Source organism: Streptomyces sp. 5K101 (assembly GCF_046506645.1).
Taxonomy (GTDB): Bacteria; Actinomycetota; Actinomycetes; order Streptomycetales; family Streptomycetaceae; genus Streptomyces.
This window is the reverse complement of the sequence record NZ_JBKFFO010000002.1, coordinates 228,392-285,477: the sequence shown is the minus strand read 5'-3', so window position 1 is coordinate 285,477 and position 57,086 is coordinate 228,392. Positions and strand designations below refer to the sequence as shown.

Here is a 57,086-nt window from a genome sequence, read left to right as displayed (position 1 = left end):
TGCGCAACATCGCCCAGGTCACCACGGCCGTCGCCCGCGGCGACCTCACCCGCAAGATCGACGTCGACGCCCGCGGCGAGATCCTGGAGCTGAAGACCACCATCAACACGATGGTCGACCAGCTCTCCTCGTTCGCGGCGGAGGTCACCCGGGTGGCCCGCGAGGTCGGCAGCGAGGGCCGGCTGGGCGGGCAGGCGGAGGTCGAGGGCGTCTCCGGCACCTGGAAACGGCTCACCCACAACGTCAACGAACTCGCCGGCAACCTGACCCGTCAGGTGCGGGCCATCGCGGAGGTCACCAGTGCCGTCGCCGAGGGGGACCTCACCCGCTCCATCACGGTCGAGGCCCCGGGCGAGGTCGGGGACCTCAAGGACAACATCAACGCGATGGTGGAGTCCCTGCGCGCCACCATCCGCGCCAACGAGGAGCAGGACTGGCTCAAGAGCAACCTCGCCCGGATGTCCGGCCTGATGCAGGGCACCCGCAACCTCGACGTGGTCGCCGAACGCATCATGGAGGAGCTCCCGCCGCTCGTCCGCGCCCAGTACGGCGGATTCTTCCTGGCCGAGGAGGGACCCGACGGGCTTGAACTCGTCATGATCGCCTCGTACGGCTCTCCCGAGGGCCCCGGCGCCCCACCGCGCCGCTTCCGCTTCGGCCAGTCCCTCGTCGGCCAGGCCGCGCACAGCCGCCGCCCCGTCGAGGTGCACGACCTGCCATCCGGCTACGCCACCGTCACGACCGGCACCGGAAGCACCGACCCGAGCCATCTGCTCGTGCTGCCCGTCGTCCTGGAGGAACAGGTGCTCGCGGTCATCGAACTCGCCGCCGTGCGCCCGCTCACCGTCGTCCACCGCGACTTCCTCGACCAGTTCATCGAGACCGTCGGCGTCAACGTCAGCACCCTGCTCGCCAACAGCCGCACCGACGAACTGCTGGAGCAGTCGCAGCGGCTCACCGCCGAACTCAGCACACGCTCCAAGGAACTGACGGCACGTCAGGAGGAGCTCCAGCGCTCCAACGCCGAACTCAAGGAGAAGGCGGTTCTGCTGGCCGACCGCAACCGCGACATCGAGCGCAAGAACCTGGAGATCGAGCAGGCCCGCCAGGAACTGGAGGCGCGGGCCCAGCAGCTGTCCCGCACGTCGATGTACAAGTCCGAGTTCCTGGCCAACATGAGCCACGAACTGCGCACCCCGCTCAACAGCCTGCTCATCCTGGCCCAGCTCCTCGCACAGAACCTCGAGGGCAACCTGACCGAGAAGCAGGTCGACTACGCGCAGGTCATCCACTCGGCCGGCTCCGACCTGCTCCAGCTCATCAACGACATCCTGGACCTGTCGAAGGTCGAGGCCGGCAAGATGCCCGTCCACCCGGCCCCGTTCGCCCTGTCCGACCTCATGGAGTACGTCGAGGCCACCTTCCGGCCCGTCGCGGGCGAGCACGACCTCGCCTTCGAGGTGATCGCGGAACCCGGCACGCCCGACCGCCTGACCACCGACGAGTCGCGGCTGCGCCAGATACTGCGCAACCTGCTGTCCAACGCCCTGAAGTTCACCGAACAGGGGCGGGTCGAGCTGCGCGTCGCGAACGTCCCCGACGACAAGGTGCCCGCCCCCCTGCGCGGCACCGGCACCGTCGTCGCCTTCCACGTCCGCGACACCGGCATCGGCATCCCCGCCGACCGCCTGGAGAGCATGTTCGGCGCCTTCCAGCAGGGCGACGGCACCAGCTCACGCCACTACGGCGGCACCGGACTCGGCCTGTCCATCAGCCGGGAGGTCGCCAGCCTGCTGGGCGGTGTGATCGAGGTGGACAGCGCCCCCGGACGCGGCAGCTGCTTCACCCTCTTCCTGCCGGTCCACGGGCGCGGCGGCGCATTGCAGGCGTCGGTCGCCGACGGCACCGCCGCGGACGAGACGGACATGGCCGCCCGGGGCATTCCCGCCGCCGGTCACACCGTCCTCGTCGTGGACGACGACAGGCGCAACGTGTTCGCCCTCACCGAGATCCTCGAGCGCGAGGGCATCAGCGTCCTGGCGGCCGACAACGGCAGGGAAGGCATCGAACTGCTGCGGACCCACGACGAGATCGGACTCGTCGTGATGGACGTGATGATGGCGGGCATGGACGGCTACGCGACCATGGCCGCCATGCGGGACCTCCCGCGCGCCCGGCACGTCCCGGTCATCGTCGTCACCGCCAAGGCCATGCCGGGCGACAGGGCCGACGCCCTCGCCGCGGGCGCCGACGACTACGTGGCCAAGCCCGTGGACGCCATCAGGCTGCTGGCGAAGATCCGGGCCCTGCTGGGAGAGCCGCGCCGCCCGTGACCGCGGGCGACGCGACGGCCCGGGCTGTGCGCGCAGTCCGCGTACGGAGGGCGGCCGGAGCGGAGCCGCAGGCGGTGGCCGAGGGCGCGACGGCCCGGCCCGGCGTCAGGAGGTACGGATGGCGATGAGGCTGGTGTCGTCGTCCGTGTCGCCGGTGGCCGCCCCGAGCAGCCGGTCCACCTGCTCACCGACGGAGCACGGGCCGAGTTCCTCCGCGGTCAGGCGCAGCGCGTCCAGCCCCTTGTCCAGGCCGTCGTGACGCCGCTCGATGAGACCGTCCGTGAACAGCAGCAGCGTGTCACCGGGAAGCAGCGCGGTCGTCCGTTCGTCGTAGGAGGACGTCGGCAGGGCGCCGAGCAGGATGTCGTGCGGCGGCTCCAGCAGCCGGGCCCTGCCCTCACGGACCAGCAGCAGCGGCAGATGGCCCGCGCTCGCCCAGCGCAGGACGCGCTCCGCCGGGTCGTACAGCGCGCACACGGCCGTGGCCGTGGGGTGCCCCGGCGCGTGCAGCGTCACCTCGTTGAGCCAGCCCATGAGCCGGCCGGGCCGATGCCCCGTGAACGCCAGCCCCCGCAGGGCGTTGCGCAGGGCGACCATGCCCGTGGCCGAGTCGATCCCGTGTCCCGCGACGTCGCCGACCGCCACCATCACCTGCCCGTCCGGCAGCGGCAGGATGTCGTACCAGTCGCCGCCGACCCGGTACTCCGCCGCCGCCGGGCGGTAGCGGGCCGCCGCGCTCAGTCCCGGCAGCCGGGCCGGTGACGGGATCTCGGGCACGATGGCCTGCTGCAACTGGAGCACCAGCCGGTGCCGCAGGACGGCCTGCGCGCGCACCGCGTTGAGCTGGTCGAACGTCGCGGTGAGCGCCACCTCCGTGTGGTACTCGGCGGAGATGTCCTGGTAGACGCCCGTGATCCCGGTGAGCGTGGACTCGCGCAGCAGCGGCTCGGCGGCGATCCGTACATGACGGGGGCCGCCGTCCTGCCGTACCACCCGGACCACGGCCGATGCGCCCTTGCGGCGCTCCACCACATCGGTGAGCAGCTCCGTGAGGTCGTCCACGTCCTCGGGATGCACGCGCGAGCGCAGTGCGGACAGGGGCAGCGGGACCGCGTCCGGGGCCATGCCGAAGATCGCGTACGTCTGCGCCGTCCACGTCGTCCGGCCCGTCGTCAGGTCGTCCTCGAACAGCGCGAGGCCCTGCAGCCGTCCCACGGCCCGCCCCACCGCCGTGCGGCGGTCGCTCACCGTGTGCCACAGGACGACGGCGCGGTCCCGGCCCGCCGGAAGGACCCGCACGTCCAGGAGCGGGGCGGGGGTCTCGGCGCCGTTGTGCTCGGCGGGTAGCCGCGCCGCCCGTTGGAGGAAGCCCGCGTACTGTGCGCGGCGGGCCATCGCCGACAGGTCCCGGTGCACCAGGGGGAACGCCACCTCGATCGGACGGCCCGCCACCCGGTGCGCGCCGCCGAGGGCCTCGGCCGCCTGCGCGTTGACGTGCTCGACCGTCAGGGACGCCTCGCCCGGATCCCGGTGCAGCGTCATCGCGGGACTCACCAGGGAGTCCAGGAGGTCGTCCAGCGCGGGCAGTTCGGCGGCCGGCTCCGCCGCCGCGCCCAGCAGCCGGCCCGCGACCTCCACGAGCGCGGGCAGCGAGACACGCAGCCGCTCGTCCAGCTCGGTGCTGTCCGGCCAGACGGCCAGGGCGAGACCCACCGCGGAGCCACGCGTCCGCAGCGGGAGGACGGCCCGCGCGGCCCGCGCGGTGGGCCCGGGCAGCACGTCCCCGTCGGCGGGACCGTCCGGCAGCCAGACCGGCTCGCCGTCCGTGAGCGCCCTGCGCACGGGCAACGGCGCGGCCGGCGGGATCCACCGCCACTGGGCCGCCTCCAGGGCGCCGACTCCCGCATGCCCCATGAGCTCCAGGCAGCCGGCATCCGTCAGCCGCCACAGCCACAGCGCCTCCACCCCGAGCGGACGCAGCCCGCCGTCGAGGAGCGTCGCGGCACCCCTGGAGACGGACTCCTCGGCCTCCGCCGCGGCCGTGACCCGGCGCAGCCGGCGCGCGTCGGTCCGCACGGCGTCCTCCGGCTCGCGGTCGGGAGCAGGGGGCGCGGAGACCGTGATGGACCCGGCCACACCGTTGACGATGTCGGCGGCGATGTCCTCCGGGCTCGCCGCGGCGGCCCGCGCCAGCCGCATCAGGTGCTCGGCCGCCTCGGACGGCGAGGTCTGCAACTGTGCGGCGAGGATGCCGGTGGCCACGTCGGTCAGATGGCGTCGGGTGATGCCGTCCCGCAGCGCGGCGTTCTCCTCGGTGAGCCGCTGGAGGATCGCCGGTGTGTGGCTCTGCCCGCCGCCTCCCTCGAAGGGCGCGTGCGCAGGCATGTGTCTCGACCACTCCCTCTCGGGCAGCGCGGGCGACCGGGAACGATCGCCGCCCCGCTGTGGAGTTTACGCGCGGCGGGGAGCCCCGGCACTTGTGCGCACCGGCGGGCGTCCGGCACCCCTGTCACTTCGCCGGACACCCAGCCTCTGCCCGATTGCCCGCGTCCGGTGCGGGTACCCGCAGTACCCGATCGCCGCAGCGCCCGGCGGCGGCGATTGCGGCACCGTTCGGTGCGGCGCACGGTGGACGGGTCGGTTCCGTCCCGGTCGAAGGAGTAGTCATGCCCCGCGGTTCCAGCCCCAAGAGGGAACGGCAGTACGAGCACATCAAGGAGAGCGCCGAGCAACGCGGCGAGAGCAGCAAGCGCGCCAAGGAGATCGCGGCGCGGACGGTCAACAAGGAACGGGCCCGTTCCGGCGAGTCCCGTACGGCGAGCAAGACGTCCAAGCAGGACATGTCCTCCTCCAGCCGCGGCGGGAAGCGTTCGGGCAAGGGCTCCGAGGGCCCCACGTACGACCAGCTGTACGCGGAGGCGCAGCGCCGCAACGTGCACGGCCGCTCCTCCATGAACAAGGCCGAACTGAAGCGCTCCCTCGGCAAGTGACGGCCTTTCGGGCCGATCCCCTCCAACCCTCCAGCGGTCCGGCCGGCCGGGCGCACCCCTGTCACCCGGCCGGCCGAACCATGTGCCGAAACCTTCGGCGGCCCGTCGCCGGTGAACTCGTCGCCCCCCGTCGCGTCCCGCCGGCGTCGATCAGCTCTTCGCAGCCGCCCCGCCGGCCTCCGCCGTCACCGCGTCGGCGACCCCCGTGTCGACCGCCGCCCGGACGAGCGCCGCCGCGAGGTGCGCCGGGTCGTTGTTCCGCACGGACTTCAGGCCGCGGGCCGATTTCAGCAGGGTCTGCGCGTCGGCGGGCAGCCCCAGCCGGCGGGCACCGTCCAGGGCCTTGTCGTCCAGCAGCGGACCCGCCTCGGGCCACAAGCCCTGCACCTCACGCAGGAAGATCTCCACCCCGGCAGGTCCGAGACCCGGCACCTGACGCAGCAGCTTCCGCAGCTCGCCGGCATCCTTGCCCGCCTCCTCGCGCATGCGGCGCAGATCTCCGCCGTACTTGTCGAGGACCAGCTCGGCCGCCTTGCCCAGCTGTGTCGCCGTGCTCTCGTCGTAGCGCCGGTAGCCGCCCCTGCCGAGGGCGTCGACCCTGTCCTGCCAGGAGGCGCCGGCCATGGCGCGGGCGCTGCGCATCCCAGCGCCGCTGAGTTCCCGCGCGGAGGCGACCGCGGCCGAGCTGCGGATACGGGCGCTCAGCAGACAGGTGAGCACCAGCAGCCGGTACAGCGGCTGCGGCGTGTCCTTCAGCCGGATGCCCGCCTCCTCGGCGTAGGTGCTGCCGTGCTCGTCCAGCAGCACCCGCAGGACCTCGCGCTGTTGCGTGGGGGACGCGGTCCGCGTGGTCATGTCCGCTCGCCCTTCCCGTGCGGCCGGTGTGGCAGCGTGTGGCGCCCGGCGGGGGTGGACTCCTCCGTCCAGGCCGTGCCGACCTGCACGCTCGCCCACGGTCCGGGACGCTCGTGGAGAGGAGTGAGAATCGCCGGCTCCATGGTCTTCCTCCCTCGGAGGCCGGATATCGCGTCACGAGCGGGTACCCGCGGGGTGGGCGGCGACACGCCGCTCCGCGCCCGTCGAGGGGGCGCGGGGCACAGCGACGATCGGAAGGGACGGTTGGCCGTGAACGAGACCGAGCGCCAGGGCGTCGACCCGGCACGCCTGGAGGAGCAGGACCTGCTGCGCGAGCTGGAGAGCATCCACCGCAGCCGCCACGACACGCTGCTGTACGGGTCGGCGGCCGCGTTCGCGGCGCACGACGTGCGCATGAAGGAGCTGGAGGGCGAATACCTGCGACGCCACCCCGAGCGCCCGGTCGCCTCGGGACGCACGCGCGAGGGCGCCCGCTCCCGCGGGCACAGCTGATCGGATGCCGGCTGCGCAGCCGACCGGTTGCCGGGCCGCAGCGGCACCGGGGCCACGCCCCGGTGCCGCCTTCGATCAGCGGCCCGCCGTGACCCCGGAGACGCGCGCGAACTCGGTGGTGAACGCCTCGCAGAACGCCTTGAGGTCACCCGGCTTGCGGCTCGTGATCAGGGTGCTCGGCGCCGCCTGGCAGACCTGCACCTGCTCGTCCACCCAGTCGCCGCCCGCGTTGCGGATGTCGGTGCGCAGGCTCGGCCAGGACGTCAGGGTGCGCCCCCGGACGACATCGGCCTCCACCAGCGTCCACGGGCCGTGGCAGATCGCGGCGACCGGCTTGCCCGCCTGGAAGAAGGCCCGTACGAAGGCGACGGCCTTGCCGTCCATGCGCAGCGCGTCCGGATTGGCCACGCCGCCGGGCAGCACCAGCGCGTCGTAGTCGTCGGCGGACGCTTCGGACACCACCTGGTCCACCGGGAAGGTGTCCGCCTTGTCGAGATGGCGGAAGGCCTGCACCGTGCCGGGGCGCGTTGCGATCAGCCTCGGCTCGTGGCCCGCCTTCTTCGCGGCCTCCCACGGGTCGGTGAGCTCGATCTGCTCCACGCCCTCGTGGGCCGTCAGAAATGCGATCAGCATGACGCACGCTCCTCGCTCTGTCCCGTCGGCTGGTCGGCCGAGGCGAGTACCCGCGCCACCGGCCGCGACACCACGACGGGGACCGGGGTTTGGAGCGGGCCGGCCGGGGGACCCGGACGGCCGGTCGAGCGGCCGATGGGATGAGGCCGGGTGCGGACGGCGGTCCGCGCCCGGCTCGTACGGTCGCGGGTCGTCTACCGCGGCCGCGTGAACGCCTCGAGCAGGCGCTCCGCCGCGAGCGTCGCGGTCAGCGTGCCCTCCCTGACCCGGCGCTCGACGTCCGGCGCGAGATCCCGCACGGCCGGGTGCCGGTGCAGCCGTTCCACCAGCGCGTCGCGGACCATGGCCCAGGTCCAGTCGATCTGCTGGTCACGCCGCTTCGCCGCCAGCCGCCCCGTCGACTCCAGCACCGTCCGGTGCTGTTCCACCCGCTCCCACACCGCGTCGAGTCCGGTGCCCTCGCGAGCGCTGCACGACAGCACCGGGGGAGTCCAGGCGGCGTCGGCCGGCTGCATCAGCCGCAGGGCGCCGGCCAGTTCCCGGGCGGCGGACCGGGCGTCGCGCTCGTGCGGGCCATCCGCCTTGTTCACGGCGATCACGTCCGCGAGCTCCAGCACGCCCTTCTTGATGCCCTGGAGCTGGTCCCCGGTGCGGGCGAGACTCAGCAGCAGGAATGAGTCGACCATGTCGGCGACCGCGGTCTCGGACTGGCCGACGCCGACGGTCTCGACCAGCACGACGTCGTACCCGGCGGCCTCCATCACGATGACCGTCTCGCGGGTCGCCTTCGCCACACCGCCGAGCGTGCCCGCGCTGGGGGAGGGCCGCACGAAGGCGGCCGGGTCCGTCGCGAGCCGCTCCATCCGGGTCTTGTCGCCCAGGATGGAGCCGCCGGTCCGGGTGGACGACGGGTCGACCGCGAGGACCGCGACCCGATGACCGCGGCCCGTGAGCATCGACCCGAGCGCGTCGATGAACGTGGACTTGCCGACGCCGGGCACACCGCTGATGCCCACCCGCCGGGCCGCGCCCGCGAACGGCAGCAGCTCGGTGAGCAACTGCTGCGCCAGCACCTTGTGGTCGGCGCGGGTGGACTCGACGAGCGTGACGGCGCGGGCGACGTACGCCCGCGACCCGTCCCGCACGCCCTTGACGTAGGCGTCGATGTCGATCTTCGGCGGCATGGGCCTACAACTCGTGGCCGAGGGAGCCCGCCAGCGTGTGCACCAGGTCCCTCGCCGCGTCCGGGATCACCGTGCCCGGCGGGAAGACCGCGGCCGCGCCCGCGTCGTGCAGCGCCTGGACGTCCTGGGGCGGGATCACGCCGCCGACCACGATCATGATGTCCTCGCGCCCCTCGGCCGCGAGTTCCTCCCGCAGGGCCGGCACCAGCGTCAGATGGCCGGCCGCGAGCGAGGAGACGCCGACGATGTGCACGTCCGCCTCGACCGCCTGCCGCGCCACCTCGGCCGGCGTCTGGAACAGCGGGCCGACGTCCACGTCGAAACCGAGGTCGGCGAAGGCGGTCGCGATCACCTTCTGGCCGCGGTCGTGCCCGTCCTGCCCCATCTTGGCGACCAGGATGCGCGGCCTGCGGCCCTCGGCCTCCTCGAACGCGTCCACCAGGGCACGGGTGCGGTTCACCGCGGGTGACATGCCTGCCTCGTTCCGGTACACGCCCGAAATCGTACGGATCTGGCCCGAGTGCCGGCCGTACACCTTCTCCAGGGCGTCGGAGATCTCCCCGACGCTCGCCCTGGCACGGGCCGCGTCCACGGCCAGCGCCAGCAGGTTGCCCTCCAGGCCGCCGCCCTGCGCGGGTCCGGCCTCGGCCGCCGCGGTCAGCGCGCGCAGCGCGTCCTGGCAGGCCGCCTCGTCGCGCTCGGCCCGCAGCCTGCGCAGCTTCTCCACCTGCTGGGCCCGCACCTGGGAGTTCTCGACCTTGAGCACCTCGATCTGCTCGTCGGACGCCACCCGGTACTTGTTCACGCCGATCACCGGCTGGCGGCCGGAGTCGATCCGGGCCTGCGTACGGGCCGCGGCCTCCTCCACCCGCAGCTTCGGGATGCCGGCGTCGATGGCCTTCGCCATGCCGCCCGCCGCCTCGACCTCCTCGATGTGCTGCCAGGCACGCCGGGCCAGGTCGTGCGTGAGCTTCTCCACGTACGCGCTGCCGCCCCACGGGTCGATGACCCGGCAGGTGCCCGACTCCTGCTGGAGCAGGAGCTGGGTGTTGCGGGCGATGCGCGCCGAGAAGTCGGTCGGCAGGGCCAGCGCCTCGTCGAGGGCGTTGGTGTGCAGCGACTGCGTGTGCCCCTGCGTCGCCGCCATCGCCTCGATGCAGGTGCGCGTGACGTTGTTGAACACGTCCTGAGCGGTGAGCGACCAGCCCGATGTCTGCGAATGCGTGCGCAGTGACAGCGACTTCGGGCTCTTCGGGTCGAACTTCTTCACCAGCTTCGCCCACAGCAGCCGTGCGGCCCGCAGCTTGGCGACCTCCATGAAGAAGTTCATGCCGATCGCCCAGAAGAACGAAAGACGCGGCGCGAACGCATCCACGTCCAGTCCCGCCGCGATACCGGCCCGCAGGTACTCCAGGCCGTCGGCCAGCGTGTACGCGAGCTCCAGGTCGGCCGTCGCCCCGGCCTCCTGGATGTGGTAGCCGGAGATCGAGATCGAGTTGTAGCGCGGCATCTTCTGCGAGGTGTACGCGAAGATGTCCGAGATGATCCGCATCGAGGGAGCCGGCGGATAGATGTAGGTGTTGCGGACCATGAACTCCTTGAGGATGTCGTTCTGGATGGTCCCGGCCAGCTTCTCGGGCGGTACGCCCTGCTCCTCGGCGGCCACGATGTACAGCGCCAGGACGGGCAGCACCGCGCCGTTCATCGTCATCGACACGCTCATCCGGTCCAGCGGGATGCCGTCGAACAGCTGCCGCATGTCGAGGATCGAGTCGATCGCCACCCCCGCCATGCCGACGTCGCCGGTCACCCGCGGATGGTCGCTGTCGTAGCCGCGGTGCGTCGGCAGGTCGAAGGCCACCGACAGGCCCTTCTGCCCGGCGGCCAGATTGCGCCGGTAGAAGGCGTTCGACTCCTCGGCCGTGGAGAAACCGGCGTACTGACGGATCGTCCAGGGCTGGTTGACGTACATCGTCGGGTACGGGCCGCGCAGGAACGGGGCGACGCCCGGATACGTGCCGAGGAAGTCGACACCCTCCAGATCGCCGTCCGTGTACAGGGGCTTGACCGGAATGCCCTCCGGCGTCTCCCACACCAGCTCGTCCGCGTCCTTGCCGGTGGCCGCCGCGACGGCCGCACGCCAGCGGTCCGCACCGGCCGTGCCCGCGCCGGTACTTGGGGCCTGGCCCAGCTCGATCCCCGCGAAATCCGGGATTCCCATCACGCCACTCCGATCCGGTCGAGCACCGAGGTCAGCACGGCGACCGCGTCACCGCCCGCGACGACGAACTCGTCGACCCCGGCCTTCTCGTACGTCTCACGCTGCTCGCCGGGGCGGCCGGCGAGGAACACCCACCGCGCGCCGGCCGACTTGAGGGCCTCGGCCACCGGCCCCGCCTGCTCCGCGTACACCGCGTCGCTCGAGCACACGCACGCCACCTGCGCGCCGCTCGCGGCGAACGCCGCGCCGGCGGACGCCGCGTCGACGCTCACCGGGTCGTGGACCGGCTCGATGCCGCCCGCCTGGAACAGGTTGGCGGCGAACGTCGCCCGCGCGGTGTGCGCGGACGCCGGCCCGAGGGCCGCGAGGAACACCTTCGGCCGCGCGCCCGCGGCCGCCAGGTGCGCGTCCGAACGGGCCCGCAGCGCCTCGAACGCCTCGTCCCGGCGCACCACCGGCAGACCACCCGACGGCCGCGGCGGAGCGGCGTCGCGCTCCACCGGCGCCTCGGCCAGCAGCGGGAACTCGCTGACCCCGGTGACCGGTTCGCGGCGCGTGGCGAGCCGGCGGCTGCGGCTCTCCCACGCGGCGCCGATCCGCTCGCCGACCAGGCCGCCGCGGAGCGCGGCCGCCTGGCCGCCGGCGCGCTCGACCTCCTGGAACCACGCCCACGCGGCCTGCGCCAGCTCGTCCGTGAGCCGCTCGACGTACCAGGAGCCGCCCGCCGGGTCGATCACCCGGCCCATGTGCGACTCCTCCAGCAGGATGGTGGAGGTGTTGCGGGCGATCCGGCGCGCGAACGCGTCCGGCAGGCCCAGCGCGTGGTCGAAGGGCAGCACGGTCACCGCGTCGGCACCGCCCGCGCCGGCGGCCAGCGAGGCCACCGTCGTGCGCAGCATGTTCACCCACGGGTCGCGGCGGGTCATCGTCACCGACGACGTCACCGCGTGCTGGCGCTGCGCCCCCGCGCCGTCGGCGGCGCCGCACACCTCGGCGACACGGGACCACAGCCTGCGCGCGGCCCGCAGCTTCGCGATCGTCAGGAACTGGTCGGCGGTGGCCGCGTACCGGAACTCCAGCTGCCCGCAGGCGGCGTCCACGCCCAGCCCCGCGGCCGTCAGTTCACGCAGCCACGCGACACCGCTCGCCAGGGAGCAGCCCAGTTCCTGCGCCGCCGTCGCGCCCGCCTCGTGGTACGGCAGGGCGTCCGCGGTCACGGCACGCAGGCCCGGGTACGACGCGTCGCACCGGACGGCGAGAGCGGCGGCCGCGGCCATCCGGTCGTCGAGACCGTCGTACCGGCCGGTGCGGGCGGCGAGGCCGAGCGGATCCGCGCCGAGGTTGCCGAGCGCCGCCGCGGGGGCCACGCCGCGCTCCTCGTACAGCCGCAGCAGTGCCTCGGCCGCGCGCGCGAAGTCGTCGCCCGCGTCGAGCACGACCGGAGCGAGATCGAGGAGGACGCCGTCCAGCGCCGCGCCCAGCGCGTCGACGGGCAGCCCGGACGCGCCGACGGTCAGCCAGAGCGAGGTGACGCCGTTCTCCAGGTCGGTGAGCACCGCTTCGTTGGCCGCCGCCGGATCGGGCCGGTCGTGGCGCTGGCGCACGTCCCAGCCGGACACCACGCCGCCCTCGGGCCTGCCGCCCCGGGTGAAGGGGGCGAAGCCGGGAAGGCCGGCGCCGTCGGCACCACTGCCCGCCGTGTACAGGGGACGGGTGGTGATCCCGTCCTCGAGGGCCGTGGACAGCGCTTCCTCGGCCGCCGTGCCCTGGGCGTCCTTGCCTGCCTTGCGCAGCACGCCTTCGACCAGGCGCTGCCACTGCTCATGGGTCGCATCCGGGAACTCGGCGGCCAGTGAGAACCCGTCATCGGGGAGGACCGTCATGCTCGGATGTTAGGACAGCGGCGCAAAGGTGCAGCAGGGGAGAAGGCTGTGACCTTGCCCTCTCCGGTCCGCTCTTGATCCTTTGCGCAGCGTGAACTATCCGGGGCATGTCCCTACCGCGGTCGGGTACCCGCATCGGACAGCGAATCGGCGCGAAGCAGAACAGAAGGCGCGCGGACCGGAAGAACGGAAGAGGTGAGTCGCATGGGTCTGGGCGGGTGCATCATCCTGATCGCCGCCGGGGCAATACTCACGTTCGCGACCGACTGGGAGGTCGAGGGGGCGAACCTCGACGTCATCGGCGTGATCCTGATGGCCGTCGGCTTCATCGGCGTGGCCACCTTCACGAGCATCGCCAGGCGGCGCCGCGTCGTCGTACCGCCCTCGACACCGGTCGTCGAGGACAAGCCGAACCACCGCACCTACGAGTGACCTGCCCTTTTCGCCCCCGCAGGGGGAGGGCCCGGCATCCGGTGCCGGTTTGACGACCGGGCGTGCGGGCACCCGCACAGCGCTCCCCATGTCCGCGTCCGCGGCACCCCTCCCAAGGAGCGAAGAGATGCATGTCTCAACAGCCCAAGCCGAAGAACTGGCCGAGCTCGGACAGCAGTTGCGCGTCGACGCGGTACGCGCGGCCGACGCCGCGGGCTCCGGACACCCCACGTCCTCCATGTCCGCGGCCGACATCGGCGCCGTACTCCTCGCCAAGCATCTGCGCTACGACTTCACCCGGCCCGAGCACCCCGGCAACGACCGGCTCGTGCTCTCCAAGGGCCATGCGTCGCCCCTGCTGTACGCCCTCTTCCGGGCCGCCGGGGCGATCGACGAGGACGAGCTGCTGACCTTCCGCAAACGCGACAGCCGCCTCGAAGGCCATCCGACGCCCCGCCTGCCCTGGGTCGACGTGGCCACCGGGTCGCTGGGGCAGGGGCTGCCGGTCGGCGTCGGCATGGCGCTCGCCGGGAAGAGGCTCGACCAGATCCCCTACCGGGTCTGGGTCCTCTCCGGCGACAGCGAGATGGCGGAGGGCTCCGTGTGGGAGGCCGTCGAGCACGCGGCGTACGAGAAGCTCGACAATCTGACGCTGATCGTCGACGTCAACCGGCTCGGCCAGCGGGGCCCCACCCGGTTCGGCTGGGACCTCGATGCCTACGCCCGCCGGCTGGGGGCGTTCGGCTGGCACACGCTGCGCATCGACGGGCACGACGTCACGGCGATCGATGCCGCCCTCAGCGACGCGGCCGCGACCGCCGGCCGCCCCACCGCCGTGCTGGCCCGGACGCACAAGGGACACGGGGTGGCCGCCGTGCAGGACCAGGAGGGCAAGCACGGCAAGCCGGTCCCGGACGCGGAGGAGGCGGTCAGGGAGCTCGGCGGCGTCCGTGACGCCAGGGTCGACGTGGCACCCCCGCCCGAGGTGCGCGTGCTCCACCGGCGCGGCGGCGGACTGACCCTGCCGGTGTACGAGACCGGTGACGAGGTCGCCACCCGCACCGCCTACGGCCAGGCCCTCGCCGCCCTCGGCTCCGCCCGCACCGACGTCGTCGCCCTCGACGCCGAGGTCGGCGACTCGACCCGCACCGAGCTGTTCGCCAAGGAGCATCCCGGTCGCTACTTCCAGTGCTACATCGCCGAACAGCAGCTGGTCGCCGCCGCCGTCGGCATGGCCGCCCGCGGCTACGTCCCCTTCGCCGCCACCTTCGCCGCCTTCCTCACCCGCGCCCACGACTTCATCCGCATGGCCGCCGTCAGCCGCGCCTCCATCAACCTCGTCGGCTCGCACGCCGGTGTCGCCATCGGCGAGGACGGTCCGTCGCAGATGGGCCTGGAGGACCTGGCCTTGTTCCGCGCGGTGCCGGGCAGCACGGTGCTGTACCCCTGCGACGGGCCGCAGACCGTCCGGCTCGTCGCCGCCATGGCCGACCTGCCGAACATCAGCTACCTGCGCACCAGCCGCTCCGACATGCCGGTGCTCTACGGCCGCGACGAGGAGTTTCCCGTCGGCGGCTCCAAGGTGCTGCGCTCCTCCAGTCGCGACCGCGCCTGCGTCATCGCCGCCGGCGTGACCGTCCACGAGGCGCTGGCAGCCGCCCAGGCGCTCGAACGCGAGGGGATCGCGGTGCGTGTCGTGGACGCGTACAGCGTCAAGCCCGTCGACACGGCGACCCTGCAGACGGCCGCCGACGACACCGGCTGCCTGATCACCGTCGAGGACCACCACCCCGAGGGCGGTCTCGGCGACGCGGTGGCCGAGGCGTTCGCCGACGGCCGTCCCTCGCCCCGGCTCGTACGCCTCGGGGTACGCGGCGTGCCCGCCTCCGCCACGTCCCAGGAGCAGTTGCACGCGGCGGGCATCGACGCCGAGTCGATCGCCGCCGCCGTGCGGCTGCTCGTCGCGGAGGCGATGGTGAGCCCATGAGCACGCACCGGGTGGCGGCGGGCGACCGCAGCGTCGAGATCAAACGCCCCGACAAACTGCTGTTCCCCGACGACGGGATCAGCAAGGCCGATCTCGCCGCCTACTACCGCCGCATCGCGCCGTACATGCTTCCCCACCTGCGCGGCAGGCCGCTGATGCTGGAGCGGCACCCGGACGGCGTCGGCGGCCCCCGGTTCATGCAGAAGCACACCCCCGAGCACTACCCCGACTGGGTCGGCAGGGCGGAGGTCGAGAAGGAGGGCGGCACCGTCGTGCACACCGTGTGCGACACCACCGCCGCGCTCATGTACCTCGTCGACCAGGCATGCGTCACCTTCCACCGCTGGCAGTCCCGGGTGAAGGCGCCCGACCACCCCGACCGGCTCGTGTTCGACCTCGACCCGCCGGGCGACGACTTCGAGGCGGTGCGCAGGGCGGCCCACGGGCTCGGCGAACTGCTCGACGAACTGCGGCTGCCCTCACAGCTGATGACCACCGGGTCCCGCGGGCTGCACGTCGTCGTTCCGCTGCCGGGCACCTCCGGCTTCGACGAGACCCGGGCCTTCGCACAGGAGGTGGCCGAGACGCTCGCCGCCCGCGACCCGCAGCACCTCACCACCGCGGTGCGCAAACAGGCGCGCGGCGACCGGCTGTACCTCGACGTCCAGCGCAACGGATACGCGCAGACCGCGGTGGCCCCCTACTCGGTGCGGGCCAAACCGGGCGCCCCGGTGGCCGTGCCCATCGGCTGGGACCAACTGGACGATCCCGGACTCACCGCTCGGCGCTGGACGATCGCCGACGCGCCGGACCAGGCGCGCGCCGAGCCGTGGAAGGAGACCGCCGAGGGCAGGGCCCTCGGCCCGGCCGGACGGAGGCTGGCGTCGTTGCGCCGCTGATCCGTTTGCCGGGCGGTCAACGGGCGGCCGGACCGGCAGGTGCCGCGCAGGCCGTGAGCGCACCGCCCGATGCGAAGGGAGCCCGTGATGGAAAAGAGGAGCGACCACGGCCGACGGGGCCGTGACGAGACGGAGGAGGAGCGGGCGGACCGCCGGTTCGGCGATCTGCTCCAGGAGTTGCGTGTCGCCCAGACCGGCGGACAGATCCTCTTCGGCTTCCTGCTCACCGTCGCCTTTCAGCCACGCTTCACGGAGCTCTCCGGCACCGACCGCACCATCTACGCCGTGACCGTGCTGCTGGGCGCCGCGACCACCGGTGTCCTCATCGGCCCGGTCTCCTTCCACCGCATGCTGAGCGGCCAGCGCCTCAAGCCGCAGACGGTGACCTGGGCGTCCCGGCTGACCATGGTGGGCCTGGTGCTGCTGCTGTGCACGATGGCCTCGGCGCTGCTGCTCATCATGCGTGTCGTGGTCGGCGACGTGCACGCGGCCTGGCTCGTCGTCGTCCTGGTGGTCTGGTTCGTCCTGTGCTGGTTCGTCCTGCCCGTCTGGACGCGCATGAAGGAGCGGTCCAAGGGCTGACACGAATTCAGCCGCCCTTCTCCACGGGGCTCTCGCGCTGCCTGCGATCTGCCGGTGCCCCGGCGGTACTGTGCGCGCACACGCCGGCAGTGGAGGCGTGTCACCCATGGAGGAACAGTGACAGAAATCAGCAGAACGCGGTGGCGTTCCGGGGCTCTGATAGCCGCCGCCGCGGTCGGCGCGCTCGGATCCGGACTCGCCACCTCCGCCGCGGTCGCCCACACCCCCACGTGGTCCGTCACCTGCGACGAGGTCAGCCTGGAGCTGACCAACTACGGCGCCAACGCCAAGAACACGGTGACCGTCACCGTCGATGGCAAGGACCTGCTGCCGACCGAGACGTTCGCGAAGGAGTTCCGCAGGACGCTCAAGCTGCCCGAGCACGACAAGGAGCTCTCCGTCCGCCTCGTCATCACGGCGAGCGACGGCGACCAGTTCGGGCGCGACGAGACGAAGACGGCACCCGTGTGCGACGAGGGGTCCCCCAGCCCCGCACCGTCCCCCACGCCTCCTTCGCCGACGCCGAGCGACACGCCGAGTACCTCGGCGCCCGCGCCGAGCACCTCCTCGCCCGGGCTGGCCGAGACCGGTTCGTCCAGCTCGACGCCGCTGATCGCCGCGGCGGCCGCCGTGGTCATCGCGGCCGGCGGCGGCATCACGTGGGCGGCGCGCAGGCGCCGCGGCGCTGAGGACTGACGCACCGCGACCGTCGGGCGCTGCCGGGCCGTCAACGGCCCGGCAGCGCCTCCCTTTTCCCGGTCGAGTGACCGTTCCGTGCCTGGCTGCGCCGCCCGCGCGTGACCGTCCCCAGCGCGTGACCGTCCCGACGGGTGACCGTCCCTGCGGGCGACGGTCCTGAACGCGGCCGCGACGGCCGGGACTCCTCGCGGCTGGCGCGGCCGCCCCTCTGGCCGCCCCCGCCGGCGACCCGTCGCGCAACTCCTCCTGGCCGTCGAGGCCCACGGGGCTACGGCGAGCCGATACGTCCCAACGCCTCACGCCCATAGGCGCGGCGGTCCGCTTCCGGCCGCCGGCGCGCCGGCTGTCCTGCCCCGGGACGACAGGACGGCCACCCCTCGACCGGTCCAACGCCCCCGTGGTGACGCCGGGTCGGCGTACACGGCGGAGGTGCGAAGACAACTCCCCGTGCGGGGACCCTCCGCCGCCTCGGCAACGATCACGCCCGCCACCGTTCTCCCACATGTCGCCCGCACCCTCTGGTGCGCGCGCCGCGGCACCGCGATGCTGTGCGCCGACAGCGCTTACTACGTGCTCAACCAGCCTGACCCCGGGAGAAGTTGTGGCCCTTGGCAGAGCAAGACACACCGTCGTGCTCCTCACGACGCTGTCCGCACTGGCGGCCGGGGCGAGCGTCCCCGCCGCCGCCGACCCGACACCCGTGCCGCCGCCCCGCAAGTCCGCCGAGACACTGCGGCCCATCGCCCCGCCGCCCGCCAGCGACCCCGGCGGAACGCATGCCGCGGTGGCCGACGAGGACGGCATCGAGACCGCCCGCAGCCGCCGGCCCGTCGCGCCCGGCGTCGAACTCACCTCGTACGACCGGCTCGAGGCCGCCAAGTGGCTGCGTGTCGACGAACTCTCCGTCGACCTCGGCGGCGGCGACGTCCGGGCCGACTACCTCTCCTCCGGCAAGGTCGCCGACCGCGACAGCGTCTCGGAACTCGCCGCCCGGCACGACCCCGGCCACGGCAGGCGCACAGTCGCCGCCATCAACGGCGACTTCTTCGACATCAACCAGACCGGCGCACCCCAGGGCGCCGGCATCCGCGACGGGAAGCCCACCCACTCACCCGCACCCGGCGCGCACCGGGCCGTCGGCATCGGACCCGAGGGCGCGGGACGAGTCCTCCAGGTGTACTTCGACGGCACCCTGACCGTCCCCGGCGGCACACACCCCCTCGGCGCCTACAACGCCGCCAACGTCCCGGCAGGCGGCATCGGCGCGTACACCGCCGCCTGGGGTGAGGCGGACCGGGCCCTCACCGTCGACGCCGCGACCCCCGTCGCCGAGGCCGTCGTCCGCGACGGCAAGGTCGTCGCCGTGCACGACCGGCCCGGCAGCGGGCCCGTCGCCGACGACACCACCGTTCTCGTCGGCCGCGAGGCCGGGGCCGCCGTACTCGCCGCGCTGCGCCCCGGCGACCCGGTGTCGGCGGAGTACCGGCCGCGCACCGACAGCGGGGCCGTACCGCGCACGGCCGTCGGCGGCCGCGAACTCCTCGTCGTCGACGGCGTGGCGCAGAACCACGAGGGCGCCGGCAACAACGCCACCGCGCCCCGTACCGCCGTCGGGTTCTCCCGGGACGGCCGGTCGATGCACGTCATCACCGTCGACGGGCGGCAGGCCGACAGCGGCGGCGTCACCCTCACCGAACTCGGCCTGATGATGAAGAAGGCCGGTGCGCACAACGCCCTCAACCTCGACGGCGGCGGCTCCTCCACTCTCGTCGCCCGCGAACCCGGCAGTGACGCCCTCCAGGTGGAGAACAGCCCGTCCGACGGCAGCGAGCGCGACGTCCCCAACGGCCTCGCCCTCACCGCCCCCGACGGCAGCGGACAGCTGCGCGGCTACTGGGTGGAGACCGCGATGCCCGCCGCCGGCGCGCCCACCGCCGACCCCGTCAAGGGTGGTCACCCCGAGCGGGTGTTCCCCGGCCTGACCCGCCGCCTCACCGCCGCCGGGTACGACGAGACGTACGGTCCCGCCGCCGCCACGCCCCGCTGGCTCTCGGTCAAGTCGTCCGTCGGACGCGTCGACGACCAGGGCGTCTTCCGCGCCCGTGACAGCGGTACCACCGAGATACGCGCCGCACGCGCGGGCGCCCAGGGCAGCATCCGCCTGACCGTCCTCGACGACCTGGCACGCATCGAGCCGACTGTACGGCGGGTGGCGCTCGCCGACGCCTCCCGCACCGGCTCGTTCGGCATCGTCGGGTACGACGCCCAGGGCAACAGCGCCCCCGTCGAACCGGACGACGTCCGACTCGACTACGACCGTGAACGGTTCACCGTCCGCGGAGACACCAGCGGCTCCTTCACCGTCAGTGCCCGCACAAGCGACACCGCCGGGCGGATCACCGCCACCGCGGGCGGTGTCACCACCGTGCTGGCCGTGAGCGTCGGCCTCGCCGAGCAGGCCGTCAGCTCCTTCGACGACGCCGCCCGATGGAAATTCAGCCATGCCCGCGCGGGCGGCTCCCTCGCCCCCACGCCCGACGGACACAGCGGAACGGGGCTGGAGATCGCTTACGACTTCACCCGGTCGACCGCGACGCGCGCCGCCTACGCCACCCCGCCGCAGCCGATCGCCGTCCCCGGACAACCGCAGGCCTTCACGCTCTGGATCAAGGGCGACGGCAACGGAGCCTGGCCCACCCTGCACCTCAAGGACGCCGCCGGATCCGACCAGTTGCTGCGCGGGCCGTACGTCACCTGGACGGGCTGGCGGCAGGTCACCTTCGCCGTACCGCCCGGCGCCGCCACGCCGCTGTCCGTCCACCGCTTCTATCTCGCCGAGACCGCCGCGAACCGGCAGTACAACGGTCGGATCGTGATCGACGGACTCGACGCCCAGGTGCCGCCCGCCGTCGACCTGCCGGCTCCGCCGCGCGTCACCGACGCTCTCGTCGACTCCGCGGCCGTGACCGGAGCGCGCGACTGGCGCTTCGCCGTCATGTCCGACGCACAGTTCGTCGCCCGGGACCCCGACAGCCCCATCGTGGTTCAGGCCCGCAGGACGCTTCGGGAGATCAGGGCCGCCCGTCCCGACTTCCTCGTGGTCAACGGCGACCTCGTGGACGAGGGCTCCCCGGCCGACCTGGCCTTCGCGCGCCGCGTGCTGACCGAGGAACTCGGCGACGCCCTGCCCTGGTACTACGTGCCGGGCAACCACGAGGTGATGGGCGGGAGGATCGACCACTTCGTAGCGGAATTCGGTCCCGCGCACCGGGTCTTCGACCACCGTGGCACACGCTTCGTCACGCTCGACACGTCCAGCCTGAGCCTGCGCGGCGGCGGCCTCGCCCAGATCAAGGCACTGCGCGCCCAGCTCGACGCCGCGGCCACCGACTCCGCCGTCGGGTCGGTCATGGTCGTCGAGCACGTGCCGCCGCGGGACCCCACCGTGCAGAAGGCCAGCCAGCTCGGCGACCGCAAGGAGGCCGCGCTGGTCGAGGACTGGCTCGCCCGGTTCCGGCGTACGACGGGCAAGGGAGCCGCACTGATCGGCAGCCACGTCGGGGTCTTCCACGCCGCGCACGTGGACGGCGTGCCCTACCTCGTCAACGGCAACTCCGGAAAGACCCCGGCCGGCCCGGTGGACGAGGGCGGCTTCACCGGCTGGTCCCTCGTCGGCGTCGACGAGGTCTCCGGCGCCGACCAGGCGGCGGGCCGCCGCGCCCCGTGGGGCCCGCGGCCCGACTGGGTCTCGGTCCAGACCCGGGCCCACGCGGACGGGGTGGCGCTCGACGCGCCGGCCGCGCTGCGGCCCGGGGAGAGCGGCGACGTGCGGGCGACGGTGCAGCAGGGCGCACGGCGCGTGCCGGCGGCGTGGCCGATGAGCGTGGACTGGACCGGCTCCCCGAACCTGTACATCGGCCGCGCCCAGGACGCCCGGCCCCGGCACGCCGCGTCGTTCGACCCGTCGACGGGCCGCCTCACGGCCCTGCGCGAGGGCAGCGTCACCCTGGCGGTGACGGTGAACAGCACGACCGACACGGTCCCGGTCAGGGTGACGACGGCGTCGACGTCCGGCCACCGCGACGCGGCGTAACGCCCGCCCGTCTGGGGGCCTCGGGGCCCTCAGACGGGCCGGCCGTCCCCGCTACGGGTGGTTCCTGTCCTCCCCGCGGGCCGGCTCATCACGGGCGCGCCGGTAGCGCTCGTAGATCACGTGCGAGCCGAACGTCCTGGTCTCGACCAGGTCCAGCCGGACGACTTCGGTGACCGGCGGCAGGAAGGGCGTGCCGCCACCGACGACGATCGGATTGCGGAACATGCGCAGCTCGTCGACGAGACCGAGCTCGATCGCCGCGGCGGCCAGGCCGGCGCCGCCGATCGCGACGTCCTTGTCGGTCGCGTCGAGCGCCGCGGCGACCTCGTCGGCCACCGACGCCTCGGCGAGCCGGGCGTTGCCCTGAACGCTGTCGAGCGTGCGACTGAAGACGACCTTCGGGAGAGCGCACCAGACGTCGGCGAACGCGGCCCAGAGCTCGTTGTCGCGCATCGAGGGATCCGTGTCCCACGGCAGCATGGTCTCGTAAAGCCTGCGGCCGCACAGATAGCCGCCGAGCTCACGTGTCTGCGCGATGTGGAAACGAAACTGCTCCTCGTTGGGGTCCGTCCACCCGAACGCGCCCTCGCGGTCGGTGATGAAGCCGTCCACCGAGACGCCCATCGAGTAGATCAGCATGGCGTCGACCTCATCGCACCGGAGCGACGGGCGATGATCGCGAGGTAGTTCACCACTGAGCCGACATCCTTCCTCACCGTCGTGGGCGGTCCAGGCGATCGTACGGCCGTAGCCGGTGCCGCACTGGGATCCCGGAGGCTCCGGCTTGCCGACCGCGGCCTCTATGACGTGGTTCCGGGCTGAGCAGGCACGCCGGCGGCCCGGCGGGCAGCCGCGGCACGTGCCGGGAGGTAGGCCCACAGCGCGACGCCGATGAAGACCACCTGCTCGGGAATCCTGAACCACAGCGGCGTCGCCGGCTCCCCGTTGAACGGGATCTGTGCGACGGCCGCGTGGATGTTGGCCGGGAGCATCAGGACGAACAGCACGGCGAGGCCGAGCCCGGCCGCCGGCCGGGTGGCCTCGCGGACGAGCCCGGCGGCGCCGAGGAGTTCCAGAACGCCCGTCGCGTAGACCGCGAGGCGGGGGAACGGCACGAACGGCGGGACCATCGCGACCAGGTCGTGGTGGCCGGGCATCGGGCCGATGGCGGACGGGACGAAGTGCGCGCTCGCCGTGCACATCAGCATGACCGCGAGGCCGTGCAGGACGGACACCCGCCAGGTCGCGAACCGTCCGACGCCGAACGCGCCGAGCAGCCGCAGCAGCAAGGTGGGAACGGCGATGAGCATGAGTGTGCCGAACATGGGCGGAGAGTCCTTTCGTAGGTGGTTCCTGTTCAGGCCACGGTGAGGAACAGGCCCGCGCCGTACGGCCGGTGGGGCGGACGCGAAGAAGCCGTCACGGGCCGGACGTGCCGTTCACGCAAGAATGGATAATAACTTTATCCGCTATCCATTGCTGAGAAGTGCAGTAGAGGAAGGTCTCCGAGCTCAGTCGGCGCACCGGCGTGCGGGTGCCGCTGATCAAGTACTACCTGCGTGAGGGGATGCTGCACCCTGGGCGGGCCACCGCGTCCAACCAGGCCGACCACGGCGGGGACCACGTGCACCGGCTCCGGTTGATCCGCACCCTGATGGGGGCCCGCGGCCTGTCGGCCGGCGCGACGAAGGAGATCCTGGAGAACGCGACACCGACGTCTTGATCAACTGTGTGGGCTGAGGACTCAGGTCACTGCCCATGGCTCAGCACGCCAGCCTGACAGTTCCTTGTCGAGCCATTCCTCGACGGTCCGCCGCCAAGAATCGGTGGAGTCACTGTCGGCGACGTCGGCCCAGGCGTCCTCGGCAAGGTCTGGAGCATTCGAAGCAGCCGGTCAGCCTCGGCTCAGTCCTTCGGCCAGGTCACTGAGGCGTCCAAGGATCTTCAACACATGCCTGTCAGCCTATGAGCTCACAGCCGCGCTGTCTGCACCATTAACCGCCTGATAGGCATGAGGACATGACGCATTGGAAAGACGACCGCATCGGCTCCGCCGAGCGGGGTGAGAACCCCACCGTCCTTGCCGGCATGCGTACTGGCTGGGCAGTGATGGGCGATACCCAGCACCTCCGTGGCTACTGCCTGCTGCTGTACGCGGGCAAAGCCAACCATCTGACCGATCTACCGCGCGACGAGCGAGCCCGCTTTCTGCTCGATCTCTCATTGCTCGGGGAGGCCGTCGAGCAAGCGTGCCGCAAGCACGACAAGGGGTTTCGGCGCCTGAACTATGAAGTGCTGGGCAACTCCTGGGAGCACCTCCACGGCCATGTCCACCCGCGCTACCACTGGGAACCGGAGGAGTTCCGGCACGGCCCAGTATGGCGCTACGGGTCACAGCGGCTGGCCCCTGCACACGCTCTCGGACCACGACACGACGCGCTGCGGAACGACATCGCGCAAGCACTGAAGGACATCCTCGCCAAGAGCTCCGGCCCTTGACCGCGGCGGAAAGGGCGTCGCCATCCACCGGGTACATCCTTTCTGGGCGGCAAACCCGACAATGTGTGTCGGAACGGCGGCCCAACTCGAAGTCCGTGATGTTCGCGCCCCAGTGCTCCTGGTGCATGCGATCGCGGCCCCGGCGGACTTCTTCGGGCGGAGCCCGGATGACCGCACGGGTGTGCGTGATTCCAAGGTCACCGACGGTCCTGGGGCGGCCGTGCCGACCAGCCAGTGGACCGCGTTCGTCCGATACCTCAAGGCTTCCTGATGACAGTGGCCTTGAGCACCCTGTCTCAGGGCCGTCCCGTAACTGCCGTTCGTCGTCTGTGCCGGTGGACTCTTGGATGTGTCGCCTGGCGGTTTGAGCGGCGGCACGCGGCAGGGTGCTCAGCCTTGTGGCTCCTGCGGCTTGACGTCGAGTTCGCGCAGACTTTGGTCCTTGAGCTCGGTGCGGGCCTCCGTGCGGTGGCCACGGGCGATGTAGTCCCGCACGATCGCCTCGATCGCGTCCTGGGGCGAGCCGATCCCCGCCAGGACCATCACTTCCACAACGAGTTCGGCGTCGAGACTGATATTGACCTTGGCCACCGTGCCCCCTCATCGCGTCGCAGCCGCACTGTAGCTGCTCATGGTTCCGTAGCCGGCGCTCAAAATGTGATCTCAGGGAGGCCCCCACACCTCCTTCCCCTTCAGTCCGACCGGTCGGTACGTCGCCCCGGGGCCCGGCACGGCGGCCCTCCCGTGACCGGACGCAGCCGACGGAGGTTCCCATGGCGGTCGACGCCGACGAGGACGCACCCCGGATCGACGGCCACTGCGACGAGCGCTTCGCGGCCGTGCGGGCCGCCTTCGAGGACAACTTCCGCGAACGTGGCGAGCTGGGCGCCGGCGTGACCGTGCGGGTAGGCGGCGAGACGGTCGTCGACCTGTGGGGCGGCTGGGCCGATCCCGCCCGCACCAGGCCGTGGGAGCGCGACACGCTGGTCAACGTGTGGTCGACCACCAAGGGCCCCACGGCCCTGTGCGCGCATCTGCTCGCCGACCGGGGGGGCAGCTCGACCTGGACGCGCCGGTGGCGTCGTACTGGCCCGAGTTCGCCGCGGCGGGCAAGGAGAAGGTGCTTGTGCGCCATCTCCTCTCCCATCGGGCCGGGCTCGCCGGCTTTCGCGAACCGCACTCGCTCGACGAGCTGTGCGACTGGGAGCTGACCTGTGCCCGGCTGGCCGCGACCGAGCCCTGGTGGGCGCCCGGTACCCGATCCGGCTACCACGCGCTGACCTACGGCCATCTGGTCGGCGAGGTCGTCCGGCGGATCACGGGAGAGCTGCCGGGCGACTTCCTGCGCCAGGAGGTCACCGGGCCGCTCGGCATCGACTTCCCCCTCGGGGTGCCCGAGGGGGAGGCCGACCGCGTCGCCGAACTGGAGCATCCCCGGGTCCGGCCCTCCGCCGAACAGGCCGCCGTCTTCGAGCAGTTGTCGCCGCTCGCGCTCGCCGCGCTGCTCAACCCCGTGGTCGGCGCGGCCGGTGCCGACTCGCCGCAGTGGCGCGCCGCCCAGGTGCCCGCCGCCAACGGACATGCGACCGGCCGCGCCGTCGCCGCGCTGTACGGGATCTTCGCCGGGCGCGGTGTGCTCGACGGCCGCCGGGTGCTGAGCGCGGAGGCCGCGGAACGGGTCCGCGAGGGGCAGGGAAGGCGGCTCGTGCGGCCTCGCCGACCCCGAGGCGGGCATCGGCCTGGGTTACGTCATGAACCGGCTGGGCCCGCACATCGCCGACGACCCGTGCAAGATGGCTCTCGTCGACGCCGTGTACCGCTCGCTGTAGGCCGCGCACGGCCCTTCCGGATTCCTGCAACACGTTCTACTGTGTGCGCGCCGCCGCGCAAGGGACGGACCGCGAGACGCCTGGAGGAGCCGTGCACCTTCGCTACACGCCGCAGCAACAGCGGTTGCGCGCCGAACTGCGCACCTACTTCGCCGAACTGGTCCCCGACCACGCCGACAACCTCCCCCGTGGCCCCGAGGGCACGGGTGGTGACGCCACTGCCGAGCCGGCCGCCCGCAAACGCTTCTACCGCGAGACGATCCGCCGCCTCGGCGCGGACGGCTGGCTGGGGGTGGGCTGGCCGAAGGAGTACGGCGGCCGCGGCCTGAGCCCGGTCGAACAGTTCATCTTCTTCGACGAGGCGGCCCAGGCGGGCGTGCCGCTGCCGCTGATGGCACTGAACACCGTCGGCCCCACGATCATGCAGTTCGGCAGCGACGAACAGAAGGCCCGCTTCCTGCCCGGAATCCTCTCCGGCGAGATCGACTTCGCGATCGGCTACAGCGAACCGGAGGCGGGCACCGACCTCGCCTCGCTCAGGACCCGCGCGGTGCGCGAGGGCGACGAGGCCACCGGCCACTACACGGTCAACGGGCAGAAGATCTGGACCACCAACGGCGACACCGCCGACTGGGTGTGGCTCGCCGTGCGCACGGACCCCGAGGCCCCGCCCCACAAGGGCATCACCATGCTCCTCGTACCGACCACCGACCCCGGCTACTCCTGCACCCTGATCAACACCCTCTCCTCCCACGACACCACGGCCAGTTACTACGAGAACGTCCGTGTCCCGGTGTCCCACCGCGTCGGCGAGGAGAACAAGGGCTGGCGGCTGATCACCAATCAGCTCAACCACGAACGCGTCACCCTCGCCGCACACGGCACCATGGCGATCCGCGCCCTGCACGACGTCCAGCGCTGGGCCGCCGACACCAAGCTCGCCGACGGCCGCCGCGTCATCGACCTGGGCTGGGTCCGGGGCCGGCTCGCCCGTACCCACACCCGTCTCGACGCCATGAAGCTGCTCAACTGGCAGATGGTGAACGCCGTCCAGGACGGCACCCTCACCCCGCAGGACGCCTCCGCCGTCAAGGTCTACGGCTCCGAGGCCCGGCGCGACGCCTACGCCTGGCTGATGGAGGTCGTCGGAGCCGCGGGCCCCCTCAAGGAGGGCTCGGCCGGAGCCGTCCTGCACGGCGAACTCGAACGCGGCTACCGCTCGGCCGTCATCTTCACCTTCGGCGGCGGCAACAACGAGATCCAGCGCGAGATCATCTCCTGGATCGGACTGGGGATGCCACGGGTACGACGCTGAAAGGCATGGCGGCCCGGCGCGTCGTGGTCGCTCAGGCCCCTTCCGCCTTCGCCGCGCCGGCGGCCTCCTGGGCGATCCGGTCGAACTGCTCCGCCATGGCCGCTGCCAGCGCCTGCGCGGCGGACAGCGGGCGGACCATCACCGTGAAGTCGTCGATGAGTCCCTGCTCGTCGAAGTGCAGGAAGTCGCAGCCGGTGATCTCCCGGTCGCCGACCTTGGCCCGGAAGACCAGCGCGTGGTCGCGTCCGTCCCGACCGGTCATCTCCCGCACGTAGCGGAAGTCGGTGAACACACGGGACACCCCGCGCAGGATGGCCGCCGTGATCGCCTTTCCCGCGTAGGGCTTGAAGGCAACGGGGCTGGTGAAGACGACGTCCTCGGCGAGGAGCGCCTCGATCGCGGCGTGGTCGTTCGCCTCGACGGCTTGGCGGAATGACGTCATGGTCGCCTCCACGAATAGTCAACAAAGTGAGTAGGTGCGACGAGGCTAGTGGCCGCGGCGGCGGCGCGTCCAGGCCTTCTATTCACTTTTTTGATTAGTCGCGGATGCTGCTAGCGTGAGGCCATGGCACTGCGCAACGCCGTTCTCGCGGCCCTGCTGGAAGGCGAGGCGTCCGGCTACGACCTGGCCAAGGGCTTCGATGCGACCGTCGCCAACTTCTGGGCCGCCACTCCGCAGCAGCTCTACCGCGAGTTGGAGCGCATGGAGGCCGACGGCCTGATCGCCGCCCGCGTGGTGGTCCAGGAGCGACGCCCCAACAAGCGCGTGTACTCCCTCACCGAGGCGGGCCGGGCGGCCCTGAGGCGGTTCACCTCCCGGGCCCCGAAGCCCGGCGCGATCCGGGACGAACTCCTCGTACAGGTCCAGGCCGTCGACGACGGAGACACCGAGGCCGTACGCGCGTCCGTCGGCGACCTGCTCGACCGGTCACGCGCCAAGCTCGCCCGCTACGAGCGCCTGCGTGACCGGCTGCTCGGCGGCACGGACGAGACCGATCACCTCACGCATGCCGAACGCGTGGGGCCCTACCTCACCCTGCTGCGCGGCATGGCCTTCGAGCGCGAGAACATCCGCTGGGCCGAGGACGTGCTCGCAGTGCTCACAAAGCGATCGGACGGTTCCGCCTCACTCCTCTGAGGCGTACCCCAGGGCCGCTGCGTCCCCTCCCGGCTACGGCGGCGGCTGCCGTCCGGTCACTTTCTGAAAGCGATGGCCCGACTCGGGCCGGCAACGCGCCCCACCCCGTACAAACTCCGCAGACGGGCCGCCATACTGGACGGGCCGGGGAGGGCGCAGGACAGCGACGGGGGCGACAGCACGAGATGGCGGAATCCAGGCTGATCCACGGCCGGTACCGACTGCTCGATCTCATCGGGCGCGGCGGCATGGGCGAGGTGTGGCGGGCCCGTGACGAGTCGCTCGGCCGGCGGGTCGCGGTCAAGTGCCTGAAACCGATGGGCGTCCAGCACGACCAGTCGTTCTCCGACGTGCTGAGGGAGCGGTTCCGCCGCGAGGCCCGGGTCGCGGCCGCGCTCCAGCACCGCGGCGTGACCGTCGTCCACGACTTCGGCGAACACGACGGTGTCCTCTACCTCGTGATGGAGCTTCTGGAGGGCCGCAACCTCAGCCAGCTGCTGGAGGACAACAAGCAGCAGCCGCTGCCGGTCGGCGACGTCATCGACATCGCCGACCAGATCGCCGACGCCCTCGCCTACACCCACGAACAGGGCATCGTGCACCGCGACCTCAAGCCCGCCAACATCATGCGGCTGACCGGCGGCGCGGTGAAGATCTGCGACTTCGGCATCGCCCGCCTGGGGGAGGACATCGGCTTCACCTCCAAGCTGACCGGCACCGGCATCGCCATGGGCACGCCCCACTACATGTCGCCGGAACAGATCGGCGGCAGCTCGGTCGACCACCGCAGCGACCTGTACTCGCTCGGCTGTGTCCTGTACGAACTGGCCACCGGCGCCCCGCCGTTCGACCTCGACGACACCTGGTCGATCCTCGTCGGCCACCGGGACACCGCGCCGAGACCGCTGCGCGAGGTACGGGAGGAGGTCCCCGGCTTCCTGGAGCGGATCGTGCTCGACCTGCTCGCCAAGACACCGGGGGAACGGCCCCCGGACGCGGGCGACCTGCGCCGCCGCATCCGCGCCGCCCGCCGCCCGGGCCACGGCGGCTCCCCGGTCGTCCCGGTCCCGCGCCCGGCGGAGGCGTCCGCGGGCGCCGAGCCCCCGCTGCCCGACTGGACACGGGGCATGACGACCGGTCACAAGGCCCTCGGCACCATGGCCGTCCGGCCGCCCCTGCCCGACCGCACCGCCGCGCTGACCGGGGCCTGGACCAACCCGTCCGCCGTCCCGCACGTGCCCGCGCAGGCAGGCCCGTCCTCCGCCACCCGCCACCGCGGCGAACGGTCCACCCCCCGGCCCGAGCTGCTCGCCGTCCTCGCGAGCCGCCACAGCGCGGGCCTGAGCCTCGGCCGGCTCGGTCGCTGGGACGAGGCCGGCGAGGTACACCGCGCGGTCGCCGCGGAGCGGGCCGCGCTGCTCGGCCCCGACCACCCCGACGCCCTCGCCAGCCGGTACGAGATCGCCTTCACGCTCAGCCGGACCGGCCGGCTGGCCGAGGCGCTGACCGAGTTCACGTACGTCGGCGAGGGCCGGGAGCGCGCACTCGGCGCGGACCACCCCGACACGCTCGCCGCCCGTCAGGAGACCGCGTACGTGCTGGGCCGGCTGGGCCGGTACACGCAGGCGCACCAGGTGTACGAGGCGGTCCTCGCGTCCCGCGAGCGGACGGCGGGCCCCGACCACCCGGACACCCTGCGCTGCCGGCACAACCTGGCGTTCACCCTGAGCCGCCTCGGCCGGGTCGAGGAGGCGTACCGCACGGCCGACGACGTGGCGGCGGCGCGCGCCCGCGTCCTCGGCGCCGGCCACCCCGACACGCTCGTCACCCGCTACGAGGTCGCCCACGCCCTCGGCCGGCTCGGCCGCTGGGCCGAGGCGCTGGCCACCTACCAGGACGTCGCAGCCGCCCGCGCACAGGCGCTCGGTCCCGACCACCCGGACACGCTCGCCGCGCGGTACGAGGCCGGCATCAGCCTCGGCCGGCTCGGCCGCAGCGCCGAGGCACTGGACCTGTTCCGGGGGCTCGTCGAGGACCGCGCCCGGGCGCAGGGCCCCACCGACCCCGAGACGCTGCGCGCCCGGCACACCCTCGGCGTCAACCTGGGCCGCCTCGCCCGCTGGCCGGAGGCGCTGGGGGAGGCGCGCGAGGTGTGCGCGCTGCGCGAACAAGTACTCGGCCCGGACCACCCCGACACGCTCGTCAGCCGCCGCGAGGTGGCCGTCGCCCTCGGGTGGCTCGGGCGCTGGCACGACGCGTACGCCGGCTACCGGCACGTCGCCGAGGCGCGCGAACGGGTCCTCGGCCCCGACCACCCGGACGCCCTCGCCAGCCGCAACGACGAGGCGCACTGCCTCGAACAGCTCGGCCGCCACGCGGAGGCCGTGGAGGTGTACCGGCGCGTCGCGGCGCTCCGTCAGCAGCGGGGCGGCGCACCCGGAGGCTGACCTGGGGTGCCGTCCCCGGACCGGGCCGACCGGAGGGGGCGCGCCGCGGGCCGCGACGGGTTAGGGTCCGGCCATGCCCGCACACGCCTCGTACGACGCCGTCATCGTCGGTGGCGGCCACAACGGCCTGGTCGCCGCCGCCTACCTCGCCCGCGCCGGACGCTCCGTCCTGCTGCTGGAACGCAGCGGCACCACCGGGGGAGCGGCCGTCTCGACCCGCCCCTTCCCGGGCGTCGACGCGCGCCTGTCCCGGTTCTCGTACCTCGTCTCACTGCTGCCGGACAAGATCGTGCGCGATCTGGCGCTGGACTTCGCCGTCCGCAAGCGCACCGTCTCCTCGTACACCCCGCGCGGCAGCGGCGGACTGCTCGTCGGCGGGCCCGGAACGGCGCGGTCGTTCGCCAGGACCACCGGCGGGGAGCGGGAGTACGCGGCCTGGCAGGAGTTCTACGGCCTCACGCGCGAGGTCGCCGGACGCGTGTTCCCGACGCTCACCGAGCCGCTGCCGTCACGGGAGGAACTGCGGCGGCGCGTCGGCGACGAGGCCGCGTGGCGGATGCTGTTCGAGGAACCGATCGGCGTCGCGATCGAGAAGCGGTTCGCCGACGACCTCGTCCGCGGCGTGGTGCTCACGGACGCGCTGATCGGCACGTTCGCCGACGCCCACGACCCGTCACTGCCGCAGAACCGGTGCTTCCTGTACCACGTGATCGGGGGCGGCACGGGCGACTGGGACGTGCCCGTCGGCGGGATGGGCGCGCTGACCGACGCGCTGGCCGCCGCGGCTCGCGCGGCCGGCGCGGAGATCGCCGTCCGGCACGAGGTCACCGCCGTCGAGACGGACGGCGCGCGGGCCGAGGTCACCTACCGCACTCCCGACGCGGAGGGGACGGTCGCCGCCCGGCAGGTGCTGGTGAACGCCTCCCCGCAGGAACTCGCCGCCCTGCTCGGCGAGGAGCCGCCGGCTCCCGCCGAGGGCGCCCAGCTGAAGGTGAACATGCTGCTGCGCAGGCTGCCACGGCTGCATGACCACGGCGTGGACCCGAAGGACGCGTTCGCCGGGACCTTCCATGTCTCCGAGGGCTACGAGCAGTTGGCGACGGCCTACCGCGAGGCGGCGTCGGGCCGGCTGCCCAGTGCCCCGCCCTCCGAGATCTACTGCCATTCCCTGACCGACCCGTCGATCCTCGGACCGGAGCTGGTGGCGCAGGGCCACCAGACCCTGACCCTGTTCGGACTGCACACCCCGGCACGGCTGTTCGCCTCCGACAACGACGCCGTACGCGCCGAGCTGCTGGCCGCCACGCTCGCCGAGCTCGACTCGTACCTGGAGGAGCCGATCGCCGACTGCCTCGCCCTCGACGCGAACGGCGAGCCGTGCATCGAGGCGAAAACACCGCTCGACCTGGAGCACGAACTCCGGCTGCCCGGCGGGCACATCTTCCACCGGGACCTGTCGTTCCCCTACACGACGGACGAGACCGGACGCTGGGGTGTGGAGACGGCACACGCCAACGTCCTGCTGTGCGGCGCGGGCGCGGTGCGCGGCGGCGGGGTCAGCGGCGTGCCCGGCCACAACGCCGCGATGGCGGCGCTGGGCCGCTGATGCCCTGACCGCCTGACGCCCGGCCGTCAGGCGGCGCACGGCCCCGCCCGGGTCTTGGTTTCCGGCCTGGCTCGGGATCTCGGCTCCGAGTCGGTTCGCAGCCGAGTCCCAGCCCCGGGGCGGCGTGCGGCTGGACGCTCAGTCCCGGGAGGGGGCCCAGCCGACCGCCTCGATCCGTGCCGCGTCCGAGGGGCGCGCCTCGTCGAAGAGCGTGCGGCCGTGCTCGTCGGCCACCTGGATCGCGTCCACGTACACCCCGCGCCCGACGTAGAGCCGGTCGGTGGTGTACCGCCAGCGCAGGCGTACCTCCGCGCCGCGCCACGCCGACAGCTCCGACGACAGCCGGTGCCAGACACGCCCGGACCAGCCGGTCGCCGTGCCCGCGGGATGCTGCTGCTCCCCTTCGTGGGGGTGCGTGGTCGTGAACGGCACCGGCTGCCAGCTCGCCCCGCCGTCCGCCGACGCCTCCAGGAACACGCGGTCCGCGCCGGGCTCGGTGTCCCACCACAGGCAGCAGCGGAGCCGTCCGGCCGCGGGCCCGAGCGGGGGCAGGGTGAGCGTGGCGGTCGTGGCGCCCGCCATGCCGCCGAACCAGGCGGTACGCCCGTGCGCCGGACGGACGGCGACGGCGCGCGCGAGGTTGTTGGCGGCTGCCACACGCGGCGCACTGCCCGCACGCCAACTGCGCACCGGATGAACCGAGTTGCCGAGGACGACCAGGAACGAGTCGGTGGTCGGGTCGAGGACCAGGCTGGTGCCGGTGAATCCGGTGTGACCGGCGGTCCGTGGCGTGGCCATGGCGCCCATGTACCAGTGCTGGTGGAGCTCGAAGCCGAGGCCGTGCTCGTCGCCGGGGAACGCCGTGTTGAAGTCGGTGAACATCAGCTCGACGGATTCCGGCGCGAGGATGCGGGTGCGGCCGTAGACGCCGCCGTTGAGCAGGGTGCGGGCGAGGATCGCGAGATCCCAGGCACGCGAGAAGACACCGGCGTGGCCCGCGACGCCGCCGAAGCTGTACGCGTTCTCGTCGTGGACCTCTCCCCACACCAGTCCGCGCTCGAGCCCCGACCAGGGACGCCTGGCGTCCTCGGTCGCCGCGATCCTCGGCTTCCACTCGGCGGGCGGGTTGAAGCGCGTGCGGTGCATCCCGAGCGGAGCGGTGATCTCGTCGTACAGCAGGGTGTCCAGAGTCCGGCCGGTGATCCTCTCCAGGACGAGCTGGAGCGCGATCAGGTTCAGGTCGGAGTAGAGGTACCTGCTGCCGGGGGCGTTCGCCGGGGCCTCCTGCCACAGCAGGCGCAGTCGGCCCTCCTGCGTGGGCTCCTTGTACAGCGGGATCCAGGCGCGCAGCCCCGAGGTGTGGGTGAGCAGCTGCCGCACGGTGATGTCCTGCTTGCCCGCACCGCCGAACTCGGGCACGTACGAGGCGACGGCCTCCTCCAGTGCCAGGGGTCCGCGCTCGATCTGCTGCACCGCGAGGATCGACGTGAACAGCTTGGAGACGGACGCCAGGTCGAAGACGGTGTCCTCGGCCATCGGGATCTGCTGGTCCGCGGGCAGTTCCACGGCTGTGTCGGTCACCTCGTCGTACGACGAGTAGCGCAGCGCCTTCCCGATGGCCCGGTGCAGGGCGACCGTGCCGCCGCGCCCGGCGAGCAGCACCGCCCCGGCGTACCAGGGATGCTTGGGGGAAGGGTGCAGGAACGACTCGGCGTCGGTGACGAGACGGTCGAGATGCGGGGCGAGGAGCCCGGCGCGCTCCGGGGTGCCGCGCCGCAACGTCGGCCGGTGGGCCGGTCCTCGGCCGCCGCCACCGGAAGCGGAGCCCAGGGGCGCTCCCGTGGCCGGCGCCGCGAAGGGGACGGACGCGAGGGTGAGCGCTCCGCCCAGGGCCAGCAGGCCGCTGCCCAGTCTCCTCCGGCTGATCGCCCTGCTCCCTCTGTCCGCTGCGTCCTCGGTCATACGGAATCCTTCCTGAAAGTATCTTTCGGATCTTCCGCGACACGTGAAACTTTCTTGCCGGACCGGTGGGGTGTCAACCGTCCCAAAGAATCTGACGCCTCATCAGAAAATGTCTTCCCTCGTCCGGCGGCCTGCGGCATCCTGCGCCCATGGAGACGGAGCTGAGCAGACAACTGGGCATCGAGCACGCCATCTTCGGCTTCACACCGTTCCCCGCGGTGGCTGCCGCCATCTCCCGCGCGGGAGGCTTCGGCGTGCTCGGAGCCGTCCGTTACACGGCGCCCGACGACCTCGCACGCGACCTCGACTGGCTCCACGACCACGCCGACGGCAAGCCGTACGGCCTCGACGTCGTCATGCCCGCCAGGAAGGTCGAGGGCGTGAGCGAGGCCGACGTGGAGGCGATGATCCCCGAAGGGCACCGGCGGTTCGTCCGCGACACCCTCGCCGAGCACGGCGTCCCCGAACTCGCCGAGGGCGAGCGGTCCGGATGGCGCATCACCGGCTGGATGGAGGACGTGGCCCGCCGTCAGCTCGACGTCGCCTTCGACCGACCCATCCGCCTCCTCGCGAACGCCCTCGGCTCCCCGCCCGCCGACGTCGTCAAACGCGCCCACGACAACGGCGTCCTCGTCGCCGCGCTCGCGGGCAGCGCCCGGCACGCCCGCCACCACGCCGAGGCGGGGATCGACATCGTCGTCGCCCAGGGGTACGAGGCAGGCGGGCACACCGGCGAGATCGCCTCCATGGTGCTCACTCCCGAAGTGGCCGAAGCCGTCGCGCCGTTGCCCGTGCTCGCGGCCGGCGGCATCGGCAGCGGCGAGCAGATCGCCGCCGGTCTCGCACTCGGTGCGCAGGGCGTGTGGATCGGCTCGCTGTGGCTCACCACCACCGAAGCCCGGCTCGGTTCCCGGGCGCTGACGGCCAAACTGCTGGCCGCCGGCTCCGGCGACACCGTGCGCTCGCGCGCCCTGACCGGCAAGCCCGCCCGCCAGCTGCGCACCGCCTGGACTGATGCCTGGGACGACCCGGCAGGACCCGGGCCGCTGCCCATGCCGTTGCAGGGGCTTCTCGTCGCCGAGGCCGTCTCCCGCATCCAGCGGTACGAGGTCGAGCCGCTGCTCGGCACGCCGGTCGGCCAGATCGTCGGCCGCATGAACGCGGAGCGCCCCGTCCAGGAGGTCTTCGACGGCCTCACCCGCGGCTTCGAGCGTGCCGTCGACCGCATCAACCGCATCGCAGGAAGGAGCGGGTCATGACCCACCCCGCGGACGGACCGGGCGCCACGCACGCGCCGGGCGGTCCGGGCCAGGCCCAGGTTCCGGGCGTGCCCCATGGCGAGGGCGTGTCCCATCGCGAGGGCGGTCCGGGCGTGGCTCACGGGCGGGGCGTGCCCCATCGCGAGGGCGTGCGCCAGGGGCCGGGCCAGGCTCCTGGTCCGGGCGTGGCTCACGGGCGGGGCGTGCCCCATCGTGAAGGCGTGCCCCAGGGGCCGGGCGTGCCAGGAACCCCGGGCGGGTTCTGGGCGCAGGCCGCGGCCGATCCCGGCCGTACCGTCCTGACCTGCCCGGACGGGGAGCAGTGGGAGGCAGGACGGCTGCACGCGGCCGCCAACAGGCTCGTCCACGGGCTGCGGGCGGCCGGACTGCGGCGCGGCGACGCGTTCGCCGTCGTCCTGCCCAACGGCGCCGAACTCGTCACCGCGGCACTCGCCGCGGCGCAGGCCGGGTTCTACCTCGTTCCGGTCAACCACCACCTGGTCGGCCCGGAGATCGCCTGGATCGTGTCCGACTCCGGTGCCGAGGTCCTCGTCGCGCACGAACGCTTCGCCGAGGCGGCGACGGCCGCCGCCGACGAGGCGCAGCTGCCCGCGGGCCGCCGCTACGCCGTGGGCGAGGTGGCCGGATTCCGCCCGTACGCCGACCTGCTGGACGGACAGCCGGAGACGCCGCCCGCGGACCGCACGCTCGGCTGGGTCATGAACTACACCTCCGGCACGACGGGCCGCCCCCGGGGGATCCGCCGGCCGCTGCCCGGAAAGACGCCCGAGGAGACGCATCTCGGCGGATTCCTCGGCATCTTCGGGATCAAGCCGTACGACGGCAACGTCCATCTCGTCTGCTCGCCGCTCTACCACACGGCCGTGCTGCAGTTCGCGACGGCGGCCCTGCACATCGGGCATCCGCTCGTCCTGATGGACAAGTGGGCGCCGGAGGAGATGCTGCGGCTCATCGACGCGTACCGGTGCACGCACACGCACATGGTGCCCACCCAGTTCCACCGGCTCCTCGCGCTGCCGGACGAGGTCAGGAAGCGCTACGACGTCTCCTCCATGCGGCACGCCATCCACGGCGCCGCGCCCTGCCCCGACCACATCAAACGAGCCATGATCGACTGGTGGGGGAACTGCGTCGAGGAGTACTACGCGGCGAGCGAGGGCGGCGGGGCCTTCGCGACGGCCGAGGACTGGCTGCGGAAGCCCGGCACGGTCGGGCGGGCGTGGCCCATCAGTGAGCTGGCCGTGCTCGACGACGACGGGAAGCGCCTGCCGCCGGGGGAGGTCGGCACGGTCTACATGAAGATGACAACGGGCGGCTTCAGTTACCACAAGGACGAGGCGAAGACGGCGAGGAACCGCGTAGGCGACTTCTTCACCGTCGGGGATCTCGGGTACCTGGACGCGGACGGCTACCTCTTCCTGCGCGACCGCAAGATCGACATGATCATCTCCGGCGGGGTCAACATCTACCCGGCCGAGATCGAGTCGGTGCTGCTGACCCATCCGGCCGTGGCCGACGCCGCCGTGTTCGGCATCCCGCACGCGGACTGGGGCGAGGAGGTCATGGCCGTCGTGGAACCGGCGGACGGCCACGCCCCGGGCGCGTCCCTCGCCGCGGACGTCCTCGCGCACTGCGCGAGCGCACTGGCCGCCTACAAGCGCCCCAGGTCCGTGGACTTCGTGACGACGATGCCCCGCGACCCGAACGGCAAGCTGTACAAACGCCGCCTCCGCGAGCCGTACTGGCGGGACCACGCACGGCGGGTGTGACGAGGCGGGAGCCTCGTGCACCGTGCGCCACGGGTGTCGCGCGGGCGGTGGGGGCCGGTGCGTGGCCCCACCCGCGCGGAGCACGTCGGCGGGCCGGGGGCGCCCCCTGAGCCCGCTGCCCCGCACGGGCCCGACGCCGCACCGCGTCCCCGCCTGCTCCGGCGCGGGCGCCTCGGCCCCCCGACGCTGCCCCGCGTGGGGCGGGCGCACATCAGCGCGGCTGCCTGCCGTCGGCGGTGTACGCCCCCGCGCGGCCGAGGGTCTACGCCCGTGCCCGGGGCGTCCGGCGCAGGCACCTCGGCCCGGACTCCTGCCCCGTGCGGAGCGAGTGCACATCAGTACGGTGGCCTGGCTGTCGGCGGTGTTCGCCCCCGCGCGGCCGAGGGCCTACGCCCGTGCCCGGAGCGTCCGGTGCGGCCCACGCGCGGGCCGAGGGCTCCCTATCGCGCTGACCGCGTAGGCGCCCCGGCCGGTCCCGCGGGCGCTCCCCGCATGGCCGAGCCGAAGCGCCCCTGGCAGCCTGGCACGCATGAGCGCGGTGAACCTCTCGTCCGCCATGCGGCGGTGGACCGTCTGGGTGCCGCTGGTCGCGGTCGTCGCCCTGGTGCTCAGCTGGGGGCGCGACCTGCCGCTCCTCGCGGTCGTCGCCGTGGCCGTGTGTCTGGCCGGAGCCGTACTGGCAGCCGTGCACCACGCGGAAGTGGTCGCCCACCGCGTCGGCGAGCCCTTCGGCTCCCTCGTCCTCGCGTTCGCCGTCACCGTCATCGAAGTGGCCCTCATCGTCACTCTGATGGCCGACGGCGGCGACAAGTCCGCATCCCTCGCCAGGGACACGGTCTTCGCCGCCGTCATGATCACGTGCAACGGCATCGTCGGTCTGTCCCTGCTCGTGGCGGCCCTGCACAACCGCGTCGCCGTCTTCAACGCCGAGGGATCGGGCGCCGCCCTCGCCACCGTCGCGACGCTCGCCACCCTCAGTCTCGTCCTGCCGACCTTCACCACCAGCAGACCCGGGCCGGAGTTCTCACCCGCCCAGCTGACGTTCGCGGCGGTCGCCTCGCTCGGCCTCTACGGCCTGTTCGTCGCCGTGCAGACCGTGCGCCACCGCGAGTACTTCCTGCCCGTCTCCCGCCACGGCGGACCCCCGCACGAGGCCGACGACCACGGCGAGGCGCCGGGCCGCTCGGCAGCCCTGCTCAGCCTCGGTCTCCTCGTCGTCGCGCTCGTCGCGGTGGTGGGCGACGCCAAGGCGGTGTCGCCCACCATCGAGTCCGGCGTCGCGTCCGCCGGCCTGCCGCACGCCGTCGTCGGCGTCGTCATCGCGCTGCTCGTCCTGCTGCCCGAGACGCTCGCCGCCGTACGGGCGGCCCGCCGTGACCTTGTCCAGAGAAGCCTGAACCTGGCGCTCGGCTCCGCCATGGCGAGCATCGGACTGACCATCCCCGCCATTGCCCTCGCGACCATCTGGCTGGAGGGGCCGTTGCTGCTCGGCCTCAGCGCCACCCACATGGTGCTGCTCGCGCTCACGGTCGTCGTCGGCGCGCTGACCGTGGTGCCGGGCCGGGCCACGCTGCTGCAGGGCGGGGTGCACCTCGCGATCCTCGCCGCCTACGTGTTCCTCGCCATCAGCCCGTAGCCCGCGCCGCCACCAGGGCGGCTGACACGGGGGCCTGTCAACCGTCCGCTCGGTGTACCCGAGTCTTGACGTACCGTCACCGGCCGCCCAGGATCGCGTCATGACAGGGGCACACAGTAACACGGTCGACTCCCTCGTACGGCGCAGCGCCCGCCGCACCCCCGGCCGCACAGCCGTCCGCTACGCCGCGCGCACCTGGACCTACGCCGAGCTCGACGCCGCCGTCTCCACCGCCGCGGCGGTCCTGGCAGACCACGGGCTGCGCCCGGGCGACCGGGTCGCGACCTACGGGCACAACTCCGACGCCTACCTGATCGCCTTCCTCGCCTGCGCCCGGGCCGGTCTCGTCCACGTGCCGGTCAACCAGAACCTCACCGGGGACGACCTCGCCTACATCGTCCGCCAGTCGGGCAGCTCCCTCGTCCTCGCCGACCCGGACCTCGCGCCCCGCCTGCCCACCGGACCTCCCGTCCGGCCGCTGCGCGACGCCGACGGCTCCCTCCTCGCCGAACTGGCCGACCCGCGACCGTACCGGCACGCCGGCCGGGAGCCGCAGGCCGAGGACCTCGTCCAGCTGCTCTACACCTCGGGGACCACCGCCCTGCCCAAGGGCGCGATGATGACCCACCGGGCGCTCGTCCACGAATACGTCAGCGCCATCACGGCGCTCGACCTCCAGCCGGGCGACCGGCCCCTGCACACGCTGCCGCTCTACCACTCCGCCCAGATGCACGTCTTCCTGCTGCCCTACCTGGCGGTCGGCGCGGAGAACACCATTCTGGACGCGCCCGACGCGGTGCGGATCTTCGACCTCGTCGAAGCCGGGCGCGCCGACAGCCTGTTCGCCCCGCCGACCGTCTGGATCGGCCTGTCCAACCACGCGGACTTCGCCACCCGCGACCTCGGCGCCCTGCGCAAGGCCTACTACGGAGCGTCGATCATGCCCGTGCCCGTCCTGGAGCGGCTGCGCGACCGCCTGCCCGGGCTCGCGTTCTACAACTGCTTCGGGCAGTCGGAGATCGGCCCGCTCGCCACCGTCCTCGGCCCCGACGAGCACGAGGGCCGGATGGACTCCTGCGGCCGACCCGTGCTGTTCGTCGAGGCGAAGGTCGTCGACGAGGACGGCAAGGAGGCCGAGGACGGCACGCCGGGCGAGGTCGTCTACCGCTCCCCGCAGCTGTGCGAGGGGTACTGGGACAAGCCCCAGGAGACCGCGGAGGCCTTCCGTGACGGCTGGTTCCGCTCCGGGGACCTCGCCGTGCGCGACAGCGAGGGCTACTTCACCGTCGTCGACCGGGTGAAGGACGTCATCAACTCCGGGGGAGTGCTCGTCGCTTCACGCCAGGTGGAGGACGTCCTCTACACCCACCCCGCGGTCGCCGAGGCCGCGGTCGTCGGACTGCCCGACGACCGCTGGATCGAAGCCGTCACGGCGGTGGTCGTGCCGCGCGAAACGGTCACCGAGGCCGAACTGATCGCCCACGCGCGCGAGAACCTCCCCCATTTCAAGGCGCCCAAGAAGGTCCTCTTCGTGGACGGCCTCCCGCGCAACGCCAGCGGCAAGATCCTCAAGCGCGAGCTCCGCGACCGGTTCGGCGCCCCTGCGGCACCCTGACGTCCACGATCCGCTTGACCTTGCCCACCGGACCGTCCGGCGATCCGAGGCCGCTCTGGGCAACATGGGTGACTGCTGCGGGCAGGACGGCGTGCCGATCGTGCGCAGCAGACGTCGCCCACCGGTGCCCGTTACCGTCCCGCGTGTCCTCTACGTCTCTCTCGGGGGTGCGTGATGCGCCGACTCACTGTGGGGCTTGCCCTGCTGTCCTCCCTGGTCTCCTGGCCCTGGCTCGCGGGACATGCCGGCTCCGACCCGGGCGCACCGGCAGCCCGCGCCGACAGCCGCGGCACGAACATCCTGATCGTCGGGGTCGACAGCCGTTCCGGCCTGTCCACTGCCGAGAAGCGGCGCCTCCACGTCGGCGGCGAGGGCTGCGACTGCACCGATGTGATGATGCTCGTGCACCTCTCCGAGGACCGACGTCGTGCAAGCATCGTCTCCATCCCCCGGGACAGTTACGTCGAGTACGCCACGCCGGAAGGCGCCACCACTCCGGCCCGCCGGGGCAAGATCAACGCCGCCTTCAAGATCGGCCGTGGTCCCCTCGCCGTACGCACCGTCGAGAAGGTCACCGGGCTGCACATCGACCACTATCTGGAGACCGGCTTCACCGGCTTCGAACAGGCCGTCAACAACCTGGGCGGCGCGACCGTGTGCACGGACAAGCCGCTCAAGGACGAGAACTCCGGCCTCGACATCACCGAGGGAAGCCATCACATCGACGGGAACGGAGCACTGCGCTACGCCCGGGCCCGGCACATCGACCGACCAGGGGACCTCGGCCGGGTCCGCCGCCAGCAGCGGCTGCTCGCCGACATGCTGGCGGACCTGACGGCCCGAGGAGCGCTGGCCGGCCCCGTCAGCGCCGCGAGTACGGCTCACCAACTGCTCACGTCCGTACGCACCGACGAGCGGACCGGCCTGGACGACCTGGTCCGCATCGGCTGGTCCCTGGGGCGGCTGTCGGCGGACCGGACGGAGTTCGCCACAGTGCCGATCGCCCACTTCGACCACCGGGTGCCCGGCGTCGGCTCCACGCTCCTGTGGCACGAGGCCCGCTCCCGGGCACTGTGGGACGCCCTGCGCGCCGACCGCCCCATCACTGGCGACACGCGCATCCTCCCCGTGCCGGAAACACGCGCCGAGACCGACCCCGCCCGCATCCACGTACGTGTCGACGACGCCACCGTCGCCGAGGCTCTTCGGCGCAACAAGTTCGTCGTGACGGACACCTCGGCGTCGGCCCCGGAGGTCCGGCCGGCAGGCCCCGCCGTCATCACCTACCCCGTCGGCCGGGAAGCGGACGCGGCCACTCTGGCCGCGGCACTGCCCGGGGCACACCAGCGGGCGAGCTCGCGGACCGATGCCGTCTTCGAGGTCGCCGTCGGTTCCGAGCCCGTCGCGGTCAAGACCGTCACCTACGACCGCAACGTCGCGGACGGCGCGCCCGTCACGGCGGACGACCTGCGCTGCACCGACGTGTCCGCGGCGCACGGACAACAACGCTGACGGCCGGCGCCAGGGAAGTGGCTACCCAGTTCGATACGCCGTTCGAAGTCAGTCAGGCAGCGCCACGGTGAGATCCACCTCGACGAGCTGTCCCGGAAAGCCCAGCTGGGCGACGCCCAAGAGCGTGCTGGCGGTGGTGAACGCCGGACCCAGGGCAGACTCGGTGAGCCGACGCCATGCGGCTCCGAGAATGTCCCTCTCATCGCTCCGCACGTAGATCACTGACCGCACCACGTGTTCAGGCTGGGCACTCACCGCTGCCAGGGCAGCGAGCGCGTTCGCGACAACCTGGTCGACCTGCGTCTCGAGGGAACCGGAACCGACGAGGTCACCATTCCGATCAAGCGGGCACTGCCCCGCCAGATAGGCGGTACGGCCTGCCTCCACCACGGTGATGTGGTGGTAGCCGGGTGTCTCATGCAGCTGCTCGGGGTTGATGCGGGTGATCTTCTCAGTCATGCCAGCGAGTCTGACCAGCGTGGTGCCAGCACGCATCGCATTTTCTCCACCGGCAAGCATTCCGCAGCGACGTGAGGTTGAAGAACAGGCTGAGACCTTGGTTCCGCTCGCACGGTCGGAGAACGGCCCCGCCGTCCCTGAGGTCCGTAGGCCTCGGCAGCGTGCCGTTCGCTGTTGCGCGGCCACAGCAGCGGAGTTCAGTGCCCCTGCGGCTCCCTGAGGTCCACGATCCGCTTGATCTTGCCCACCGAGCGCTCCAGTGTCTCGGGGTCCACCACCTCGACGGTGACCGAGACGCCGATGCCGTCCTTCACGGCCGCCGCGATCGACCGCTCGGCGGCCGTGCGCTGTTCCGTGGTCGCCTCGGCGCGCGCCTCGGCGCGGACGGTGAGGGCGTCCAGGCGTCCCTCGCGGGTCAGCCGGAGCTGGAAGTGCGGAGCGACGTGCGGCGTGCGCAGCACGATCTCCTCGATCTGCGTGGGGAAGAGGTTCACCCCGCGCAGGATCACCATGTCGTCGCTGCGCCCGGTGACCTTCTCCATCCGGCGGAAGACCCGGGCCGTGCCCGGCAGCAGCCGCGTCAGGTCACGCGTGCGGTAACGGACGACCGGCATGGCCTCCTTCGTGAGCGAGGTGAACACCAGCTCGCCCCGCTCCCCGTCGGGCAGCACCTCACCCGTGAGGGGGTCGACGACCTCGGGGTAGAAGTGGTCCTCCCAGATGTGCAGTCCGTCCTTGGTCTCCACACACTCCTGCGCCACCCCCGGGCCCATCACCTCCGACAGCCCGTAGATGTCGACGGCGTCGATGGCGAAGCGCTCCTCGATCTCCCGACGCATCTCCTCCGTCCACGGCTCGGCGCCGAAGACGCCGACCTTCAGCGAGGTCGTCCGCGGGTCTATGCCCTGCCGGTCGAACTCGTCGAGGAGCGTGAGCATGTACGACGGCGTGACCATGATGATCTCGGGCCGGAAGTCCTGGATCAGCTGCACCTGCCGCGCCGTCATGCCGCCCGAGGCGGGGATGACCGTACAGCCGAGCCGCTCCGCGCCGTAGTGCGCGCCGAGGCCGCCGGTGAACAGCCCGTAGCCGTACGCCACATGGACCTTGTGGCCCGGTCGGGCGCCGGCGGCGCGGAGGGAACGGGCCACCACGTCGGCCCAGTTGTCCAGGTCGCCCTCGGTGTACCCGACGACGGTGGGACGGCCCGTCGTCCCGCTGGAGGCATGGATCCGGCGTACCTGCGACTGCTCGACGGCGAACATCCCGAACGGGTAGTTGTCCCGCAGGTCCGTCTTGGCGGTGAAGGGGAAGCGTGCGAGGTCCGCGAGCGCACGGCAGTCGTCGGGACGCAGACCCGCCTTGTCGAAGGACGCCCGGTAGAACGGCACGTTCTCGTACGCGTGGCGCAGGGTCGCCCTCAGCCGCTCCAGCTGCAGCGCCTCGAGCTCCTCCCGCCCGAGCCGCTCCGCCGCGTCCAGCAGGTCCGTCATTCGCCGTACTCCCGTCCCAAAACGGACGACCGATCATTCGGTCGTGCTGCTCGGGATCAGTAATTCAGCATGCGCCGCGGTCCGTCAAGGCATGTGCACAGACCCGTGCGACCCTCCGCGCGGGCCCGGCTGCGCTCTGCGCGTAAGTCCGTTGCGGCAGCCCGGGCGCCTGGCGATGATCACGCCATGGGGACCTTCCGCACGTACGACGGGACAGAGCTGGCCTACGAGACCACGGGGGAGGGGGAGCCGCTGATCTGCCTGCCCGGCGGGCCGATGCGGGCCGCGGCATACCTCCGCGATCTCGGCGGGCTCGGCGCACACCGCCGGCTGGTGCTGCTGCACCTGCGCGGCACCGGAGACTCCGCCGTCCCGGCCGATCCCGCCGGCTACCGCCGCGATCGCCAGGCCGACGACGTGGAGGCGCTGCGCGAGCACCTGGGGCTCGGCCGCGTCGATCTGCTCGCCCACTCGGCGGGCGCCGCCCTGGCCCTGTACTACGCCACCCGCCACCCCCGGCGCGTACGGTCGCTGACCCTGGTCACACCCGACACCAGTGCCGTCGGCATCACGGCCACCCCCGAGGACCGCCGGGAAGCGGCGCTGCTGCGGTCGGGCGAACCCTGGTTCGAGGCCGGGATCGCCGCGCTCGACGAACTGCGGAGCGGGCATGAGTCCCCCGAGATCTGGGACGCGGTCCGGCCCTTCACCTACGGGCGGTGGGACGAGGCCGCCAGGGCCCATGCCGCGGCCAGAGAAGGCCAGTTCGCCTTCGAGGCCATCGAGCACTTCTACGCCGCAGGCGCCGCCGGTCCCGCCTCGGTCCGGGCCGCGCTCGCCGGTGTGCAGGCCCCGGTGCTCGTCCTCGCGGGCGAGCTCGACGGAGGGCCCCGCCCGGCCCACGCCGCCGAACTCGCCGCGCTCTTCCCCCATGGCCGCTGTGTCGTCCAGGCGGGCGCCGCGCACTTCCCCTGGCTGGACGACCCGGGCGCCTTCACCCGTGCCGTCGCGGCCTTCCTCGACCCGGACGTGCACAGCGCGCAGGCGGGCGGCATCCGGCTGGCCTACCGCGTGTGGGGCGACGAGGACGCGCCGCCGGTCGTCCTGGTCCACGGCCGCTGCGGCAACAGCAGCCACTGGTCGCGGGTCGCCGGACGTCTCGCCGCGACCCGCCGCGTGTACGCCGTCGACCTGCGGGGCCACGGTCTGAGCGAGTGGCCGGGGAGCTACGGATTGGCCGCCTTCCGCGACGACCTCGCCGCCTTCGTCACGGCCCTCGGCCTCGGCCCGGTCGATCTCGTGGGGCACTCGATGGGCGGCGCCGCCGCCCTGCTCCTCGCCGAGGAGCAGCCGGAACTCGTACGCCGCCTCGTGGTCGAGGAGACCCCACCGCTGCAGCCCCTCGATCCGCCGAGGCCGCCGGCGGTCCGGCCCGACGAGCCGCTGGACTTCGACTGGCCGCTCGTGCCCGCCACGGACGCCGAGCTGAACGAGCCCGACCCCGCCTGGTGGGACCGCCTGGAGTCGATCAAGGCCCCCACCTTGGTGATCGCCGGCGGGCCGGCCAGCAGCATCCCCCAGGACCGGCTCGCCGCACTCGCCGCGCGCATTCCCGGCGCCCGCCTGGTCACGGTGGAGGCGGGACATCTCGTGCACGAGACCAGGCCCGCGGAGTTCCTGGCCGCGCTGGAGGACTTCGGCATCTGACGGACGACGGACGGGCCGGCGACCGGTCACGCTCAGCACCTGCGCGTGACCGGTTGGTACGTACGGACCCATTGCGGCGGTGCCGGCCGGCCACAGGGCGGTATTCGTAGGGATCCGGGGAAGATGGCGAAGAGATGTTGAATCGCGCAAACACCCCGAGGTGAAGGAGACCGTGATGCCTCAGCCAGAGGGAGCCGCACTCGAGGCCGTCCGAGCCCGCCGCGAGGAGCTGCGGCAGCGCTACCTGCGGGCCCCGGACGACCGGCCCGTGACCAGCGCACACGGGGTCCACCACGTCGCGTTCATCTGCCGCGACGTGGAGGAGACCATCCGCTTCTACCAGGAGTTCCTGGGCTTCCCGCTCGTGGAGATCGTGGAGAACCGTGACTACCGCGGCTCGACCCACTTCTTCTTCGACATCGGCAACAACAACCTGCTGGGGTTCTTCGACTTCCCCGGCCACGAACACCCTGCCGCCACGGAGACGATCGGCGGTGTGCAGCACCTGGCCCTGTCGGTGGACGCGCAGCACTACGCGGCCGCGCGGAAGAAGCTCGACGAGGCCGGTGTCGAGTACGCCGGGCCCGACCGGGGAGTCGAGGAGAGCCTGTATCTCCACGACCCCAACGGGGTGCCGCTGGAGCTGTACCGGGAGCGGCTCGGCATCTTCAACGGGGAGCAGATCCTGGACACCCTCACCGACGACTGAACGGGCCGGTGGCGCGCGCCCTGTTCCGCCCCGCGGCCACCCTTCGTACGATCGGCCCGCCGATCCGTCGACGGGAAGGGAACCCGTGCACACGACCTCCTTCGCAAGGCACCTGTCCAGGGCCGGCGGCGTCGCCATCGCCGCAGCCACGGTGCTCGTGCTCGCCGCGCCGCCGCCGGTCGCCGCGGCCGTCGCCGCTTCCCGCCCGGTGCCGGCCCCGGCTGCCGTCGCCGCCATCGCGGCCCCGCCCCCGATGCGAGCCCCCGCCACGGCCCTCGCCGCCGCTCCGGTCACCGGCCTGCACACCGTCGCCGATCTCGCCGCGCGGCGGCTCGCGACCGCCGACCTCGTCGCGGCTGCCAAGTACGGCACCGGCGCCCCGATCGACGACCCGGTGCGCGAACGGCAGGTGCTCGACGCCGTGGCGCGACAGGCCCGCGACATCGGCGCCGACCCGCAGGAGACGGTCCGGGTCTTCCGCGATCAGATCGAGGCCAACAAGCTCGTCCAGCGTGCCCTGTTCCACCAGTGGGACACCCACCCGGCCGAGGCGCCGACCGAGCGCCCGGACCTGACCCGGGTGCGCGAGGAGATCAACCGGGTCAACGCCGCCCTCGTGCACGCCCTCGCCGACTCGGCGCCGTCGCGGCACGCACCGTCGTGCGACGGCCGGCTCGTCGCCGCGGCCGCGCACGTGCGTCACGAGCGCGCCCTCGACTCCCTGCACACGACGGCGCTGGCGCGGTCCCTTCCGTCGGTCTGCGCGTCGAATTCCTAACGGTCGCCGCCCCGCCGGTTCAGCCCTGGGGCGCGAGGTCGGGGTCCGGGTCCGCGTCCTGTGCCCGGTCCGGACCCGACGCCACAGCCCGCGCCCAGCGGTAGTCCGCCTTGCCGCTCGGCGAGCGCTGGATCTCCTCGGTGATCACCAGCCGGCTGGGGATCTTGTAGCCCGCGAGACGGCCGCGGCAGTGCGCCCGCAGATCCTCCAGGGTCGGCGCGGCGGCTCCCGCGCGCGGTTGGACCACCGCCGCCACGCGGTTGCCCCACCTCCGGTCCGGCACGCCCGCGACCAGCGCGTCGTACACGTCCGGATGGGACTTGAGGGCCTGCTCGACCTCCTCCGGGTACACCTTCTCGCCGCCCGTGTTGATGCACTGCGAGCCGCGCCCGAGGACCGTGACGATGCCGTCCTCGTCGACCGTCGCCATGTCGCCGAGCAGCACCCACCGCTCGCCGTCGCGCCGGAAGAAGGTCTCCGCCGTCTTCACCGGGTCGTTGTAGTACCCCAGAGGCACATGGCCGCGCTGGGCGATGCGGCCTGGCTCGCCCGGCTTCACCGGCTCGTACGTCGCCGGGTCGACCACCGCCGTACGTGAGTTGACCCGCAGCCGGAAGCCCCTGTCCGGGCCGGAGTCCTCGGTCGCCGTGCCGTTGAACCCGGACTCGGACGAGCCGAAGTTGTTCAGCAGCAGCACGTTCGGGGCGAGCGCGGCGAACTGGGCGCGCACCGTCTCCGACATGATCGCGCCCGAGCTGGAGACGCTGAACAACGACGACAGGTCGCAGCCCTTCAGCGGACCGCTCAGCGCGTCGATCAACGGCCTCAGCATCGCGTCCCCTACCAGGGACACGCTGGTGACCTTCTCCCGCTCGATCGTGCGCAGCACCTCGTGCGGCACGAACTTGCGGTGCAGGACGACCCGTTGGCCGAAGTCGAACCCGATGAACGCGGTGAGCGTCGACGTGCCGTGCATCAGCGGGGGAGTGGGGAAGAAGGTGATGCCGTCGCCGCCCGCGGCGACCCGCTCGGCCAGTTCCCCCGGCGAGGACACCGGCTCCCCGGTCGGCGCGCCGCCGCCGAGGCCGGAGAAGAACAGGTCCTCCTGGCGCCACATCACGCCCTTGGGCATGCCGGTCGTCCCGCCCGTGTAGATGATGAACTGGTCGTCCCCCGAGCGCGGCGCGAACCCCCGCCCGGACGACCCGGCCGCCTCGGCGTCGGCGAAGGCCACCGCGTCGAGCCGAGGCGCGCCCTCGGGCGGTGTGCCGACCCGCAGCAGATGGCGGAGCCGCTCCGTCCGCGGCAGGGCCCCGGCGACCCGTTCGGTGAACTCGGCGTCGAAGACGAGCGCCGCCAGGTCCGCGTCCCGGTAGAGGTAGACCAACTCCTCCTCCACGTAGCGGTAGTTGACGTTCACCGGCACGATGCGCGCCTTGAGGCAGCCGAGCACGGTCTGCAGGTACTCGACGCCGTTGTACAGGTGCAGGCCCAGGTGCTCGCCCGGCTCCAGCCCCGCGTCGAGCAGGTGGTGGGCGACGCGGTTGGCCGCCGCGTCGAGTCCGGCGTAGGTGAGGCGGCGCTCGGCGCCCGTGCCGGGGTGATCGACGTACACCAGCGCCTCGCGGTCCGGAACCACGTCGACGACCGACTCGAACAGATCGGCAAGGTTGTACTCCACCGCTCCTCCTGTCCCCGGCGAACTCGGCCCGGCCGTCATTAGAGCGCCGTGCGGCACCAGGGGGAAGGCCCGCCGCACAATAAATCTGACTGGTTGTCAGAAAACGCTTGAACTGGCACTCGGGCTGCTGCAACCTGTTCCAGGTCACCGGACGGGAGGTCCGCGCATGGGACGAGACGGCGGTACCGAACACCTCACCGTGCGGCGCGAAGGCGCCACACTGGTGCTCACTCTCAACAGGCCCGAGGCGAGGAACGCCCTGTCGATGGGGATGCTCGTCGGCCTGTACGACGGCTGGCTGCGGGCGGACGAGGACGACACGGTGCGCTCCGTCGTGCTGACCGGCGCGGGCGGCAGCTTCTGCGCCGGCATGGACCTCAAGGCACTGGCCGGGCAGGGGATGGAAGGACAGCGGCACCGGGAGCGGATGAAAGCCGATCCCGATCTGCACTGGAAGGCGATGCTCCGCCACCACCGCCCACGCAAACCGGTGATCGCCGCCGTGGAGGGCCACTGCGTGGCCGGCGGCACCGAGATGCTTCAGGGCACCGACATCCGCGTCGCGGGCGAAGGGGCGACCTTCGGACTCTTCGAGGTCCGCCGGGGACTGTTCCCGATCGGCGGCTCGACCGTACGGCTGCCGCGCCAGATCCCGCACACCCACGCCCTGGAGATGCTGCTCACCGGCCGCCCCTACAGCGCCGACGATGCCCTGCGGATCGGGCTCGTCGGCCGGGTCGTACCGGACGGCACCGCACTGGAGACCGCGCTCGCCATCGCCGACCAGATCAACGCCTGCGGCCCGCTGGCCGTGGAGGCCGTCAAGGCGTCCGTCTACGAGACGGCCCAGATGTCCGAGGCGGAGGGGCTGGCCGTTGAACTGAAGCGGGGCTGGCCAGTCTTCGACACGGCGGACGCGAGGGAGGGGGCGCGGGCGTTCGCGGAGAAGCGCGCCCCGGTGTACCGCCGGACGTGACCTTCCCCACCCCGCCCCTTCCCGAACCGGGGCAAGCCCCGGACCCGTACCGCCCTTCGGGCGGTGTCCGGGGACTCCGCCCCCGCGCCCCCGCGCCTCAAACGCCGGCGGGGCTGACTTTGTCAGCCCGGCCGGCGCTTGAGGCCACCGCGCGAAGCGCGGTACGGGGTCGCGCGGGGGCGGAGCCCCCGGTTCGGGAAGGGGCGGGGTGGGGAAACGGCCCCGCCCAGACCTGCCCCGCAGCAAGGAGCCCCCCCATGACCGCCACCCCCGCACTCACCGCGCCCCTCGTCGTCGAGTTCCCCTTCACCCGCTCCCTCGGCCCCGTCCAGAGCGCCTTCCTCACCGGCCTGCGCGAGACGACCGTCCTCGGCGTGCGGACCAGCGACGGCAAGGTCCTCGTCCCGCCCGTCGAATACGACCCCGTCACCGCCGACGAGCTGCGCGACCTCGTCGAGGTCCGAGCCACCGGCACCGTCACCACCTGGGCCTGGAACCCGGACCCCCGGCGCGGTCAGCCCCTCGCCACCCCCTTCGCCTGGGTGCTCGTCCGCCTCGACGGCGCCGACACCGCCCTGCTCCACGCCCTGGACGCCCCCGGCCCCGACGCCGTACGCACCGGCATGCGCGTGGGCATCCGCTGGGCCCAGCAGCGGACCGGCGCCATCACGGACATCGCCTGCTTCGAGCCGCAGCCGCACGAAGAGGAACTGCAGGCTCCCGTATCCGCCCGCCCGCACAGCGGCGTCTTCCCCGGCCCAGTCACGGGCATCGTCGCGCCCGCCCGGCTCGACTACACCTACGCCCCGGGCCGCGCGCAGAGCGCCCACCTCACCGCGCTCACCGAGCGCAGGATCGTCGGCGAACGCTGCCCGCGCTGCCGCAAGGTGTACGTCCCGCCCCGCGGCGCCTGCCCGACCTGCGGAGTGGCGACCTCCGAACAGGTCGAGGTCGGCCCCCGCGGCACCGTGACCACCTTCTGCGTCGTCAACATCAAAGCCAAGAATCTCGACATCGACGTGCCCTACGTCTACGCGCACATCGCCCTCGACGGCGCCGACCTCGCGCTGCACGGGCGCATCGGAGGCATCCCGTACGACCAGGTGCGCATGGGCCTGCGCGTCGAACCGGTGTGGCGGGACGGCGCGCGGCACCCCGACCACTACCGGCCGACGGGCGAACCGGACGCCGACTACGACACGTACAAGGAGCTGCTGTGACGCGGACGCGGTACGCCAGGGACGTGGCCATCGTCGCCTTCGCGCAGACCGACCACCGGCGCCGTACGGACGACGTCTCCGAGGTCGAGATGCTGATGCCCGTCCTCCACGACGTCCTCAGCCGCACCGGCCTGACGACAGGTGACATCGGCTTCACCTGCTCAGGGTCCAGCGACTACCTCGCCGGACGCGCCTTCTCCTTCACCATGGCCCTCGACGGAGTCGGCGCCTGGCCGCCGATCAGCGAGTCCCACGTCGAGACCGACGGCGCCTGGGCCCTGTACGAGGCGTGGGTGAAGCTCCTGACCGGCGAGGCCGACACCGCTCTCGTCTACGCGTACGGCAAGTGCTCGCCCGGCGACGTACGCGCCGTGCTGAGCCGGCAGCTCGACCCGTACTACCTCGCCCCGCTGTGGCCCGACTCCGTCGCCCTCGCCGCCCTCCAGGCGCAGGCGGTCGTCGACGCGGGCATCGCCGACGAGTCCGCCTTCGCCGCCGTCGCGACCCGCAGCCGGGCCGACGCCGCCGCCAACCCTCACGCTCAGCTCAAGGGAGACCTTCCCGCAGGCGGGCACCTCGTCCGGCCGCTCAGGGCCGCAGACTGCCCGCCGGTCGGCGACGGCGCGGCCGCGGTGATCCTCGCCGCCGACGACACGGCCCGCCGGCTGTGCCCCCGGCCCGCCTGGATACGCGGCATCGACCACCGCGTCGAGGCCCACGCGCTCGGCGTACGCGACCTCACGGACTCGCCCTCCACGCGCCTCGCGGCCCGGCACGCCGGAGCGTTCGAGCGGCCCGTCGACACCGCGGAACTGCATGCCCCCTTCAGTTCGCAGGAGATCGTCCTGCGGCGAAGTCTCGACCTCGACGACAGCGTGAGGGTCAACCCGTCCGGCGGAGCGCTCGCCGCCAACCCGGTGATGGCCGCGGGGCTGATCAGGCTCGGCGAGGCAGCCGCCCGCATCCACCGCGGCGTGTCCGACCGGGCCCTCGCCCACGCCACGTCCGGCCCGTGCCTGCAGCAGAACCTGGTCGCCGTCCTCGAAGGAGAGACCTGACATGCCCCATGAGCCCGTGGCCGTCGTCGGGATCGGCCAGACCAAGCACGTCGCCGCCCGCCGCGACGTGTCCATCGCCGGACTCGTCCGCGAAGCCGCCCTGCGGGCCCTCGACGACGCCCAGCTGACCTGGGCCGGCATCGACGCCGTCGTCATCGGCAAGGCACCGGACTTCTTCGAGGGCGTGATGATGCCCGAGCTGTACCTCGCCGACGCCCTCGGCGCGGTCGGCAAACCCCTGCTCCGCGTGCACACCGCCGGCTCGGTCGGCGGATCCACCGCACTTGTCGCCGCCAACCTGGTCGCCGCCCGCGTCCACCGCACGGTCCTCACGGTGGCGTTCGAGAAGCAGTCCGAGTCCAACGCCATGTGGGGCCTCTCGCTGCCGATCCCCTTCCAACAGCCCCTCCTCGCCGGGGCCGGCGGCTTCTTCGCCCCGCACGTACGCGCCTACATACGGCGCACCGGCGCACCGGACACCATCGGCTCGCTCGTCGCCTACAAGGACCGCCGCAACGCGCTCAGGAACCCGTACGCCCATCTGCACGAACACGGCATCACCCTGGAGAAGGTCCAGGCGTCGCCCATGCTCTGGGACCCCGTGCGCTACTCCGAGACCTGCCCCTCCTCCGACGGGGCCTGTGCCATGGTCCTCACCGACCGCGCGGGCGCGGCCCGTTCCCCCGCGCCGCCCGCCTGGCTGCACGGCGGCGCCATGCGCAGCGAGCCGACGATGTTCGCGGGCAAGGACTTCGTCTCCCCCCGGGCGGGCAAGGACTGCGCCGCCGACGTCTACCGGCAGGCGGGCATCACCGACCCGCGCCGCGAGATCGACGCGGTCGAGATGTACGTCCCGTTCTCCTGGTACGAGCCGATGTGGCTGGAGAACCTCGGCTTCGCCGCCGAGGGCGAGGGCTGGAAGCTCACCGAGTCCGGTGCGACCGAGATCGACGGCGATCTGCCGGTGAACCCGTCGGGCGGAGTGCTGTCCACCAATCCCATCGGGGCCTCCGGCATGATCCGCTTCGCCGAGGCGGCACTGCAGGTGCGCGGCCGGGCCGGGGAGCACCAGGTCGACGGCGCCCGCAAGGCGCTGGGCCACGCCTACGGCGGCGGGTCGCAGTTCTTCGCCATGTGGCTCGTGGGAGCGCGGCCGCCCACCGGCTGACGCGGCGCGCGACGCGTGCCCCGCGCCCTGTCCGTGACCGGGCGCCGTCGCTAGTCTGGCCCGGGAACCGATGCGGGAGGAGCAGGGACGTGGCCGACAGCACCATCACCACTACCACGCAGACGTTTTCGGGCTGGGACAAGCCGGAGCTCGATCTCAGCGGCGCCGACTGGCAGTCGGGCAGCCAGGGAGTGGGCGACGTCCAGATCGCCTTCGTCGAGGGCTTCATCGCGATGCGCAACGGCCGACGGCCCGAGAACCCGTCGCTGATCTTCACCCCCGCCGAATGGCGCGCCTTCGTGCTGAACGCCCGCGACGGCGAGTTCGACCTGACCTGAGCCACCTGGGCCGCCCGCCGGCGCGGTCGCGGTGGTCAGCGCAGGGCCGCGCCGGTGGTCGCCCCGCCCTCGCGTCTCCGGTCGAGGCGTCCGCAGGCGCGTCGGCCCGCCGAGACACGCCCGGGAGCCGCGACGCCCCCGGCCCTCGCGTCACGCCGGCGTCTGCGTTGCGTCGCGGGGCGGGACCGTGGAGCCGTTGATCTTTTCGATGGCCTGGCGGGCGTGCTCGCCCGGCGTGCGGGACGTCAGCGACGAGACCGACGACGCCACCGGCGGCAGCGGCGGGGCGGGATCCGCCGCCGGCTTGGCGCGCACCGCGGACCGGGTGCGCAGCCGGTGCCCCGCGGCCTCGTCCAGGCTCACCGGCCGCTGCATCCGCGCGGCGAGCCGGCCCGCCTCCTGACCGAGTGCCGCCACGTCCTCCCACGCCAGGCGGACCACGAGACGGAGCTCCGCCTCACCGTCGGGGAGGGCTTGCAGGTCGGGACTGATGCGGTCGTTCATGGGCTGATCCCTCACTGTCGGTACGGATCCTCGTCGGCGCCGCACCGGCCACGGCCGACGGGCGCGCCCAGGGGTACGGGCCCGGGGCCGTACGCGTTCAAGTCCGCCGGGCGACGGACGGTACGCGCCCCCCGACGACACGCGGCGGGCCGCGGGCGACAGCGCCCCCGGCCCCGACTCGGCCGACCCTGCGCGGACACGTACCATGGCGGTTATGTCGTTTCTCCGCCGCCGCAGCGCCGCCACACCCGCGGGTCCGGACTTCGATGTCCTGGCCATGGACCCGGGCGACTGGCCCGGCAATCTCGGCGCCGGTCTGCTGCCCGCCCCCGACGGCAGCTGCCAGGGTGTCTTCCTGCGCTACGACCTGTTCGGTGGCCGCGGCCCCGCGATGATCATCGGCAACCTCCCCGAGGGATCGCCCGCGCGCGATGTCGAGGAGGGCGAGATCCCCTTCGAGGTCGCCCAGCTGCTTATCGCCCTGGAGAACGACGAGCCCGTCGAGGTCGTCGACGTCGAGGACACGCCCGTGATGCAGGGCGACAACCTCCTGATCGTCCGCCGCGTCAAGCTCTCCGAAAGCCGCATCTCCTGCGTACAGTTCGACCGCAGCGACAATGTGCTCGTCACGATCGCCAGCTGGGACCGCCCGATCACCGACGATCTGTACGCGCTGCTCAAGCCGCTCCCCGCGGAGCTCTTCCAGCAGGGCTGACCACGCCCCGCACCGAACTGCCCGGGCCGTGCCCCGGGCAGTTCCGTCTTCCCGGGCGCCCGGGCCGCGGCTACACCCGCACCTGTGCGCCCTGAGCGGGCAGAGCCAGCCGGAACGCCGATGTACCGAGCCCGGTGGGTGTGCCCAGCCGCCACGGCGCCGCGCCCCCGCGCAGATCCTCCTCGCGGTAACGCCGCACGTGGCGGTGCCAGTTGAGAATGCCGGCGAGCCAGTCCTCCAGCTCGCGGACATACGCGCCCAGTGCCGCCCGCGCCTGCTCGTCCAGCGCGAAGTCATCGCACAGCAACGGCAGTTCGTGCTCCTTGACGTGCCGGAACTCCCGCAGCCGCGAGCGCATCAGCTCGTCCGTCATCCCGGCGGCCGTCGGGTAGTCGCAGTCGAAGAACGTCTGCACGACCAGGACGGCGTTGTGGACCTCGCCCTCGTACTCGATCTCCTTCTGGTACGAGAACAGGTCGTTGAGCAGACACGCGTAGTCCGCGGCGGAGTTCTCCAGGCTGCGCAACGGGCCGCTCGCGTAGATCTCCGGCGGGAGCTCGTCCTCGTGCCGCAGCCGGGCCAGGCTCATCGTCAGGTCCGAGCCGAACGTGAGGCGGCGCATCTCGATGTAGTCGACCGGATCGGGCACGCGGTGCTGTGCCTGGTTGTGCAGCTCCCACAGCCAGCTGTCCAGCATGACGTCGACCGCCCCGCGCAGGGACTGCCGGGCGCCGGGCGACATCGGCCCCGCCGTGCGGCTCCACAGATCGGCGAGACTGCGCTCCATCGGGGTGACCGCGAGGGCGGCGCCTGCCTCCGGTTCGTCGACCGGCATGCACGCCTTCAGCCGCTCGTTCGACAGCCTGGCCCCCGCGAGATCACGCCGCCGGCCGTAAACCACCGGATAGTAGTCGTCGCCGTACGTCCCCCACGTCAGCCATTCGGCACTGAGCTCCAGCTCCTCCGGCGTGGCGTCCGGGTCGAGGCCGGCCGAGCACAGCGCGAAGTCGAAACCGGCGAGCTTCGCCTCGTCCCAGATGTCGTTCAGCAGCCCCATGCGTCCAGCCCAGGCCAGTGACCTCGCGCGTGCGTCGTCCAGGTGGGGGCTGAGCGTGAGCGGGAACGGCAGGTCGAACGCGGGCAGCCACGACGGCCCCACCTGCTCGGGACGGTGCGTGAGCGTGCGCAGCCGGGCCGCCGCCGGGCGGCCGAACAGCGTCCTGATGTCGAGCGCCGACACGCCGAGCACCCCGTCGAGCGGCCCCGGCCCGGTGTCCACGCCCTCGTTCATGTAGCGGCTGGAGCGCATGTGCCACTCGTGGCCGCCGGACTGCCAGTCCTGGAGCCCCTTGGCATAGGCGGCGATCGCCGCGCACTCGGCGGGGCTCAGTCCCTTCTCCACGCACAGGGCGGGCACCTCGGTGAGCGCGGTGTTCTCGAACTGCTGGACGCGGGAGGTCAGCAGGTCGTTGACGGCATCCGCCGCCTCCTGCGTCGTGCAGCCGAGGAAGGTCTCCAGGACCAGCACCCCGTTGCTGTTCTCGCCCTCCTCCTCCACCTCGCGCTGGTACGAGAACAGGTCGTTGCGCAGGTGCACCGCGTCCGCGAACGTGTCGCGCAGGACCCGCAGCGGACGCGCGTGTGCGACGGACTCGGGGACCTCGGCGCCGGCCGCGTACTCCACGAGGCCGGCCGACCAGGGGGCGCCGCCCACCTTGCGGCGCATCTCGATGTACTCGAGAGGGTTCGCGATCCGGCCCTCGTTGATGTTGGAGAGCTCCCACATCGACTCGTTGAGCAGGTTCTCCGTGGCGCGTGCGAAACGGGCGCGCCAGGCGGGCGACATGGCGGGCACGGTGCGCGCCCACAGATCGGCGAGGCCCGCCTCGACCGGATTCGTCGGCTCGGGCGTCCCGCGGGACAGGTCCATCGGCATGAACGCCGGCAGCCGGTCGAGATACGCCTTGCCGCCCGCTCTGTCCTGGCTGCGCTTGAAGACCTCCAGGAAGTGGTCGTCGAAGAAGAAGACCCACACGTACCAGTCCGTGACCAGGCTCAGGGCCTCCGCGTCGCAGTCCGGATGCGTGTAGGCGCACAGCAGCGCGTAGTCGTGGGCCGCGAGGTCGCTCTCCTCCCAGATGCCGGACCCCTCCAGCATCCCCATGTGCCGTGCCCACCGCGTGGTGTGCTGCCGTGCCTCCTCCACGTGCGGGTTGAGCCGTGCCGGATGGGGCACGTAGAAGTCCGGCAGTTCGAAGGGCTGTGCCATAGGAGTCGAGGGCCTTTCTGTGAGCAGCCGCGCACAGGGGCGCGGGCCGGCTTGGTCGGCCCAGCCCTACCCCTGGCCCCATGGGCGCACGCGCACGGA

General features: G+C 72.6%; 46 protein-coding genes and 3 pseudogenes (1 of these 49 cut by a window edge). 33 read left to right on the top strand and 16 right to left on the bottom strand.

Translation table 11 applies throughout. The annotated features are described in order from the left end of the window. Positions 1-2,333, top strand: the 3' portion of a protein-coding gene (locus ACLB9X_RS04265) for a HAMP domain-containing protein (RefSeq protein ID WP_410358853.1). Its footprint begins 622 nt before the window's first position; the window shows 2,333 of its 2,955 coding nt (coding positions 623-2,955); its start codon lies off the left edge, out of view; its stop codon occupies positions 2,331-2,333. A 105-nt stretch (positions 2,334-2,438) separates the two neighbouring features. Here ACLB9X_RS04265 and ACLB9X_RS04260 read toward each other — a convergent pair whose 3' ends face one another. Beyond that, a complete protein-coding gene (locus ACLB9X_RS04260) occupies positions 2,439-4,718 on the bottom strand; it encodes a SpoIIE family protein phosphatase (RefSeq protein WP_410358852.1) in 2,280 nt (759 codons plus the stop codon). A gap of 281 nt (positions 4,719-4,999) precedes the next feature. On the opposite strand from ACLB9X_RS04260, the gene ACLB9X_RS04255 reads away from it, so the two are divergent. Next, on the top strand, positions 5,000-5,323 hold the full coding sequence (locus tag ACLB9X_RS04255; RefSeq protein ID WP_410358851.1) for a plasmid stabilization protein: 324 nt from the start codon (positions 5,000-5,002) through the stop codon (positions 5,321-5,323). Between the two features lie 150 nt (positions 5,324-5,473). Here the strand turns inward: ACLB9X_RS04255 and ACLB9X_RS04250 are convergent, their stop codons facing one another. After that, positions 5,474-6,178 carry an endonuclease gene (locus tag ACLB9X_RS04250; RefSeq protein ID WP_410358850.1) on the bottom strand — a complete coding sequence of 235 codons (705 nt, stop codon included), beginning with the start codon at positions 6,176-6,178 and terminating at the stop codon, positions 5,474-5,476. A gap of 270 nt (positions 6,179-6,448) precedes the next feature. On the opposite strand from ACLB9X_RS04250, the gene ACLB9X_RS04245 reads away from it, so the two are divergent. Next, positions 6,449-6,691 (top strand): DUF6158 family protein, encoded by a 243-nt coding sequence (locus ACLB9X_RS04245; protein ID WP_410358849.1) that lies wholly within the window; start codon positions 6,449-6,451, stop codon positions 6,689-6,691. 75 nt (positions 6,692-6,766) lie between these two features. Here ACLB9X_RS04245 and ACLB9X_RS04240 read toward each other — a convergent pair whose 3' ends face one another. The 4 genes from ACLB9X_RS04240 to ACLB9X_RS04225 all read right to left on the bottom strand — a co-directional run bounded on the left by ACLB9X_RS04240 (position 6,767) and on the right by ACLB9X_RS04225 (position 12,612). Next, positions 6,767-7,324 (bottom strand): type 1 glutamine amidotransferase domain-containing protein, encoded by a 558-nt coding sequence (locus ACLB9X_RS04240; RefSeq protein WP_410358848.1) that lies wholly within the window; start codon positions 7,322-7,324, stop codon positions 6,767-6,769. Positions 7,325-7,518: 194 nt separating this feature from the next. Further along, a complete protein-coding gene (gene meaB, locus ACLB9X_RS04235; RefSeq protein WP_410358847.1) occupies positions 7,519-8,508 on the bottom strand; it encodes a methylmalonyl Co-A mutase-associated GTPase MeaB in 990 nt (329 codons plus the stop codon). Positions 8,509-8,512: 4 nt separating this feature from the next. Next, complete coding sequence (gene scpA / locus ACLB9X_RS04230; RefSeq protein WP_410358846.1) at positions 8,513-10,729, bottom strand: methylmalonyl-CoA mutase; 2,217 nt, start codon at positions 10,727-10,729, stop codon at positions 8,513-8,515. After that, positions 10,729-12,612: a methylmalonyl-CoA mutase family protein gene (locus ACLB9X_RS04225; protein ID WP_410358845.1), complete on the bottom strand. Its 1,884-nt coding sequence runs from the start codon at positions 12,610-12,612 to the stop codon at positions 10,729-10,731. The genes scpA and ACLB9X_RS04225 overlap by 1 nt, the downstream gene beginning before the upstream one ends. A gap of 204 nt (positions 12,613-12,816) precedes the next feature. On the opposite strand from ACLB9X_RS04225, the gene ACLB9X_RS04220 reads away from it, so the two are divergent. The 6 genes from ACLB9X_RS04220 to ACLB9X_RS04195 all read left to right on the top strand — a co-directional run bounded on the left by ACLB9X_RS04220 (position 12,817) and on the right by ACLB9X_RS04195 (position 21,304). Further along, on the top strand, positions 12,817-13,044 hold the full coding sequence (locus ACLB9X_RS04220) for a hypothetical protein (RefSeq protein WP_410358844.1): 228 nt from the start codon (positions 12,817-12,819) through the stop codon (positions 13,042-13,044). 127 nt (positions 13,045-13,171) lie between these two features. Continuing rightward, positions 13,172-15,031, top strand: coding sequence for a transketolase (locus ACLB9X_RS04215; RefSeq protein WP_410358843.1), 1,860 nt, complete (start codon positions 13,172-13,174; stop codon positions 15,029-15,031). After that, entirely contained in the window at positions 15,028-15,930 is a 903-nt protein-coding gene (gene ligD / locus ACLB9X_RS04210; protein ID WP_410358842.1) for a non-homologous end-joining DNA ligase, read from the top strand. The genes ACLB9X_RS04215 and ligD overlap by 4 nt, the downstream gene beginning before the upstream one ends. Before the next feature lie 87 nt (positions 15,931-16,017). After that, a complete protein-coding gene (locus ACLB9X_RS04205; RefSeq protein WP_410358841.1) occupies positions 16,018-16,512 on the top strand; it encodes a DUF6328 family protein in 495 nt (164 codons plus the stop codon). A gap of 117 nt (positions 16,513-16,629) precedes the next feature. Beyond that, positions 16,630-17,208 carry an LAETG motif-containing sortase-dependent surface protein gene (locus ACLB9X_RS04200; protein ID WP_410358840.1) on the top strand — a complete coding sequence of 193 codons (579 nt, stop codon included), beginning with the start codon at positions 16,630-16,632 and terminating at the stop codon, positions 17,206-17,208. Positions 17,209-17,842: 634 nt separating this feature from the next. Next, the gene (locus ACLB9X_RS04195) at positions 17,843-21,304 is read left to right on the top strand and encodes a phosphodiester glycosidase family protein (protein WP_410358839.1); all 3,462 of its coding nucleotides are present in this window, start codon (positions 17,843-17,845) and stop codon (positions 21,302-21,304) included. A gap of 51 nt (positions 21,305-21,355) precedes the next feature. Here the strand turns inward: ACLB9X_RS04195 and ACLB9X_RS04190 are convergent, their stop codons facing one another. Both ACLB9X_RS04190 and ACLB9X_RS04185 read right to left on the bottom strand, forming a co-directional pair. Beyond that, a complete protein-coding gene (locus tag ACLB9X_RS04190; RefSeq protein WP_410358838.1) occupies positions 21,356-21,943 on the bottom strand; it encodes a dihydrofolate reductase family protein in 588 nt (195 codons plus the stop codon). Positions 21,944-22,104: 161 nt separating this feature from the next. Beyond that, positions 22,105-22,629, bottom strand: a complete 525-nt coding sequence (locus ACLB9X_RS04185) for a hypothetical protein (RefSeq protein WP_410358837.1) — start codon at positions 22,627-22,629, stop codon at positions 22,105-22,107. Positions 22,630-22,814: 185 nt separating this feature from the next. Here ACLB9X_RS04185 and ACLB9X_RS04180 point away from each other — a divergent pair. From ACLB9X_RS04180 to ACLB9X_RS04170, 3 genes and pseudogenes are all read left to right on the top strand, one after another. Next, positions 22,815-23,027 (top strand): annotated as a pseudogene (locus ACLB9X_RS04180) (MerR family transcriptional regulator); the annotation flags it as partial. Positions 23,028-23,323: 296 nt separating this feature from the next. Continuing rightward, positions 23,324-23,803 (top strand): HIT family protein, encoded by a 480-nt coding sequence (locus ACLB9X_RS04175; RefSeq protein WP_410358836.1) that lies wholly within the window; start codon positions 23,324-23,326, stop codon positions 23,801-23,803. Between the two features lie 61 nt (positions 23,804-23,864). Continuing rightward, positions 23,865-24,074, top strand: coding sequence for a DUF397 domain-containing protein (locus ACLB9X_RS04170; protein WP_410358835.1), 210 nt, complete (start codon positions 23,865-23,867; stop codon positions 24,072-24,074). A 119-nt stretch (positions 24,075-24,193) separates the two neighbouring features. On the opposite strand, the gene ACLB9X_RS04165 is transcribed toward ACLB9X_RS04170, so the two are convergent. Continuing rightward, a complete protein-coding gene (locus tag ACLB9X_RS04165) occupies positions 24,194-24,394 on the bottom strand; it encodes a type II toxin-antitoxin system VapB family antitoxin (protein ID WP_356935954.1) in 201 nt (66 codons plus the stop codon). Between the two features lie 182 nt (positions 24,395-24,576). On the opposite strand from ACLB9X_RS04165, the gene ACLB9X_RS04160 reads away from it, so the two are divergent. The 3 genes and pseudogenes from ACLB9X_RS04160 to ACLB9X_RS04150 all read left to right on the top strand — a co-directional run bounded on the left by ACLB9X_RS04160 (position 24,577) and on the right by ACLB9X_RS04150 (position 26,947). Then, positions 24,577-25,014, top strand: a complete 438-nt coding sequence (locus tag ACLB9X_RS04160) for a serine hydrolase (RefSeq protein WP_410358834.1) — start codon at positions 24,577-24,579, stop codon at positions 25,012-25,014. Beyond that, a pseudogene (locus ACLB9X_RS04155) lies at positions 24,921-25,502 on the top strand (serine hydrolase domain-containing protein); the annotation flags it as partial. The gene ACLB9X_RS04160 and the pseudogene ACLB9X_RS04155, both read left to right, overlap by 94 nt. Positions 25,503-25,723: 221 nt before the next feature. Then, a complete protein-coding gene (locus ACLB9X_RS04150; protein ID WP_410359136.1) occupies positions 25,724-26,947 on the top strand; it encodes an acyl-CoA dehydrogenase family protein in 1,224 nt (407 codons plus the stop codon). A gap of 31 nt (positions 26,948-26,978) precedes the next feature. Here the strand turns inward: ACLB9X_RS04150 and ACLB9X_RS04145 are convergent, their stop codons facing one another. Further along, a complete protein-coding gene (locus ACLB9X_RS04145; RefSeq protein WP_410358833.1) occupies positions 26,979-27,389 on the bottom strand; it encodes a nuclear transport factor 2 family protein in 411 nt (136 codons plus the stop codon). A gap of 123 nt (positions 27,390-27,512) precedes the next feature. Between ACLB9X_RS04145 and ACLB9X_RS04140 the strand changes: the two genes are divergently transcribed. From ACLB9X_RS04140 to ACLB9X_RS04125, 4 genes and pseudogenes are all read left to right on the top strand, one after another. Next, positions 27,513-28,085 carry a PadR family transcriptional regulator gene (locus tag ACLB9X_RS04140; RefSeq protein ID WP_410358832.1) on the top strand — a complete coding sequence of 191 codons (573 nt, stop codon included), beginning with the start codon at positions 27,513-27,515 and terminating at the stop codon, positions 28,083-28,085. Positions 28,086-28,100: 15 nt separating this feature from the next. Then, positions 28,101-28,289 (top strand): annotated as a pseudogene (locus ACLB9X_RS04135) (DUF2236 domain-containing protein); the annotation flags it as partial. Next, positions 28,271-30,532 carry a tetratricopeptide repeat protein gene (locus tag ACLB9X_RS04130; RefSeq protein WP_410358831.1) on the top strand — a complete coding sequence of 754 codons (2,262 nt, stop codon included), beginning with the start codon at positions 28,271-28,273 and terminating at the stop codon, positions 30,530-30,532. The pseudogene ACLB9X_RS04135 and the gene ACLB9X_RS04130, both read left to right, overlap by 19 nt. Positions 30,533-30,605: 73 nt before the next feature. Continuing rightward, on the top strand, positions 30,606-32,138 hold the full coding sequence (locus tag ACLB9X_RS04125; RefSeq protein ID WP_410358830.1) for a phytoene desaturase family protein: 1,533 nt from the start codon (positions 30,606-30,608) through the stop codon (positions 32,136-32,138). A gap of 138 nt (positions 32,139-32,276) precedes the next feature. On the opposite strand, the gene ACLB9X_RS04120 is transcribed toward ACLB9X_RS04125, so the two are convergent. After that, positions 32,277-34,100: a serine hydrolase gene (locus tag ACLB9X_RS04120; protein WP_410358829.1), complete on the bottom strand. Its 1,824-nt coding sequence runs from the start codon at positions 34,098-34,100 to the stop codon at positions 32,277-32,279. Between the two features lie 149 nt (positions 34,101-34,249). Between ACLB9X_RS04120 and ACLB9X_RS04115 the strand changes: the two genes are divergently transcribed. The 5 genes from ACLB9X_RS04115 to ACLB9X_RS04095 all read left to right on the top strand — a co-directional run bounded on the left by ACLB9X_RS04115 (position 34,250) and on the right by ACLB9X_RS04095 (position 41,912). Next, positions 34,250-35,359, top strand: coding sequence for an NAD(P)H-dependent flavin oxidoreductase (locus tag ACLB9X_RS04115; RefSeq protein WP_410358828.1), 1,110 nt, complete (start codon positions 34,250-34,252; stop codon positions 35,357-35,359). 221 nt (positions 35,360-35,580) lie between these two features. Beyond that, on the top strand, positions 35,581-37,149 hold the full coding sequence (locus tag ACLB9X_RS04110; protein WP_410359135.1) for an acyl-CoA synthetase: 1,569 nt from the start codon (positions 35,581-35,583) through the stop codon (positions 37,147-37,149). 529 nt (positions 37,150-37,678) lie between these two features. Beyond that, positions 37,679-38,785 (top strand): calcium:proton antiporter, encoded by a 1,107-nt coding sequence (locus ACLB9X_RS04105; RefSeq protein WP_410358827.1) that lies wholly within the window; start codon positions 37,679-37,681, stop codon positions 38,783-38,785. A 100-nt stretch (positions 38,786-38,885) separates the two neighbouring features. Next, complete coding sequence (locus ACLB9X_RS04100) at positions 38,886-40,400, top strand: acyl-CoA synthetase (protein WP_410358826.1); 1,515 nt, start codon at positions 38,886-38,888, stop codon at positions 40,398-40,400. A gap of 174 nt (positions 40,401-40,574) precedes the next feature. Then, on the top strand, positions 40,575-41,912 hold the full coding sequence (locus ACLB9X_RS04095) for an LCP family protein (RefSeq protein WP_410358825.1): 1,338 nt from the start codon (positions 40,575-40,577) through the stop codon (positions 41,910-41,912). Between the two features lie 48 nt (positions 41,913-41,960). On the opposite strand, the gene ACLB9X_RS04090 is transcribed toward ACLB9X_RS04095, so the two are convergent. Together ACLB9X_RS04090 and paaK are read right to left on the bottom strand one after the other, a co-directional pair. Continuing rightward, the gene (locus ACLB9X_RS04090) at positions 41,961-42,371 is read right to left on the bottom strand and encodes a RidA family protein (RefSeq protein WP_266673776.1); all 411 of its coding nucleotides are present in this window, start codon (positions 42,369-42,371) and stop codon (positions 41,961-41,963) included. Positions 42,372-42,568: 197 nt separating this feature from the next. Then, on the bottom strand, positions 42,569-43,864 hold the full coding sequence (gene paaK / locus ACLB9X_RS04085) for a phenylacetate--CoA ligase PaaK (protein WP_410358824.1): 1,296 nt from the start codon (positions 43,862-43,864) through the stop codon (positions 42,569-42,571). Between the two features lie 186 nt (positions 43,865-44,050). Between paaK and ACLB9X_RS04080 the strand changes: the two genes are divergently transcribed. The 3 genes from ACLB9X_RS04080 to ACLB9X_RS04070 all read left to right on the top strand — a co-directional run bounded on the left by ACLB9X_RS04080 (position 44,051) and on the right by ACLB9X_RS04070 (position 47,058). Continuing rightward, positions 44,051-45,571, top strand: coding sequence for an alpha/beta fold hydrolase (locus ACLB9X_RS04080; RefSeq protein ID WP_410358823.1), 1,521 nt, complete (start codon positions 44,051-44,053; stop codon positions 45,569-45,571). A gap of 175 nt (positions 45,572-45,746) precedes the next feature. Further along, complete coding sequence (locus tag ACLB9X_RS04075; RefSeq protein WP_410358822.1) at positions 45,747-46,280, top strand: VOC family protein; 534 nt, start codon at positions 45,747-45,749, stop codon at positions 46,278-46,280. A gap of 85 nt (positions 46,281-46,365) precedes the next feature. Next, positions 46,366-47,058, top strand: coding sequence for a chorismate mutase (locus tag ACLB9X_RS04070; protein ID WP_410358821.1), 693 nt, complete (start codon positions 46,366-46,368; stop codon positions 47,056-47,058). A 19-nt stretch (positions 47,059-47,077) separates the two neighbouring features. On the opposite strand, the gene ACLB9X_RS04065 is transcribed toward ACLB9X_RS04070, so the two are convergent. Then, positions 47,078-48,739: an acyl-CoA synthetase gene (locus ACLB9X_RS04065; RefSeq protein ID WP_410358820.1), complete on the bottom strand. Its 1,662-nt coding sequence runs from the start codon at positions 48,737-48,739 to the stop codon at positions 47,078-47,080. Positions 48,740-48,905: 166 nt separating this feature from the next. Between ACLB9X_RS04065 and ACLB9X_RS04060 the strand changes: the two genes are divergently transcribed. The 5 genes from ACLB9X_RS04060 (at position 48,906) to ACLB9X_RS04040 (ending at position 53,499) form a co-directional block, all read left to right on the top strand. Beyond that, the gene (locus tag ACLB9X_RS04060) at positions 48,906-49,715 is read left to right on the top strand and encodes a crotonase/enoyl-CoA hydratase family protein (RefSeq protein WP_410358819.1); all 810 of its coding nucleotides are present in this window, start codon (positions 48,906-48,908) and stop codon (positions 49,713-49,715) included. Positions 49,716-49,972: 257 nt separating this feature from the next. After that, positions 49,973-50,935 carry a Zn-ribbon domain-containing OB-fold protein gene (locus ACLB9X_RS04055; protein ID WP_410358818.1) on the top strand — a complete coding sequence of 321 codons (963 nt, stop codon included), beginning with the start codon at positions 49,973-49,975 and terminating at the stop codon, positions 50,933-50,935. Further along, entirely contained in the window at positions 50,932-51,993 is a 1,062-nt protein-coding gene (locus ACLB9X_RS04050) for a thiolase domain-containing protein (protein ID WP_410358817.1), read from the top strand. Before ACLB9X_RS04055 ends, ACLB9X_RS04050 begins: the two co-directional genes overlap by 4 nt. A gap of 1 nt (position 51,994) precedes the next feature. Then, positions 51,995-53,161 (top strand): thiolase domain-containing protein, encoded by a 1,167-nt coding sequence (locus tag ACLB9X_RS04045; RefSeq protein ID WP_410358816.1) that lies wholly within the window; start codon positions 51,995-51,997, stop codon positions 53,159-53,161. An 89-nt stretch (positions 53,162-53,250) separates the two neighbouring features. Then, positions 53,251-53,499 carry a DUF397 domain-containing protein gene (locus tag ACLB9X_RS04040; protein WP_410358815.1) on the top strand — a complete coding sequence of 83 codons (249 nt, stop codon included), beginning with the start codon at positions 53,251-53,253 and terminating at the stop codon, positions 53,497-53,499. 150 nt (positions 53,500-53,649) lie between these two features. On the opposite strand, the gene ACLB9X_RS04035 is transcribed toward ACLB9X_RS04040, so the two are convergent. After that, positions 53,650-54,003, bottom strand: a complete 354-nt coding sequence (locus tag ACLB9X_RS04035) for a hypothetical protein (RefSeq protein ID WP_410358814.1) — start codon at positions 54,001-54,003, stop codon at positions 53,650-53,652. Positions 54,004-54,217: 214 nt separating this feature from the next. Between ACLB9X_RS04035 and ACLB9X_RS04030 the strand changes: the two genes are divergently transcribed. Then, the gene (locus ACLB9X_RS04030; protein WP_410358813.1) at positions 54,218-54,718 is read left to right on the top strand and encodes a hypothetical protein; all 501 of its coding nucleotides are present in this window, start codon (positions 54,218-54,220) and stop codon (positions 54,716-54,718) included. 70 nt (positions 54,719-54,788) lie between these two features. On the opposite strand, the gene ACLB9X_RS04025 is transcribed toward ACLB9X_RS04030, so the two are convergent. Then, positions 54,789-56,987: a terpene synthase family protein gene (locus ACLB9X_RS04025; protein ID WP_410358812.1), complete on the bottom strand. Its 2,199-nt coding sequence runs from the start codon at positions 56,985-56,987 to the stop codon at positions 54,789-54,791. Between the last annotated feature and the right edge of the window lie 99 nt (positions 56,988-57,086).

Excerpts from the sequence above, each read along its gene's own strand:
- ACLB9X_RS04240 (WP_410358848.1), bottom strand. The coding sequence starts at position 7,324 with ATGCTGATCGCATTTCTGACGGCCCACGAGGGCGTGGAGCAGATCGAG.
- ACLB9X_RS04140 (WP_410358832.1), top strand. The coding sequence starts at position 27,513 with ATGGCACTGCGCAACGCCGTTCTCGCGGCCCTGCTGGAAGGCGAGGCG.
- ACLB9X_RS04090 (WP_266673776.1), bottom strand. The coding sequence starts at position 42,371 with ATGACTGAGAAGATCACCCGCATCAACCCCGAGCAGCTGCATGAGACA.
- ACLB9X_RS04105 (WP_410358827.1), top strand. The coding sequence starts at position 37,679 with ATGAGCGCGGTGAACCTCTCGTCCGCCATGCGGCGGTGGACCGTCTGG.
- scpA (WP_410358846.1), bottom strand. The coding sequence starts at position 10,729 with ATGGGAATCCCGGATTTCGCGGGGATCGAGCTGGGCCAGGCCCCAAGT.
- ACLB9X_RS04220 (WP_410358844.1), top strand. The coding sequence starts at position 12,817 with ATGGGTCTGGGCGGGTGCATCATCCTGATCGCCGCCGGGGCAATACTC.
- ACLB9X_RS04095 (WP_410358825.1), top strand. The coding sequence starts at position 40,575 with ATGCGCCGACTCACTGTGGGGCTTGCCCTGCTGTCCTCCCTGGTCTCC.
- ACLB9X_RS04225 (WP_410358845.1), bottom strand. The coding sequence starts at position 12,612 with ATGACGGTCCTCCCCGATGACGGGTTCTCACTGGCCGCCGAGTTCCCG.
- ACLB9X_RS04060 (WP_410358819.1), top strand. The coding sequence starts at position 48,906 with ATGGGACGAGACGGCGGTACCGAACACCTCACCGTGCGGCGCGAAGGC.
- ACLB9X_RS04025 (WP_410358812.1), bottom strand. The coding sequence starts at position 56,987 with ATGGCACAGCCCTTCGAACTGCCGGACTTCTACGTGCCCCATCCGGCA.
- ACLB9X_RS04145 (WP_410358833.1), bottom strand. The coding sequence starts at position 27,389 with ATGACGTCATTCCGCCAAGCCGTCGAGGCGAACGACCACGCCGCGATC.
- ACLB9X_RS04125 (WP_410358830.1), top strand. The coding sequence starts at position 30,606 with ATGCCCGCACACGCCTCGTACGACGCCGTCATCGTCGGTGGCGGCCAC.
- ACLB9X_RS04170 (WP_410358835.1), top strand. The coding sequence starts at position 23,865 with ATGTGTGTCGGAACGGCGGCCCAACTCGAAGTCCGTGATGTTCGCGCC.
- ACLB9X_RS04045 (WP_410358816.1), top strand. The coding sequence starts at position 51,995 with ATGCCCCATGAGCCCGTGGCCGTCGTCGGGATCGGCCAGACCAAGCAC.
- ACLB9X_RS04120 (WP_410358829.1), bottom strand. The coding sequence starts at position 34,100 with ATGACCGAGGACGCAGCGGACAGAGGGAGCAGGGCGATCAGCCGGAGG.
- meaB (WP_410358847.1), bottom strand. The coding sequence starts at position 8,508 with ATGCCGCCGAAGATCGACATCGACGCCTACGTCAAGGGCGTGCGGGAC.
- ACLB9X_RS04205 (WP_410358841.1), top strand. The coding sequence starts at position 16,018 with ATGGAAAAGAGGAGCGACCACGGCCGACGGGGCCGTGACGAGACGGAG.
- ACLB9X_RS04035 (WP_410358814.1), bottom strand. The coding sequence starts at position 54,003 with ATGAACGACCGCATCAGTCCCGACCTGCAAGCCCTCCCCGACGGTGAG.
- ACLB9X_RS04260 (WP_410358852.1), bottom strand. The coding sequence starts at position 4,718 with ATGCCTGCGCACGCGCCCTTCGAGGGAGGCGGCGGGCAGAGCCACACA.
- ACLB9X_RS04215 (WP_410358843.1), top strand. The coding sequence starts at position 13,172 with ATGCATGTCTCAACAGCCCAAGCCGAAGAACTGGCCGAGCTCGGACAG.
- ACLB9X_RS04100 (WP_410358826.1), top strand. The coding sequence starts at position 38,886 with ATGACAGGGGCACACAGTAACACGGTCGACTCCCTCGTACGGCGCAGC.
- ACLB9X_RS04080 (WP_410358823.1), top strand. The coding sequence starts at position 44,051 with ATGGGGACCTTCCGCACGTACGACGGGACAGAGCTGGCCTACGAGACC.
- paaK (WP_410358824.1), bottom strand. The coding sequence starts at position 43,864 with ATGACGGACCTGCTGGACGCGGCGGAGCGGCTCGGGCGGGAGGAGCTC.
- ACLB9X_RS04185 (WP_410358837.1), bottom strand. The coding sequence starts at position 22,629 with ATGTTCGGCACACTCATGCTCATCGCCGTTCCCACCTTGCTGCTGCGG.
- ACLB9X_RS04055 (WP_410358818.1), top strand. The coding sequence starts at position 49,973 with ATGACCGCCACCCCCGCACTCACCGCGCCCCTCGTCGTCGAGTTCCCC.
- ACLB9X_RS04130 (WP_410358831.1), top strand. The coding sequence starts at position 28,271 with ATGGCGGAATCCAGGCTGATCCACGGCCGGTACCGACTGCTCGATCTC.
- ACLB9X_RS04255 (WP_410358851.1), top strand. The coding sequence starts at position 5,000 with ATGCCCCGCGGTTCCAGCCCCAAGAGGGAACGGCAGTACGAGCACATC.
- ACLB9X_RS04075 (WP_410358822.1), top strand. The coding sequence starts at position 45,747 with ATGCCTCAGCCAGAGGGAGCCGCACTCGAGGCCGTCCGAGCCCGCCGC.
- ACLB9X_RS04030 (WP_410358813.1), top strand. The coding sequence starts at position 54,218 with ATGTCGTTTCTCCGCCGCCGCAGCGCCGCCACACCCGCGGGTCCGGAC.
- ligD (WP_410358842.1), top strand. The coding sequence starts at position 15,028 with ATGAGCACGCACCGGGTGGCGGCGGGCGACCGCAGCGTCGAGATCAAA.
- ACLB9X_RS04190 (WP_410358838.1), bottom strand. The coding sequence starts at position 21,943 with ATGCTGATCTACTCGATGGGCGTCTCGGTGGACGGCTTCATCACCGAC.
- ACLB9X_RS04175 (WP_410358836.1), top strand. The coding sequence starts at position 23,324 with ATGACGCATTGGAAAGACGACCGCATCGGCTCCGCCGAGCGGGGTGAG.
- ACLB9X_RS04160 (WP_410358834.1), top strand. The coding sequence starts at position 24,577 with ATGGCGGTCGACGCCGACGAGGACGCACCCCGGATCGACGGCCACTGC.
- ACLB9X_RS04115 (WP_410358828.1), top strand. The coding sequence starts at position 34,250 with ATGGAGACGGAGCTGAGCAGACAACTGGGCATCGAGCACGCCATCTTC.
- ACLB9X_RS04250 (WP_410358850.1), bottom strand. The coding sequence starts at position 6,178 with ATGACCACGCGGACCGCGTCCCCCACGCAACAGCGCGAGGTCCTGCGG.